At 32.3% G+C, this 57,671-nt stretch carries 51 protein-coding genes and 4 tRNA genes (1 of these 55 running past the window's edge); 33 read left to right on the plus strand and 22 right to left on the minus strand.

What is annotated here, in order from left to right:
- Window positions 1–268: 268 nt before the first annotated feature.
- The 3 genes from ELQ06_RS00005 to ELQ06_RS00015 all read right to left on the minus strand — a co-directional run bounded on the left by ELQ06_RS00005 (window position 269) and on the right by ELQ06_RS00015 (window position 4,549).
- Window positions 269–1,276 carry a type II asparaginase gene (locus ELQ06_RS00005; protein WP_261006511.1) on the minus strand — a complete coding sequence of 336 codons (1,008 nt, stop codon included), beginning with the start codon at window positions 1,274–1,276 and terminating at the stop codon, window positions 269–271.
- Window positions 1,277–1,359: 83 nt separating this feature from the next.
- Window positions 1,360–2,931: a single-stranded-DNA-specific exonuclease RecJ gene (gene recJ, locus ELQ06_RS00010; protein WP_052797887.1), complete on the minus strand. Its 1,572-nt coding sequence runs from the start codon at window positions 2,929–2,931 to the stop codon at window positions 1,360–1,362.
- On the minus strand, window positions 2,918–4,549 hold the full coding sequence (locus tag ELQ06_RS00015; protein WP_002860871.1) for a CTP synthase: 1,632 nt from the start codon (window positions 4,547–4,549) through the stop codon (window positions 2,918–2,920). The genes recJ and ELQ06_RS00015 overlap by 14 nt, the downstream gene beginning before the upstream one ends.
- Before the next feature lie 119 nt (window positions 4,550–4,668).
- On the opposite strand from ELQ06_RS00015, the gene thyX reads away from it, so the two are divergent.
- A complete protein-coding gene (thyX, locus tag ELQ06_RS00020) occupies window positions 4,669–5,292 on the plus strand; it encodes an FAD-dependent thymidylate synthase (protein WP_002853111.1) in 624 nt (207 codons plus the stop codon).
- 119 nt (window positions 5,293–5,411) lie between these two features.
- Window positions 5,412–6,797: a cation:dicarboxylase symporter family transporter gene (locus ELQ06_RS00025; RefSeq protein WP_052797888.1), complete on the plus strand. Its 1,386-nt coding sequence runs from the start codon at window positions 5,412–5,414 to the stop codon at window positions 6,795–6,797.
- Window positions 6,798–6,835: 38 nt separating this feature from the next.
- Here the strand turns inward: ELQ06_RS00025 and ELQ06_RS00030 are convergent, their stop codons facing one another.
- Both ELQ06_RS00030 and purB read right to left on the minus strand, forming a co-directional pair.
- Window positions 6,836–9,205 carry a ribonucleoside-diphosphate reductase subunit alpha gene (locus ELQ06_RS00030; RefSeq protein ID WP_002859734.1) on the minus strand — a complete coding sequence of 790 codons (2,370 nt, stop codon included), beginning with the start codon at window positions 9,203–9,205 and terminating at the stop codon, window positions 6,836–6,838.
- Window positions 9,206–9,220: 15 nt separating this feature from the next.
- Window positions 9,221–10,549, minus strand: a complete 1,329-nt coding sequence (purB, locus tag ELQ06_RS00035) for an adenylosuccinate lyase (RefSeq protein ID WP_002857713.1) — start codon at window positions 10,547–10,549, stop codon at window positions 9,221–9,223.
- A gap of 77 nt (window positions 10,550–10,626) precedes the next feature.
- Here purB and ELQ06_RS00040 point away from each other — a divergent pair, with 77 nt between their 5' ends.
- From ELQ06_RS00040 to dsbI, 6 genes are all read left to right on the plus strand, one after another.
- Complete coding sequence (locus tag ELQ06_RS00040; protein ID WP_002877921.1) at window positions 10,627–11,529, plus strand: RluA family pseudouridine synthase; 903 nt, start codon at window positions 10,627–10,629, stop codon at window positions 11,527–11,529.
- 112 nt (window positions 11,530–11,641) lie between these two features.
- Window positions 11,642–12,508 carry a fumarylacetoacetate hydrolase family protein gene (locus ELQ06_RS00045; protein ID WP_052805813.1) on the plus strand — a complete coding sequence of 289 codons (867 nt, stop codon included), beginning with the start codon at window positions 11,642–11,644 and terminating at the stop codon, window positions 12,506–12,508.
- Window positions 12,509–12,588: 80 nt separating this feature from the next.
- Entirely contained in the window at window positions 12,589–13,503 is a 915-nt protein-coding gene (locus tag ELQ06_RS00050) for a cytochrome-c peroxidase (protein WP_019260216.1), read from the plus strand.
- A complete protein-coding gene (locus ELQ06_RS00055; RefSeq protein WP_002867498.1) occupies window positions 13,493–15,271 on the plus strand; it encodes a methyl-accepting chemotaxis protein in 1,779 nt (592 codons plus the stop codon). The genes ELQ06_RS00050 and ELQ06_RS00055 overlap by 11 nt, the downstream gene beginning before the upstream one ends.
- 105 nt (window positions 15,272–15,376) lie before the next feature.
- On the plus strand, window positions 15,377–15,544 hold the full coding sequence (dba, locus tag ELQ06_RS00060) for a disulfide bond formation protein Dba (protein ID WP_002779270.1): 168 nt from the start codon (window positions 15,377–15,379) through the stop codon (window positions 15,542–15,544).
- Between the two features lie 11 nt (window positions 15,545–15,555).
- Window positions 15,556–17,082: a disulfide bond formation protein DsbI gene (gene dsbI / locus ELQ06_RS00065; protein WP_002837852.1), complete on the plus strand. Its 1,527-nt coding sequence runs from the start codon at window positions 15,556–15,558 to the stop codon at window positions 17,080–17,082.
- Between the two features lie 20 nt (window positions 17,083–17,102).
- Here the strand turns inward: dsbI and queC are convergent, their stop codons facing one another.
- A complete protein-coding gene (gene queC / locus ELQ06_RS00070; RefSeq protein WP_134237445.1) occupies window positions 17,103–17,777 on the minus strand; it encodes a 7-cyano-7-deazaguanine synthase QueC in 675 nt (224 codons plus the stop codon).
- 76 nt (window positions 17,778–17,853) lie between these two features.
- Between queC and ELQ06_RS00075 the strand changes: the two genes are divergently transcribed.
- Window positions 17,854–19,080, plus strand: a complete 1,227-nt coding sequence (locus ELQ06_RS00075) for an HD domain-containing protein (RefSeq protein WP_052794027.1) — start codon at window positions 17,854–17,856, stop codon at window positions 19,078–19,080.
- A 46-nt stretch (window positions 19,081–19,126) separates the two neighbouring features.
- On the opposite strand, the gene ilvD is transcribed toward ELQ06_RS00075, so the two are convergent.
- Window positions 19,127–20,803 carry a dihydroxy-acid dehydratase gene (ilvD, locus tag ELQ06_RS00080; RefSeq protein WP_134237446.1) on the minus strand — a complete coding sequence of 559 codons (1,677 nt, stop codon included), beginning with the start codon at window positions 20,801–20,803 and terminating at the stop codon, window positions 19,127–19,129.
- A gap of 159 nt (window positions 20,804–20,962) precedes the next feature.
- Between ilvD and ELQ06_RS00085 the strand changes: the two genes are divergently transcribed.
- The 3 genes from ELQ06_RS00085 to ELQ06_RS00095 all read left to right on the plus strand — a co-directional run bounded on the left by ELQ06_RS00085 (window position 20,963) and on the right by ELQ06_RS00095 (window position 22,522).
- On the plus strand, window positions 20,963–21,610 hold the full coding sequence (locus ELQ06_RS00085; RefSeq protein WP_002855562.1) for a ferritin family protein: 648 nt from the start codon (window positions 20,963–20,965) through the stop codon (window positions 21,608–21,610).
- 64 nt (window positions 21,611–21,674) lie between these two features.
- Window positions 21,675–21,914 (plus strand): ComEA family DNA-binding protein, encoded by a 240-nt coding sequence (locus ELQ06_RS00090; RefSeq protein WP_002855574.1) that lies wholly within the window; start codon window positions 21,675–21,677, stop codon window positions 21,912–21,914.
- Window positions 21,915–21,946: 32 nt separating this feature from the next.
- On the plus strand, window positions 21,947–22,522 hold the full coding sequence (locus tag ELQ06_RS00095; RefSeq protein WP_002853153.1) for a ribonuclease HII: 576 nt from the start codon (window positions 21,947–21,949) through the stop codon (window positions 22,520–22,522).
- Here the strand turns inward: ELQ06_RS00095 and ELQ06_RS00100 are convergent, their stop codons facing one another.
- The 3 genes from ELQ06_RS00100 to ELQ06_RS00110 all read right to left on the minus strand — a co-directional run bounded on the left by ELQ06_RS00100 (window position 22,523) and on the right by ELQ06_RS00110 (window position 29,910).
- Window positions 22,523–23,968, minus strand: coding sequence for a glutamate synthase subunit beta (locus tag ELQ06_RS00100; RefSeq protein WP_022552183.1), 1,446 nt, complete (start codon window positions 23,966–23,968; stop codon window positions 22,523–22,525).
- 10 nt (window positions 23,969–23,978) lie between these two features.
- The gene (gene gltB, locus ELQ06_RS00105; protein WP_002877914.1) at window positions 23,979–28,469 is read right to left on the minus strand and encodes a glutamate synthase large subunit; all 4,491 of its coding nucleotides are present in this window, start codon (window positions 28,467–28,469) and stop codon (window positions 23,979–23,981) included.
- A gap of 133 nt (window positions 28,470–28,602) precedes the next feature.
- Window positions 28,603–29,910 (minus strand): Na+/H+ antiporter family protein, encoded by a 1,308-nt coding sequence (locus ELQ06_RS00110; RefSeq protein WP_032588912.1) that lies wholly within the window; start codon window positions 29,908–29,910, stop codon window positions 28,603–28,605.
- 203 nt (window positions 29,911–30,113) lie between these two features.
- Between ELQ06_RS00110 and ELQ06_RS00115 the strand changes: the two genes are divergently transcribed.
- Entirely contained in the window at window positions 30,114–31,352 is a 1,239-nt protein-coding gene (locus ELQ06_RS00115) for a sulfite oxidase (RefSeq protein ID WP_134237447.1), read from the plus strand.
- A 2-nt stretch (window positions 31,353–31,354) separates the two neighbouring features.
- Window positions 31,355–31,696 (plus strand): monoheme cytochrome C, encoded by a 342-nt coding sequence (locus tag ELQ06_RS00120; protein ID WP_002853099.1) that lies wholly within the window; start codon window positions 31,355–31,357, stop codon window positions 31,694–31,696.
- Between the two features lie 25 nt (window positions 31,697–31,721).
- Here ELQ06_RS00120 and gyrB read toward each other — a convergent pair whose 3' ends face one another.
- From gyrB to dnaA, 3 genes are all read right to left on the minus strand, one after another.
- Window positions 31,722–34,031, minus strand: a complete 2,310-nt coding sequence (gyrB, locus tag ELQ06_RS00125) for a DNA topoisomerase (ATP-hydrolyzing) subunit B (protein ID WP_002878709.1) — start codon at window positions 34,029–34,031, stop codon at window positions 31,722–31,724.
- 28 nt (window positions 34,032–34,059) lie between these two features.
- The gene (gene dnaN / locus ELQ06_RS00130; RefSeq protein ID WP_002855594.1) at window positions 34,060–35,127 is read right to left on the minus strand and encodes a DNA polymerase III subunit beta; all 1,068 of its coding nucleotides are present in this window, start codon (window positions 35,125–35,127) and stop codon (window positions 34,060–34,062) included.
- Between the two features lie 159 nt (window positions 35,128–35,286).
- Window positions 35,287–36,609, minus strand: a complete 1,323-nt coding sequence (dnaA, locus tag ELQ06_RS00135) for a chromosomal replication initiator protein DnaA (RefSeq protein ID WP_134237448.1) — start codon at window positions 36,607–36,609, stop codon at window positions 35,287–35,289.
- 95 nt (window positions 36,610–36,704) lie between these two features.
- On the opposite strand from dnaA, the gene ruvC reads away from it, so the two are divergent.
- The 4 genes from ruvC (at window position 36,705) to ELQ06_RS00155 (ending at window position 41,362) form a co-directional block, all read left to right on the plus strand.
- Window positions 36,705–37,187: a crossover junction endodeoxyribonuclease RuvC gene (gene ruvC, locus ELQ06_RS00140; protein WP_010891952.1), complete on the plus strand. Its 483-nt coding sequence runs from the start codon at window positions 36,705–36,707 to the stop codon at window positions 37,185–37,187.
- 203 nt (window positions 37,188–37,390) lie between these two features.
- Window positions 37,391–39,949, plus strand: coding sequence for a flagellar hook protein FlgE (flgE, locus tag ELQ06_RS00145; protein ID WP_134237449.1), 2,559 nt, complete (start codon window positions 37,391–37,393; stop codon window positions 39,947–39,949).
- A gap of 247 nt (window positions 39,950–40,196) precedes the next feature.
- Window positions 40,197–40,580, plus strand: a complete 384-nt coding sequence (queF, locus tag ELQ06_RS00150) for a preQ(1) synthase (RefSeq protein WP_002834281.1) — start codon at window positions 40,197–40,199, stop codon at window positions 40,578–40,580.
- A 137-nt stretch (window positions 40,581–40,717) separates the two neighbouring features.
- Entirely contained in the window at window positions 40,718–41,362 is a 645-nt protein-coding gene (locus ELQ06_RS00155) for an outer membrane beta-barrel protein (protein WP_057032748.1), read from the plus strand.
- Between the two features lie 35 nt (window positions 41,363–41,397).
- Here ELQ06_RS00155 and ELQ06_RS00160 read toward each other — a convergent pair whose 3' ends face one another.
- Entirely contained in the window at window positions 41,398–42,027 is a 630-nt protein-coding gene (locus tag ELQ06_RS00160; RefSeq protein ID WP_002876996.1) for a hypothetical protein, read from the minus strand.
- 319 nt (window positions 42,028–42,346) lie between these two features.
- On the opposite strand from ELQ06_RS00160, the gene leuA reads away from it, so the two are divergent.
- The 4 genes from leuA to leuD are packed head-to-tail and all read left to right on the plus strand — an operon-like array spanning window position 42,347 to window position 46,958.
- Window positions 42,347–43,882, plus strand: coding sequence for a 2-isopropylmalate synthase (gene leuA / locus ELQ06_RS00165; RefSeq protein ID WP_002922281.1), 1,536 nt, complete (start codon window positions 42,347–42,349; stop codon window positions 43,880–43,882).
- Window positions 43,879–44,955 carry a 3-isopropylmalate dehydrogenase gene (leuB, locus tag ELQ06_RS00170; RefSeq protein ID WP_134237450.1) on the plus strand — a complete coding sequence of 359 codons (1,077 nt, stop codon included), beginning with the start codon at window positions 43,879–43,881 and terminating at the stop codon, window positions 44,953–44,955. The genes leuA and leuB overlap by 4 nt, the downstream gene beginning before the upstream one ends.
- Entirely contained in the window at window positions 44,942–46,354 is a 1,413-nt protein-coding gene (gene leuC / locus ELQ06_RS00175) for a 3-isopropylmalate dehydratase large subunit (protein ID WP_074484131.1), read from the plus strand. The genes leuB and leuC overlap by 14 nt, the downstream gene beginning before the upstream one ends.
- A gap of 1 nt (window position 46,355) precedes the next feature.
- Window positions 46,356–46,958, plus strand: a complete 603-nt coding sequence (gene leuD, locus ELQ06_RS00180; protein WP_002853150.1) for a 3-isopropylmalate dehydratase small subunit — start codon at window positions 46,356–46,358, stop codon at window positions 46,956–46,958.
- On the opposite strand, the gene ELQ06_RS00185 is transcribed toward leuD, so the two are convergent.
- The 5 genes from ELQ06_RS00185 to ELQ06_RS00205 form a co-directional block, all read right to left on the minus strand.
- Window positions 46,938–47,468 (minus strand): GNAT family N-acetyltransferase, encoded by a 531-nt coding sequence (locus ELQ06_RS00185; RefSeq protein WP_134237451.1) that lies wholly within the window; start codon window positions 47,466–47,468, stop codon window positions 46,938–46,940. The genes leuD and ELQ06_RS00185 overlap by 21 nt on opposite strands.
- Before the next feature lie 27 nt (window positions 47,469–47,495).
- A tRNA-Val gene (locus ELQ06_RS00190) sits at window positions 47,496–47,571 on the minus strand.
- 3 nt (window positions 47,572–47,574) lie between these two features.
- A tRNA-Ala gene (locus tag ELQ06_RS00195) sits at window positions 47,575–47,650 on the minus strand.
- 139 nt (window positions 47,651–47,789) lie between these two features.
- Window positions 47,790–48,746, minus strand: coding sequence for a glycosyl transferase family 90 (locus tag ELQ06_RS00200; protein WP_002888796.1), 957 nt, complete (start codon window positions 48,744–48,746; stop codon window positions 47,790–47,792).
- 113 nt (window positions 48,747–48,859) lie between these two features.
- Window positions 48,860–48,947: transfer RNA gene (locus tag ELQ06_RS00205), tRNA-Ser, on the minus strand.
- 136 nt (window positions 48,948–49,083) lie between these two features.
- Here ELQ06_RS00205 and ELQ06_RS00210 point away from each other — a divergent pair.
- Window positions 49,084–49,160 (plus strand) — tRNA-Met (locus tag ELQ06_RS00210).
- 13 nt (window positions 49,161–49,173) lie between these two features.
- Here ELQ06_RS00210 and ELQ06_RS00215 read toward each other — a convergent pair.
- From ELQ06_RS00215 to ELQ06_RS00225, 3 genes are read right to left on the minus strand one after another with little or no spacing between them, the layout of a single operon-like run.
- Window positions 49,174–49,272 carry a hypothetical protein gene (locus tag ELQ06_RS00215; protein ID WP_002867513.1) on the minus strand — a complete coding sequence of 33 codons (99 nt, stop codon included), beginning with the start codon at window positions 49,270–49,272 and terminating at the stop codon, window positions 49,174–49,176.
- Window positions 49,269–50,339, minus strand: a complete 1,071-nt coding sequence (gene rlmN / locus ELQ06_RS00220) for a 23S rRNA (adenine(2503)-C(2))-methyltransferase RlmN (RefSeq protein WP_002922056.1) — start codon at window positions 50,337–50,339, stop codon at window positions 49,269–49,271. The genes ELQ06_RS00215 and rlmN overlap by 4 nt, the downstream gene beginning before the upstream one ends.
- Before the next feature lie 23 nt (window positions 50,340–50,362).
- Window positions 50,363–50,899 (minus strand): purine-nucleoside phosphorylase, encoded by a 537-nt coding sequence (locus tag ELQ06_RS00225; RefSeq protein WP_134237452.1) that lies wholly within the window; start codon window positions 50,897–50,899, stop codon window positions 50,363–50,365.
- An 80-nt stretch (window positions 50,900–50,979) separates the two neighbouring features.
- Here ELQ06_RS00225 and rsmA point away from each other — a divergent pair, with 80 nt between their 5' ends.
- The 10 genes from rsmA to rplV form a co-directional block, all read left to right on the plus strand.
- Window positions 50,980–51,780 carry a 16S rRNA (adenine(1518)-N(6)/adenine(1519)-N(6))-dimethyltransferase RsmA gene (gene rsmA / locus ELQ06_RS00230; RefSeq protein WP_002855605.1) on the plus strand — a complete coding sequence of 267 codons (801 nt, stop codon included), beginning with the start codon at window positions 50,980–50,982 and terminating at the stop codon, window positions 51,778–51,780.
- On the plus strand, window positions 51,749–53,743 hold the full coding sequence (locus ELQ06_RS00235; protein WP_074468827.1) for a ribonuclease J: 1,995 nt from the start codon (window positions 51,749–51,751) through the stop codon (window positions 53,741–53,743). Before rsmA ends, ELQ06_RS00235 begins: the two co-directional genes overlap by 32 nt.
- Window positions 53,744–53,778: 35 nt before the next feature.
- On the plus strand, window positions 53,779–54,540 hold the full coding sequence (locus tag ELQ06_RS00240; RefSeq protein ID WP_002853086.1) for a pseudouridine synthase: 762 nt from the start codon (window positions 53,779–53,781) through the stop codon (window positions 54,538–54,540).
- A 197-nt stretch (window positions 54,541–54,737) separates the two neighbouring features.
- A complete protein-coding gene (rpsJ, locus tag ELQ06_RS00245; protein ID WP_002779353.1) occupies window positions 54,738–55,049 on the plus strand; it encodes a 30S ribosomal protein S10 in 312 nt (103 codons plus the stop codon).
- A gap of 9 nt (window positions 55,050–55,058) precedes the next feature.
- The gene (rplC, locus tag ELQ06_RS00250) at window positions 55,059–55,634 is read left to right on the plus strand and encodes a 50S ribosomal protein L3 (protein ID WP_002870458.1); all 576 of its coding nucleotides are present in this window, start codon (window positions 55,059–55,061) and stop codon (window positions 55,632–55,634) included.
- Complete coding sequence (rplD, locus tag ELQ06_RS00255; RefSeq protein WP_002937486.1) at window positions 55,631–56,245, plus strand: 50S ribosomal protein L4; 615 nt, start codon at window positions 55,631–55,633, stop codon at window positions 56,243–56,245. Before rplC ends, rplD begins: the two co-directional genes overlap by 4 nt.
- 2 nt (window positions 56,246–56,247) lie before the next feature.
- Complete coding sequence (locus ELQ06_RS00260; RefSeq protein WP_002856384.1) at window positions 56,248–56,529, plus strand: 50S ribosomal protein L23; 282 nt, start codon at window positions 56,248–56,250, stop codon at window positions 56,527–56,529.
- A 1-nt stretch (window position 56,530) separates the two neighbouring features.
- Window positions 56,531–57,361, plus strand: a complete 831-nt coding sequence (rplB, locus tag ELQ06_RS00265) for a 50S ribosomal protein L2 (RefSeq protein ID WP_052817469.1) — start codon at window positions 56,531–56,533, stop codon at window positions 57,359–57,361.
- A gap of 1 nt (window position 57,362) precedes the next feature.
- Window positions 57,363–57,644: a 30S ribosomal protein S19 gene (gene rpsS / locus ELQ06_RS00270; RefSeq protein ID WP_002851509.1), complete on the plus strand. Its 282-nt coding sequence runs from the start codon at window positions 57,363–57,365 to the stop codon at window positions 57,642–57,644.
- Window positions 57,645–57,654: 10 nt separating this feature from the next.
- On the plus strand, window positions 57,655–57,671 hold the beginning of the coding sequence (gene rplV / locus ELQ06_RS00275) for a 50S ribosomal protein L22 (RefSeq protein ID WP_002892034.1). It continues 394 nt past the right edge of the window; 17 of the gene's 411 nt are visible here — the first part of the coding sequence; it begins with the start codon at window positions 57,655–57,657; its stop codon lies off the right edge, out of view.

Consider the following 57,671-nt stretch of genomic DNA (forward strand, 5'->3'; position numbering starts at 1 on the left):
AAACTTTATAATTTAAAAGATTTTAAGTCCTTTTTTCAAAAAAAGGAAATGAAAGTATAACCAATTAAACTTAAAAGTGTATTAAACAAAGGATTAAATAGTATAAATATTTGTGTAAGTATTTATATAAGTATTTGGTGGGTTTAAAAATGGGGGGGGGGAATTTAAATGATAATAAAAAATACAAGATATAATATACTATTAATAGGATTGAAAGGCTTGACTTAGGGAAGATAAGTTCCCCAAGTTTAGAAATATTTAAAAAATTTTAATATTTTAAAAAATACTCTTGAATTTTTTTAGGATCACTTGTTTTTGTAAGTGCTAACATAAGCAAAACTCTTGCTTTTTGAGGATTTAAATCTTCAGCACTAATAAAACCTAATTTTTCATCTGAATCACTCACAGCAACACAACCTGCTACAACCCTTGAACTTACAACAACCTTAAGCCCTTTTTTTAAAAGCTCTTTTAAAACATCTTTTTGATTTTTGTGTATACTTCCTGCTCCACTTCCTGCAACAACTATGCCCTTAGTTCCATGTTCAAATAAAGCTTTTGCAGCGACACCACTACCATCATTTGAATAGCTATAAAGAATATCTACTTTTGGCAAACTTGTGAGTTTGCTTACATCAAAAGGAGCGTTTTTTGTGTGAGCTTTAGTAACATTATTATAGAAAAAGACTTTACCATCTACTATATAACCCAAATCCCCAAAATCAGGAGAAGAGAAAGCATCAACATTTAAACTATGAGTTTTTACTACGCCTCTAGCGCTTAAAATTTTATCATTTATAGCTACCATAACACCCTTGCCCTTAGACTCTTTATTGGCAACTAATGCCACTGCATTATAAAGATTTTTCGGACCATCCGCACTTATAGCAGTTGATGGACGCATAGCGCCAACTAGAACTACGGGCTTATCACTTTTAATGGTTAAATTTAAAAAATAAGCAGTTTCTTCCATAGTATCAGTACCATGAGTTATCACCACACCGTCTATCCCCTCAGCAAAAAGCTTAGCAATTTTTTTAGCAAGTCTTAACCAAATTTCATCACACATATTTGAACTATCAATATTTGCTATTTGCTCCCAACTAATATCTGCTAAATCTCTAATTTGCGGAACTGCTTTAATTAATACATCTATATCAATGGCTCCGGCCGTATATCCTGTTGTAGCAATAGTGCTATCAATGAAGCCTGCTATCGTTCCGCCTGTTCCTAAAATAGCAATCCTTGATTTAGCTTTTTTCATACATACTCCTATAAAAAGACAACATATAAATAATTTTTTAATCTCTTGTATATTAATTTTTTAATGTTATTAATGCAAATTATAAGTAAAAATTTTTATAAAATCTCTTTAACAACAAACTGTGGAGTTACCATTCCCCTAAATTCATTCTTAGAAATACTTCCAAGCAAAGAAATATTTTGATTCAATTCTGGCTCTTTATCAAAATTAAAAAATAAAGCTTCTATGGTTTTATTTTCCTTAGTTAAAACAAGCTTTAAGTGTTTTTCATCTTTACCTAGAAGTTTTTTATTTTTTACACAAAGATTTTCTAAAACAAAAAAAGGTCGTGGATTTTTATGTCCAAAAGGTTCAAAAGATTCTAAAATTTCAAGCATTTCAAAATCAATTTCGCTAGGTTCTAAGATTCCTAAAATTTCATCTGTATCCAAAAATTCACTTTCAGAAATTTGCGAACATTCTTTTTTGATTTTATTTTTAAATTGTTCAAAATTTTCAGAGTTTAAACTGATTCCAGCAGCACCTTTATGGCCACCATAATTGCTTAATATAGAATTTGTCTTAGAAATTAAAGCTAAAATATCAATCTTGCCAACACTTCTTGCGCTACCTTTTAAGTGTTCTTCATTTTGAGAAAATACAAAAGCAGGTTTATTAAAATGTTTAGCTAAACGACTTGCTACAATCCCTAAAACCCCTTCATGCCAATTTAAACCCGATACCACAATACAAGAATCGTTTTCATCGATTTGATTTAAACTATCTTCAAAAAGCTGTTTTTCTTCATCTTTACGACTTTCATTAAAACTAACAATTTGCTCTAGATATTCTAAAGCTTTATTAAAATCTTTAGTGTGTAAAAATTCATAAGAAATACTTGCATCATCCATTCTTCCAGCACTATTTATAAGCGGAGCAATTAAAAATCCTATATTATCAAGAGCAAATTTATCCTTTTGATAATAATGCTTAATAGCCCGAAAAGCAGCTCTTTTAGATTTGTTAATATGATCTATACCACGCCTTACTAAAGCACGATTTAAATCTCTAAGCTCCATCATATCTGCAATAATTGCAATCGCCAAAAGTTCTAAAAATTTACTCATATCGTATTTAAGCTTGCAAACTTCTTTTAAAGCTGCTATCAAATACCATGCCACTTGAGCTCCACAAATTTCAATTTCTGGAAAATCACAATCTTTTTGCTTTGGATTGATAATGGCAAAAGCATCAGGCAAAACATCTTGAGGCATATGATGATCAGTGATAATCAAATCTATATTTTTTTCTTTGCAGAGTTTGGCTGCTTCAAGAGCAGCTATTCCATTATCTACTGTTATTATTAAATTCACATCAAGTTCGTTGATGATCTCAGCATTTAATCCATATCCATCTTTAAAACGATTCGGAATTCTTATAATATAATCAAAACCTATATCATCGAAAAATTCTGCCATAATAACACAAGAAATGATTCCATCAACATCATAATCTCCTACTATGGCGACTTTCTCATTTTTTTCTACAGCTTCTTTGATGCGATTAGCTGCTTTATATGCATCCTTTAAACAGCATGGCAAAGGCAGATCACAAAGTTTGGTATGCAAATCTTTTTCAAAGCGTGAAGCCAAAATTTTTTTAATTTCATTTTTATTAATTATCTTCATAGTTTATAGCTGCCTTGATAAAACCGCAAATCACAGGATTAACATGCTCAAGTCTTGATGTAAATTCTGGATGAAACTGCACAGCCAAGAAAAAAGGATGACAGTTAAGCTCAACTGCTTCGATCAATCCTTTGCTTTCGCCACTTACAATCAAACCGTGTTTTTCAAAATCTGCTCTATATTTTGGATTTGCTTCATAACGGTGGCGGTGGCGTTCTTTTACACTTTTTGCTTCATTATAAACCTTAGCCAAAAGGGATTTTTCCTTGATATCACATTTATAAGCCCCTAAACGCATAGTTCCGCCTAAAGGAGTTTTTGCAGTACGAATTTGTTTTTCTCCATTTGTATCCATAAATTCATCAATCAAATAAACCACAGGATTTTGGCATTTCTCATCAAATTCACTTGAATTTGCATCTTTAAGTTTTAATACATTTCTAGCAAATTCCACCAAAGCAAGCTGCATACCTAAACAAATTCCTAAAAAAGGAATTTTATTTTCTCTTGCGTATTGAATGGCTTTTATCTTACCTTCTACACCACGATATCCAAATCCCCCAGCAACCAAAATTCCACTCACATCTTTAAATACTTCAGCACTTTCCATATTTTCAAGTTTTTCACTATCTACCCATTTTAACTCCACTTTAGTATCTAGGGCTGCACCTGCGTGTATAATAGCTTCAGTAAGGCTTTTATAACTTTCTTTTAAATCCACATATTTGCCTACAAAAGCGATTTTAACTTCATTGCTTGGAGCTATAACTCTTTTTACCAAAGAGTCCCAATTTTCCATATTAGGTTTTAAATTTTTCAAATCCAAAATTTCAGCAATAGGGCTTAAAATATCTTGCTTTAAAAAATTAAGTGGAATTTGATAAATACTAGCCGCATCAACACTTTCTATCACGCAATTTTTTTCCACCCCGCAAGAAATAGCAATTTTATCTTTTAAATCTCTATCAAGAGCTTTTTCACTACGACAAATAATCATATCAGGACTAATGCCTATGCGTCTTAACTCGCCTACACTATGTTGAGTTGGCTTTGTTTTTAATTCCCCTGCAGCCTTAATAAAAGGTACTAGAGTAAGATGAATATTCATAGCATTATTTTTACCCACTTCCAAACGCAAAGCACGAATAGCTTCTAAAAAAGGCAAGCCTTCTATATCCCCAACAGTTCCGCCTATTTCAACGATAAGTATATCTTTGCCTTCTCCTGCTTTTTTAATGCGATCTTTGATTTCTCCTACTATATGAGGGATAACTTGAATGGTTTTGCCAAGATATTCTCCACGCCTTTCTTTTTCAATCACACTTTGATAAACCCGTCCTGTAGTGAAGTTATTATCTTGAGATAAACTCTCATCCAAAAAACGCTCATAATGCCCCAAATCAAGATCCGTTTCTGCTCCATCATCAGTTACAAAAACCTCTCCATGCTCAAAAGGACTCATAGTGCCTGGATCAACATTGATATAAGGATCAGCTTTTAAAATACTCACTTTAAGCCCTGAATTTTTTAAAAGTGTTGCGATAGAAGCAGCGGCTATCCCTTTACCCAAAGAACTTAAAACTCCACCTGTTACAAAAATATATTTTGTTTGTTTCATTGATAATAAGCCTTATTTTTTTATCTAATTATAGCTTGATAAAACTTTTTATTTCATTAGAATTTTAAGTAAAAAATGCAAGAATTACAAAAAATATTTTTATCAAAAAAGGAATAAGCATGCAAATCACTTTACTTTTTCACACTCCATTATCTGTTTGTTCTCATGCAACAAGAACTTGTTGGCAAAGCTTTGAAAAAGGCGATTGCGGTGGCGAAAAAGATAAAGAACTTATCGATCGCGTGGGCAACAAATTCAAACACGCTTCAACCTTAGAACATCTAAACTATACTTTTTATATACAAGGAATTTCAAGAGCTTGCTTACAAGAAGTTGCAAGACACCGTCACACTAGTCCTAGTGTAAAAAGCACGCGTTATACCTTAAAAGAACTTCGCAATGAAGCTGAATTTAAAATAGGAGATTTTGAAAATGCAAGCCGTTATCTTGTGCTTTGTGGTAATGAAGAGGTTGATAACGCAAGCATTAAAGCCTTAGAAAATTTACGCACTATTTTACAAAAAAGCATTAGTCTAGATATAGCCAAATACTGCTTACCAGAAAGCTATAAAACTGAACTTACACTAACGATTAATGCAAGAAGTTTGCAGAATTTCATTTCTTTGCGTAGTTCAAAATCAGCTCTTTGGGAGATTAGAAATTTAGCAAATGCTTTATTTGAAGCCTTGCCACAAGAACACAAATTTATATTTGAACATTGCTTACATAAAGATATAGAATAAATCATACTAATTTTATCTTATTTAAAATATTGTTATGCTACCATTTATAAAATCAAGCTTTATGCAAGTATATTTTCATATACCTTGTGCTTGATTATAGTTTCTTATAAGGACTTTTTATGGATAAACAATTTTTTCAAGATTTTCTAATGCTTTCACAAGCTCATACTATAACTACTCTTGCTATGCTTTGTGTTGTTTTTTACGCATTAAAAAAAATGCGGGATATAAAAATCAATTTTTCTCTTCGCATGCTATTTGCGCTTTTAATGGGTTTGGGGTTTGGTTTTGCTTTGCAATATTTGGCAAATTTTCCAGATGCTAAAGAAGCAAGTAATATTCTTTGGTATAGCGAAACAAAACATTGGTTTGCATTTGTAAGTTCTGTTTTTGTAGCTTTTATAAAAATGCTGGTTGTTCCTCTTGTAAGCATTTGCATTATAAAAGTAATTATAGAAATTGATAAAAATATCAAAATATCCTCCTTGCTTGGAATAAGTCTTTTTTGGATACTCTTTAGCACAGCCATAGCTGCAACCTTGGGTATATTTTTAGGTTATAGTTTTGATTTAGGAAGTAATTTTGCTATATATGAAGGAAATAAACAAATTCGCGAAATTCAAACTTTTTCAAATATTATACTAGGGCTAATACCTAGCAACATCATTGCAGCTATTAATAAAGAAAATATTATAGCTATTGTCATTTTTTCTTTTTTTATAGGAATTAGTGCTAAAAAAATTTCTAAAAAAGAAGAGTATGAACAAGCCTTTAAAAGTTTTCATAATTTTATCCTAACTTTTTATAATATTATGATGAACATGACTGCTACAGTTATTAGATTTATGCCTTATGCTGTAGTTTGTATGATGGCTAATGTGCTTTTAAGCAATGGTTTTGAAGCTATCAAAACAGCTGGACTTTTTATAATGCTTATTTATATAGCTATGTTTATAATGTTCGGGGTGCATTTTTTACTTCTTGCTTCACAAGGGCTAAACCCTATAAAATATGCAAAAAAAGCATTTCCTGTATGGTTATTTGCATTTAGCTCAAGATCTTCTTTGGGCACTTTGCCTATGACTACTTCAACTTTGCAAAATAAATTTGGAGTTAATTCAGCTATAGCTAATTTTGTAGCATCTATAGGTACAACAACAGGACTTAATGGTTGTGCGGGATATTTTCCAGCTTTAGCGGCAGTTTTTGTAGCTTTTGCTACACATACACATATTGATTTTACATTTGCTTTAATGATAGTTTTGGTAGCTGTTATTGGATCCTTGGGTATAGCTGGAGTACCTGGAAGTGCAACTATGGCAGCTTCTATTATGCTAACAGGGATTGGATTTGGTAATAATTTTGTCATGCTAAGTTTGATTTTAGCTATAGATCCTATTATAGATATGGCAAGAACAGCAAGTAATGTCTCAGGAGCTATGACTTCGGCACTTTGTACTGCAAAAAATCTAAAAGCCCTAGATAAAGAAATTTACAATTCTTAATCTTTTAAAACCCAATGCTTTTCATTGGGTTTTAGTATTTATTGGCAACCTTCACATTCTATGCTACGATCTGCAACATTGACTTTTTCACTATCAGGGCTTTCGCTTCTTAGATAATAAGTAGATTTTACTCCAAGCTCCCAAGCGAGTTGATAAATTTCATTTAAATATCCCCCACTTGCTTTATCAAGCGATAAAAAGATATTTAAACTCTGCCCTTGATCGATCCATTTACCACGCACAGCAGCAGCCTTTACAAGAATTTTTTGATCAAGTTCGTAGGCTGGAGTATAGTATTGCCAAGTATCAAGGCTTAAATTTGGCACAACAACAGGTATCATACCACTTAAATTTTGTTCAAACCACTTTCTTTTGTAAACAGGTTCTATAGTCTGCGTAGTACCCACCAAAATAGAAATAGAAGAAGTAGGTGCAATGGCCATCAAATAACCATTTCTCATACCATCTTTTTTAACTTTTTCTCTAAGTTTAACCCAGTCGCATTCACTTTGATCAAATAAGCCCTCTCTTAAAGTTAAAGCTTTAGCCTTAGGACTTGCTACATCAATAGGAAAAATCCCCTTGCTCCAATTTGATCCTTCAAAATCCTCATAAGAACCTTTTTCAAGAGCTAAATTTGAACTCGCATTAATAGCCTCAAAGCTAATTTGTTCCATAATCTCATCGATTTTATTTAAATGCTCATCGCTTCCCCAATAAATCTTAGCCTCAGCAAGCATTTGTGCCTCACCCATGACTCCAAGACCTATGGCGCGAGATTTTAAATTTGTATCTTTTACTTTTCTATGAGGATAAAAATTTAAATCTATCACATTATCAAGCATACGAATAGCCGTTGGCACAACACGCTCTATATCTTCTTTAGTATATACTTTGCTAAGATTTATACTTGCTAGATTACAAACGGCTGTTTTTCCATCATTTTTATATTTTTCTACTATATAAACTTTATTACCATCAATACTATCTAAAGTTGAGATTTTTTTGGCTGGTTTTTCATATCCCCCATCGATCGCAACTTTTTGTTCTTCATCAAAATGAAGCTCATCTCCATTTTCAAAAACTACTTTAATTTGATAATAATTTGGCTCAGTATTTTGAAAAATTTCAGTACATAAATTTGAACTTCTAATAATTCCTACATGAGCATTTGGATTTGCTCTATTAGCGCTATCCTTAAAACATAAAAATGGCAAGCCTGTTTCAAAATAATTTAGCAAAATTTTCTTCCAAAGCTCTTTAGCTTCTACGATTTCTTTGGTAATGCTTTCATCTTTTTCATATTCTTCATAGCGTTTTTCAAAAGCTTCACCATATAAATCACACAAATCCGCCGTATCCGCAGGATCAAAAAGAGTCCATTTATCATTAGCTCTTACTCTCTTCATAAAAAGATCATTGATCCATAAAGCAGGAAAAAGTTCATGAGCACGGCGTCTTTCTTCACCTGAATTTTTACGCAAATCAATAAAATCACTTATATCCATGTGCCAAGGTTCTATATAAACAGCTATAGCTCCTTTTCTGGTTCCTAGCTGATCTACTGCCACGGCAATATCATTAGTAATTTTCAAGAAAGGTATAATCCCTCCTGCGGCATTTTTATGCCCATCTATGCTTCCACCCATAGCACGCACTTTAGACCAATCCCAACCTATACCGCCACCAAATTTAGAAAGCAAAGCCATTTCTTGGTAAGAATCAAAAATACCTTCAATATTATCAGGGGTTGATCCTATATAACAAGAACTAAGCTGATGGCGCGTTGTTCTTGCATTAGATAAAGTCGGAGTTGCAAGCATGAGTTCAAATTTAGAAATTAAATCATAAAATTTCTTCGCCCATTCTTGAGGATTAAATTCATTCTGCGCTAAAAACATCGCAATGGCCATAAACATTTGTTGAGGAAGTTCTATAGGCATACCTTTACTATCTTTAATCAAGTATCTATCATATAAAGTTTTAATACCAAGATAAGTAAATTGCATATCGCGTTCAGGTTTAATATAAGCATTTAAATCATCTAAATCGTATTTTTCTTTAAGACCAAGTAAGATTCTTCCTTCTTTTTCGCCCTTTTCAAAATACTCACGCAAATGATTATAGCGATTCATACCATTAACTTTTTTATATAAATCAAATAAAAAAAGTCTAGCTGCAACAAAGGTCCAATTTGGACAATCAATATCTATCTTATCTACTGCAGTTTTAATTAAAGTTTTTTGAATTTCTTCAGTTGAAATTCCATCACGAAATTGAATCTTTGCATCGAGTTCAAGTTCGCTTAAATTCACACCTTCTAAATCTTTTACAGCATCAGAGGTGCATTTTTTGATCTTAGAAACATCCAATTCTTCTGTACGACCATTTCTTTTAATAACTTTCATTGCCTTCCTTGCTTTTTATTTAAATGTTCTTTTAAAAATTACATCAACATTTTTTGTATAGTAGTTATAATCGAAACATTTTCTTACATCCTCTTCGCTCAAACTTTTTCTTAAATCTTCATCGCTTAAAAGCGCTAACAAAAACAAACTTTCATTTTTTTCATTGATAGCAGCCTTACCATTTTGCAAATCTGCCCAAACTTTCATAGCGTTTCTTTGAACTATTTTATAAGCTTCTTCACGACTAATGCCTTTAAATGGAAGCTCTAAAAGCACCCTCCCTGAAAATACAAGCCCGCCTGTAAGATTTAAATTTTTCATCATATTTTCAGGATAAACTAAAAGCTTATCAATCAAATTTGTAAGACGCATAAGCATAAAATCAGCCGTGATAAAAGCATCAGGCAAAATAAATCTTTCAACACTAGAATGAGATATATCTCTTTCATGCCAAAGTGCAACATTTTCTAAAGCTGGAGTTACAAAAGATCTAAGCACACGACAAAGCCCTGTGATATTTTCACTTAAAACAGGATTTCTTTTATGTGGCATAGCTGAACTTCCTTTTTGTCCTACACTAAAATACTCTTCAGCCTCATAAACTTCAGTTCTTTGAAAATGTCTTATCGCTACAGCGATTTGCTCACAACTTGAAGCTAAAATTGCAATAGCAGAAATAACTTGAGCATAACGATCTCTTTGGATCACTTGATTTGAAACAGGAGCGGCCTTAAGACCTAAATTTTTACAAACTTCTTCTTCAAATTCTAAAGGAGCATGAGCAAAATTTCCCATTGCACCACTGATTTTTCCATAGCTTATCACTTCTTTTGCATGTTCTAAAAGCTCTTTTGCATGCAAAATTTCATCATACCAAATAGCTAACACTAAACCAAAAGTGATAGGCTCTCCATGAATTCCATGACTTCTTCCTACCATTAAGGTATTTTTATGCTCCAAAGCACGCTTTTTGATCACTTCTAAAAGCAAAGAAACATCTTCTAAAATAAGCTCCAAACTCTCTTTTATCTGTAAAGCAACAGCCGTATCTATACAATCAGAACTTGTCATTGCATAATGCACAAAACGACTCTCTTCTCCCAAACTTTCACTTACACTTGTAAGAAAAGCGATAACATCGTGTTTTGTGGTTTTTTCTATTTCGTCTATTCTTGCAATATCAAATTTTGCATTTTTAAGAATTTTTTCGCAGTCTGTGTCATTAATGAGACCGAGTTTATTCCAAGCTTTTACAGCGGCTAATTCTACTTTTAACCACGCATCGTATTTTGCTTGCATGTCCCATTTTTTAGCCATGATTTCTCTGCTATATCTTTCAACCATCTTTGAAACCTTTTTAGCTATAATTTTATATTTTAAAAAACAGAAATTATATCAAATTATCCTAAGAAAGTTATTAAATGGCTTACATAAAAATAAAACTCTCAAATAATGGAAAAAAGGCATTTCAAGTCCTTATGGAAAATTTAAAAATTAGCATAAATGAAGCACAAAAACTCATAGACAAAAAAAGACTTTTTTGTGATGGAATTTTAGTAGAAGAAAAGAATGAAATTTTAAATGGTTTAGTAGAGCTTATAGTCTATGAAAACAATCCCAAAGGAGTAGAAATTGTCTTTGAAAATGAAGACTTTGCCATACTTGAAAAAGAAAGTGGGATCTTAAGTCATCCAAATGGTAGACATTGTAAATACAGTCTTAGTGATGAAATTTGGCATCTTTGGGGAAAAGAAGCTTGCGTAGCACACAGACTTGATAAAGAAACGAGCGGACTTATACTTGTAGCCAAAAATAAAAAAGCTCAAATTGATCTTAAAGCTTTGTTTGAAAAAAAACTGGTTCAAAAAGAATACCTTGCTCTAGCTAACGGAAAAATAGAAGAAAATTTTATAATTGATAAAGCCATAAATTTAGCCAAAAACTACGATGATGTAAAAACAAGGATGCAAATTTGTAAGGAAGGAAAACAAGCTATCACTGAGTTTGAAATTTTAGAATACTTTCCTAAAATCAACGCTACTCTTTTGCTCTGCAAACCCTTAACAGGCAGACAACACCAAATAAGAGTGCATTTACACTATAAAAACCATACCATTTTAGGCGATCCACTTTATGGGCTTAGCAAAGAACAAATCGAAAGTATTTTAGATGAAAAATTAACCCCCAAAGAACGCTTAAAACTTACAGGTGCCTTGCGTTTGTGTTTGCATTCTTATCGTTTGAAATTTCAATATAAAAATCAAAATTTTAATATCAACTCAAAAATAAACATAAAAGAAATTTTCAACAATTCTATAAAATAAAATGATGTTTCACTACGCTACAATCAATCACTTTTTTACCAAATTTTAAAACAAAAAAATAATTCTTGCTAAAACTTTAAGTATAATTAAATAAAAAAGCGAGATTTTCCAAATGAAATTTGTTAATTTTATACAGGGTCAAAAACCCAATCTAGGAGTACTAAATTCTAGTGGAAAAATTGTAAGTTTTGATGATCTTGGCATTGAAACTAACGATATGAATGAATTTATTATCCATTTTGATAAATTTAAACACAAACTTACAGACTTGGATTCTAAAATAGCCTATGAAATTCCACAAGAAAATTATCTAGCCCCTATTATAGAACCTCGCCAAGATATTATATGTCTTGGGATTAATTTTTTAGATCATGCCAAAGAATCTGCCAAATTTAAGGGTGAAAAATTTGAAGAAAGAGAATATCCTGTATATTTTGGAAAACGCTGCAATCAAGCTACGGCACCTTTTGGCGATATACCTTTACATGCGGATGTAACTTCTCAGCTTGATTATGAATGTGAGCTTGCATTTATTTTAAGTAAAGATGCTTATAAAATCAAAGCTAAAGATGCAAAAGATTATATCTTTGGCTATACTATTATCAATGAAATTTCAGCTCGCGAACTTCAAAAACGCCACAAACAATTCTACCGAGCAAAAAGTCTTGAAGGTAGCACTATAATGGGACCTTATATCACAAGCGTAGATGAAATTTCTTATCCTCCTAAACTCCAACTTCAAAGCTATGTCAATGATGAACTACGCCAAAACTCTAACACTCAATTGTTTATTTTTGATATTGCTTATGTCTTAGAAGAACTTAGCGCAGGCATGCTTTTAAAAGCTGGAAGTATTATATCTATGGGAACTCCTAGTGGAGTAGGTATGGGGTTAAATCCACCTACTTTTTTAAAATCAGGAGATAAAGTGCGTTGTGTCATAGAAAATTTAGGAGAACTTTGTAATAAAATAAAATAAAAAATATCAATTATTAAATAATTTACTAAAATTATACTATAATGTCATTTTAAAAACTTAAATTAAGGCAGAAATTTATCATGAAAAAAATAATAATGATTTTATGTTTATCTTATGCAAATATAGTCTTTGCAGTAGATATGATAACCCCTATTCCAAATTCCATCTCTTACGATAAAGAAAAAGCTGAACTTGGAAAAAGTCTTTATATGGATAAAAGTTTATCTAAAGATGGAAAAGTTTCATGCAATACTTGCCATAGACTTGATCAACACGGTGTTGATGGGCTTGAATTTTCAATAGGAGTTGATAATCAACTCGATAAACCCTTTAACACTCCTACAACCTTTAATTCTGTGTTTAATTTTGTGCAATTTTGGAATGGCAGAGCTAAAGATTTAACAGAACAAGCTACAGTACCTTTTTTCAATCCCAAAGAAATGGGGCTAAGTCCTGAACTTCTTTTACAAAAAGTTAATTCAAATGAAAATTATGTAAAAACTTTTAAAAAACTTTATGGAGAAGTTACAGTAGAAAACATAGCTCTTGCAATCGCCGAATTTGAAAAAACCTTGATCACTCCAAATTCTCCTTTTGATCGCTATCTTAGCGGGGATCAAAATGCTATTTCAGCTCAAGCTAAAAAAGGTTATGAAGATTTTAAAGCTAATGGCTGTATCTCTTGCCATCAAGGTCAAAATATAGGTGGGAATATGTTTCAAAAAATCGGTATTTTTGAAGAATACCCAAACCAAGAAGATTTAGGGCGCTATGAAATCACAAAAAGAGAAGCTGATAAAATGGTATTTAAAGTTCCTAGTCTTAGAAATATAGCCAAAACCGCACCTTATTTTCATGATGGATCTATACCTACTTTAGATGCTTGTGTTCAATTTATGGCTTACTATCAACTAGGAAAATTTTTAGATCAAGAAACAGTTGACAATATAGTTGCATTCTTAGAAAGCTTAACAGGAGAATATCATGACAAATAAAAAAAGTTCATTTTTGATAAAATTTATTATCTTATCTACACTAGTTTTGACTTTCATTCTTGTTTTATTGGCTATTATTTTTAATAACTATTCTTCATCTAAAAATAACAAAGACTTGATAAACATAGTTCAGCAACTAGAAATTTCAGATGAAAAAATCAATTCTATTTTTCAAAATAGTTTTAATTTTATCAACTACGATCCAAGTGTGCAAGCGATAAAAAAAATGCAAGAAAACTTTACAAAACTTAAAACTTTTGGGATTGACATAAACAAAGCAGAAGAAATTTTTAATGCCAAACTAATCCAGCTTAATTATTTTAAATCCGCAAATTCCATAGCAGTAAATTCAAAACTTTATTTATTTGAACTAGCTAAAAATTATTTTGAAGAATTGGAACAAAACCATGAAACAAATAAAAACAACTATAAAACAATGAGTTCTATGTTAAGCGTTCTTTCAACTGAAAATATTTTACAAAAAACAACACTAAATCAACTCAACAATCTTATGAAAGAAATCAAAAATGATACAAAAAGTGAAAATTTACAACTTTTTTTAAAACACTATAACATGATTGTAAAGCAAATTTCTATTATGCAAGATAATTCTTCTATTTATGAGAATAATTCTCTCATGAAAGAGTTAAAACAACTTAACACTTTTACCCAAAATACTATAGAACAATCTAATTTATTTAAATTTTATATCGCTTTAGCAGTATTTGGAATTACTCTTGTATTATTTGTATTTTTTATTTTATTAACACTAAAAAAAGTCATCATGCCAATTCATACTTTAGAAAAACTAAGCGCTAATTTAGCTAGCAAAGAAGCCAATCTACACTCTCGTTTAAATATAGATCCAAAAAGTGAGCTTGGACAAAGTGCTCAATATATTAATTCATTTATTTCCACCGTTCAAAACTCAATCATAGAAGCCATAGAAAATGCTAAATCAAGTCATCAAAATTCACAAAAACTCAAAAACAACTCTATGATGCTTGAAAACAGCTCTAATTCGCAACATGAACAAATTCAAGGAGTTAAAGAAATCACTCATGTTTTAGATGATCATATCAATCTTGCGGGAAATTTAGCACAAGAAAGTATAGAAAATATGCAAGATATGCACATACTAATGGATAAAGTAGAACTTACTCTATCTGAACTTGTAAATTTAATAAATGAAAACAATGAAAAAGAACAAAATATAGTAGCCAATATGGACAATCTAACCCAAAGTGCGGATAATATTATAGAAATCACAAACTCCATTAAAGACATAGCTGATCAAACTAATTTACTTGCCCTAAATGCAGCTATCGAAGCTGCAAGAGCAGGCGAACATGGGCGTGGATTTGCTGTTGTAGCCGATGAAGTTGGACAGCTTGCTGATAAAACAAGTAAATCTCTTTTAAACATCAATGCTACTGTTAATACTATAGTCCAACAAATCAATGACAACAAAGCCTTAATGGATCTTATCCATGATTCTATGAAAGAAACCTCTTCAAAAACCAATGATTTACAACAAGAACTTGTAAATTCTATGCATAAATTGGAAAGCTCTATAGAATCAACCCAAACCATGAAAGATAAAAGCATGGAAGTAAAAGATAAAATGCTTATCTTAGGAACAAATATAGATAAAGTTAACGAACTTGCAAATTCTGTTAAAGATTTATCATGTGAAATCAATAATATCTCTCAAAATGTTCTAAATGGTGCCTCTAAACTCTCCGAAAAATTAAGTAGCTTTCAGTAACTTTTTTCACGTTAATTTAACTTAACGTGAAATTTCAATAAAAATTTTATTTTTAATTTATGTTTTTCAAGTAAAATTAGCAGTTTTTATTTCAAAGGAGATACTATGGAGTTTCTTGAACTTTTATTAGTTTTAATCGCCTTGATACTGATTATCAAAAAACCAGAAAAAGAAAATTTGGCTTTTGGTTTGGTAATGGTAGCTTGGCTTTTAATGGTTTTTTTCTATGTTGGCCACAAAACAGGCGCACTATTAACAATAATGAATCTGTAAGGAAGGGCTAAATGAACGAAATCAATAAAACAAAAAATTTCTACACACTAATGTGTTTAGCAGGCTTTTTGATTATACTCTTGCCTGTAGGTATTGCAAATTTTGTATTTGGTTATATGTTGGGCGATAGTCCTTGCACGCTTTGCTGGGGACAAAGAGAAGCAATGATCTTTATCGGTGTAATGGCACTTTTCATTGTTCGTTATGGTATGAAAGGTAAATACCTTGCCGCTCTTTTAATCATGACAGCAGTAGGACTTTATCAATCTTTTGCTCACTATGGTAATCACGCTCATAGAGATTTAGATCAAGGTTTTGGTTTAGCAGTTTTTGGTATCCATACTTATTTTTGGGCTGAAGTAGTATTTTGGGCTGTTGTATTGCTCTTAGGTGTGATTTTTGCTTTTGCTCCTAAATTTAATGCTTTTGAAGCTGAACTAAATGGAGAAAAGTTTAGAAAATATACTAAATTTAGCTTTGCAGCAGTTTTAATCAGTGCTATCATCGTAGCATCAAATGTTTTCCAAGCCTTTGTTAGCACAGGTATTCCTCCTTATGTAGGACAAGGCGATCCTGTAAGATTTAGTTTAAATCCAAAATACATCATTTGGAGTAAAGAAGGTTGGAATGGTTTATGGCAAAATATTTCTTTCTTAGGAAAACGCGATGTTAAAGCTCCTGATTATGCTTTTGCACCTGCAAGTGAAAAACTTGGCATAAAATTTGATAATGATATCAACAATGCTCCATTTGCAAAAATCAATGATGAGCTTAAAATCACAAATGAACAAACCATAAATTTTGACAAAGCCATCAATACTCTTGATTATATCAATAACGAATTTGTAGCAAGTTCTAAATGGGATGTAGCTTTCTTAGATAATAATTTTAGCGTTAAAGAAGGTTTTGAACTTGATCCTTATTTTTCAGCTTCTATCGATCCAATCATCGGTATCATACCTTATATGAACGATAAATTCATTCTTATGGGCTCAAACAAATCTTTCTTAAGATTTGCAAAAAATCCTAATGCAAGTGAAGAAGATATCGCTAAACAATACGCTGACTTTGTAAAAGGCAATGATAAATTTAAAGGTCAAGGCGAAAGTTTAGGTCGCGGAAGACTTGATACCGTAAGAGCAAAATTTAACCATGTAGCAAGTATGACTACAGATGGAAATTATCTTTATCTTGCAACTGTTCCAAACAACAAAGACGCTAAAACTTTTGTAATCTCTAAAGTTTCTTTAAAAGATCGTGTTCTTTCAGGAGAATTTACTCCAAAAGCAAATCTTAAAGAAGGTAAAACTTTAGGCGATCTTTATGTAACTTCTATGACTTTTAAAGATGGGGAAATTTATGCACTTAGCAAAAATCACAATGTGATTGCCGTAATTGATCCAGTCAAAGAAGAAGTAGTGAAAACTATCGCTTTCCCAAGCTCTATCACTAATGCTAGAAGCATTTTCTTTAAAGATGGAAAAATCAATATTCTTTCTTATCAAGATGGAGCAAACAAGCTTTATACTTTAAACTAAGCTTTAAGTCCTAGTGAAAACTAGGACTTATATTTAATCTTATCTTTAAATCCTGCTTTTTCAAAACCTCTTAAACGAAGCAAACAACTATCGCACTCCCCGCAAGCTTCATCTTCACTCTCATAACAAGACCAAGTAAGCTCTAAAGGCACATTTTCTTTTAAGGCTAGTTCTACAATTTTAGCTTTGTTTAGTCTAATAAGCGGAGTTTTTATACAAACTTTAAAATTCTTACTCGTGCCTTCATTGATAAATTCTTGTGCCTTTTGTGCAAACTCATCAGTACAGTCAGGATAACCACTGCCATCTTCTTCTACCACCCCTATAAAAATACTCTCACAATTTTCCTTTTCAGCCAAAGATCCTGCTATACTTAAGAAAATTCCATTGCGAAAAGGCACATAAGTGATAGGTGGAATATCGCTTATACAAAGCTCATTTTTAGGGATGTCTATACTTTTATCGGTTAAGGCATTGCCCCCTATATCTTTGATAAAACTCACATCTAAAATATAAGATTTTTCTACTTTTAAAGCCTTGCAAATTTGCTTAAAGCATTCTTTTTCTTTTTCTTGAGTGCGTTGTTCATAGTCAAAATGCAAAGCAATGATTTCATAACCTTCTTTTTTGGCCAGATAAGCACACAAAGTACTATCCATACCACCACTTATAATGCAAAGTGCTTTTTTACTCATTTTTATCCTTAAATTTGCTATAATTTCGCAATTTTAACGAAAATTTTTAAATTTAAATTGCAAAAAAGGCAAAAGCATGATAAACATAAAACTCATAGAACACATTTTTAAAGCCGCTTCTATCAGTCGTTGGAATGATTATCCAAGAATGGCAAATTTAGTTGAACTTGACAAACAAGCTCATAAATTCATCATTGCATATTTTATCGCTAAAATGGAAAAAGATGTGGATATGAGAGTGATTATAGAAGGGGGAATTTTTGAGTTTTTAAGTCGTGTTGTGGTAACTGATATACGCCCTGATGTGTATCATGAAATCGTGCGTCAAAAAAAAGCTGAAGTTAATGCTTGGGTTTTAAGCAAAATCGAACCTATGATAGAAGATATAGAAGATGGGGAATTTCTAAAGCGTTTTGAAGCGTATTTAAATGGTAATGCTTATGCTAAAGAAAGACTTATCTTAAAAGCAGCTTCATATTTTGCTACAAGATGGGAATTTAACATAGTTTATCAAACCTCAGCTTTTTTAAATGATATTGATGAGATTAAAAACAAAGTTGAAGAAGAATTAGAAGATTACTATGAGCTTATAGGAGCTAGAAAAATCGCTTTAAATCAAAAAATAGCCAAAATTATTGATCTTAGCGGAAGACTTCGCTTTCAAAAACGTTGGGCTCAAACTCCACGCATACCAGAAACCGCGGTTTTAGGACATATGCTTGTGGTGGCGATTTTAGGATATTTTTACTCACTAAAAATCAAGGCTTGCGATAAAAGACTTGAGAATAATTTTTATTGTGCTTTGTTTCATGATTTGCCAGAGTCTTTAACACGTGATATTATCAGCCCTGTAAAATACGGCATTGATGGACTTCATGATATCATAAATGATTATGAAATGAAACTTATTAATGAAAGAATTTTACCCTTTGTACCTGAGGGTTTAAGGGCTGAGTTTTCTTATATTTTAGGCATTAGAGAAGGTAGAAACGGTGAGTCAAATTTTGTAAAAAATGAGTTTGAAAATCGCACTTATAAAAATGCTAAAATCGAGCTTTGCAGCGGAAGTTTAAGCTCTTTTAATGAAAATGAATTTGGTGCTATAGATGGTAAGGCGCTTAAATACTGCGATAAAATTGCTGCTTTTATTGAAGCAGGGCTTAGCATAAGCTATGGAGTAAAGTCTAAAGAACTTGAAAACGGTTTTGAAGATATGTTTAGATTTTTCAACGAAAGCCCTACAATCGATGGAGTAAATTTCCTCGAAATTTGTAGAGAATTTAGGGATTATTTTAAAATTTAATCTTATTTTGATTATAAACTCCAAGAACGGAATGAAAGAAACTCTTTCATTCCATATCTAAAACCGCACCCTTGCTAGCATTTGTTACAAGTTTTTGATACATTCTAAGCCATCTGGATTTTACTTCTTTTTGAGGCATTACAAAGTCATTTTTGCGTTTTGTGATTTCTTCATCGCTTAAATTTGCATTGATGGTATAAGCATCTACATCGATTTCTATCTCATCACCATCTTTTAAAAGCCCTATAAGCCCACCCTCAGCAGCTTCAGGAGAAACATGACCTATGCTTAAACCCCTTGTAGCCCCGCTAAAACGACCATCGGTGATTAAAGCTACATCAGCACCTAAACCCATACCCATTAAAAGTGAAGTAGGACTTAACATTTCTTGCATACCAGGACCCCCTTTTGGACCTTCATAGCGTATTACACAAACATTTCCTTTTTGCACCTTGCCTTTGATAATGCCTTTTATAGCTTCATCTTGAGAGTTAAAACAAACAGCTTTGCCTTTAAATTTTCTTTCTCCGATTATTCCTGCGGTTTTTATAACGCAACCTTGCTCGGCTAAATTTCCAAACAAAATGGCAAGCCCACCTACTTTTGAGTAAGCATTATCTACTTTACGAATGATATTTTCATCTTTGATTTTGGCATTTTTTAAGCGTTCTTCGAGACTTTCTCCTGTGATAGTTAGTGCATCAAGTTCTAAAATATGTCCTTGTCTGCTTGAAATTTCAGCCATAACTGCACTTACACCCCCTGCTTTGTGGATATCATCCATATAAACACTATTTAGCGATGGGGCTATTTTTGCTATGTGTGCAACTTTGCTTGAGATGAAATTTAAATCTTTAATGTCTAGTGCTACCCCTGCTTCACGCGAAATGGCAAGCATGTGTAAAACTGTATTGCTACTTCCACCCATTGCCATATCTACTACCATAGCATTACGCACAGCTTTTTGAGTGATGATATTACGAATTTTAAAACGTTCATCTAGGGCGATTTCACAAATACGACGCGCTGCTTTTCTTAAAAGCTCTTCTCTTTCTTTACTTAAAGCTAAAATGGTTCCATTGCCTTCTAGTGCTATACCCATAGCTTCGCATAAGGTATTCATAGAATTTGCTGTAAACATTCCCGAACAAGATCCACCACTTGGACAGGCTGAACATTCTATATCTTTAAATTCTTCTTCACTAATTTTTTTGGATTCATAAGCCCCTACAGCTTCAAAAACAGAGCTAAGGCTGATCTTTTCTCCTTTTTTGGTTACTCCTGAAGCCATAGGCCCACCACTTACAAAAATGGTTGGAACATTGACCCTTAAAGCTCCCATTAACATACCAGGAGTAATTTTATCGCAGTTTGGAATACAGATTAAAGCATCAAGTTGATGAGCATTCATCACCGTTTCAATAGAATTTGCGATAAGTTCACGACTTGGTAAAGAATAAAGCATACCTTCATGTCCCATAGCTATACCATCATCTACGCCTATGGTATTAAACTCAAAAGGTACGCAACCATTTTTGCGTATCTCATCTTTAATGATTTTAGCATAATCATTTAAAAAATAATGCCCTGGGATTATATCTATATAGCTATTTGCTACACCTATAAAAGGTTTGTCAAAATCTTCATCTTTCAAACCACAAGCACGAAGTAAAGAACGATTAGGTGCTCTTAAATGTCCTTTTTTTATCGCATCGCTTCTCATTGTAACTCCTGATAATAATTTTTTAAAATTATATTTAGCAAAGCTTAATTTTTGTGAAATTTATTTTGATATACATTTTCATAAATGATAAAAATTATTAATTGACAAAAATATTTTTTTATAATACAATACTTTTTGATAATCAAAAAAGGAGTCAAAATGAGACAATATGAAACCTATAAATGCCAAAAATGTGGTAATGAAGTAGAAGTTCAAAATGTAGGTGGAGGTAAGCTTAGTTGTTGTGGTGAAGAAATGAAATGTATCACTACAGATTTAACTGCAGTAAATTTGATGAAAGCTTTTGCGGGCGAATCTATGGCGAGAAACAAATACGATTTATTTGCTGATGTAGCTGAAGAAGAAGGTTGGCATGCGGTTGCTAGACATTTTAGAGAAGCAGCTGAAAATGAAAAATGGCATGCAAGAGCAGAATTTAAAGCTTATCATGAAATCGTTGATGGAAAACCTTTAGAAGTAACTACAAAAAACCTAGTAAGTGCTGCAGAAGGTGAAAACTATGAGCACACAACTATGTATCCAAATTTTGCAAAAATTGCTGAAGATGAAGGTAAAAAGGCTATAGCAAGATTATTTACAGCTATTGGTAAAGTAGAAATCGAACACGAAAGAGAATATCTAGCACTTAAAAAAATGCTTGAAGAAGAAGAATTTTTTAATAGCGAAGTAGAAGAATTATGGGTTTGTGAAGTATGCGGACATATACATCGTGGCAAAAAAGCTCCAGCAGCCTGTCCTTTATGTAAAGCACCAAAAGAGTATTTTAAACGCGAATTTTTGGGTTAAGTTAAGAAATTCTTATCCTTTTTAAGATAATATTATAATTATTTTTTAATAAAAGGATAAGAAAATGAAAAAATTACTATTTTTATTTTTTGCTTTAACGGCTTTTCTCTTTGGTGCTGTAAATATCAACACTGCAACGCTAAAAGAATTAAAAAGTTTAAATGGTATTGGCGAAGCTAAGGCTAAAGCGATTTTAGAATACCGTAAAGAAGCAAATTTTACAAGTATTGATGATCTTAAAAAAGTTAAAGGCATAGGTGATAAGCTTTTTGAAAAAATCAAAAATGATATCACAGTAGAATAAAAGGGCATTTTTGCCCTTCTTTTTAGAAAAATTTGAAAACTTTATTTGACACAAAAGAACTTTTAAACGAATTTGATATAAATTTAATCGGTATTGATGAAGCAGGACGCGGTGCTTTAGCAGGTCCTATGATGATGGCAGCTTGCAAACTGAACAAACAACTTGATGGGTTGTGTGATTCTAAAAAACTAAGCGAAAAAAAACGCGAAGAACTTTATGAAATCATCATCAAAAATTCAAACTATCTCATACTTGCTTTTTCTTCGGAACAAATCGACGCACTAGGCTTAAGCACTTGTTTAAAAAAAGGCTTAAAACTTATAAAAAAGCATTTTAAAACAGAAAATAACTTCTTATATGATGGAAACACCAACCTAGGTATAAACGGGATAAAAACACAAATCAAAGCCGACACTAGCATTTTGCAAGTAAGTGCAGCTAGCATACTTGCAAAAGTTAGTAAAGATAGGGTGATGAATTTCTTAGCTAAAGACTTTCCTTGTTATGAATTTGAAAAAAACAAAGCCTATGGCACAAAAGCTCATAAAGAATTTATAGCTAAATTTGGAATTTGCAAACTCCACCGAAAAAGTTTTAAACTTTTATGATTATTTTGCTAAATTTTGATGCAAACTCAAAGCACATTCTATACCATCTTTTATAGCCCAAACAACTAAAGATTGTCCTTTTCTAGCATCTCCACAAGCAAAGATTTTTTTATGAGTGGTTTGGAAATTTTCTGTGCTTATGTTGTTTTTCTCATCTAATTTCACTCCAAAATTTTTAGAGATAGCTTCTTCGCACCCGCTAAAACCCATAGCTAAAAGCACTAAATCCGCTTTATAAGTTTTTTTAGAATTTGAAATTTCGACATTTATAGCTTTGCCTTCTTTAAACTCGCGTTTTAAATCATTTGCTTCAACACCTTCTACATGAGTTTTTCCTAAAAATTTCTTTGTCATTTTTTGATATTCCCTAGGATCTTTGCCATATACAGCAATGGCTTCTTCTAAACCATAATCAGTAGTAAAAATGTCAGCTTTTAAAGGCCAAGGATTGTTTTGGCTTCTTTGCAAAGGTCTTTTTGGACTTCTTTCAAAACGCACTATAGATTTAGCCCCTTGTCTTGTCGCTACAGCGATACAATCCACACTTGTATCCCCGCTTCCTATAACCAAGACATTTTTACCTTTGGCCGTATCTGCACCCTTGCCTGTTTTTAACAAAGTTTTGGTATTTTGCGTTAAAAAATCAAGGGCAAATTCAACCCCTTTTAGCTTTCTACCTTCTATATCAAGATCTATAGGCTTACTTGCTCCTGTACAAAGCACCAAAGCATCAAATTCTTTTAGAAGTTTTGAAACCTTATCTTTGCTGTCTATATTTTCATTCACTTTAAATTCAATCCCACTTTTTTTAAGCAAATCCACCCGTCTTTGAACTATACTTTTATCAAGCTTCATATCAGGGATGCCATACATCAAAAGTCCGCCTATTTTATCGCTTCTTTCAAAAACACTTACTTTATAACCTAGTGAATTTAAAGTGTTAGCACAAGCAAGCCCAGCAGGCCCACTTCCTATGATAGCGATTTTTTTGCCATTGTATTGCTTAGGTTTATTTACTCTTACTAAATTTTCCTTAAAAGCATTTTCTATAATGGATAATTCATTATTTTTTATACTCACACTAACACCATTTATCGCACACACACAAGAATCCTCACAAGGAGCAGGGCAAACACGACCGGTAAATTCAGGAAAAGGATTGGTAAGATCAAGTCTTTCATAAGCTTCTTCCCATAAAGAACGATAAATAAGATCGTTCCATTCAGGAATGAGATTGTTTAAAGGACAGCCCACATCTTTTCCTTCGCTCATCACACCCGTATGACAAAAGGCTACCCCACAATCCATACATCGTCCACCTTGAATTTCTTGTTCTTTTTTATCCAAAGGTATAGTAAATTCTTTGAAATTTAAAACCCTTTCCTTAGGAGCAATTTTTTTAAAATCCATTCTTTTAAAGTCTAAAAAACCTCTTGCATTTCCCATTTTTTACTCCTTATTTTTGTGTGATTTTCAAAAATGCTGCTAAATTTGGATCTTTTTCATTTTTACAAAGATCAAGCATTTTTAACATCTTTTCATAATCTCTTGGCATGACTTTAAAAAAGTCTTTTTTATCGAATTTTTCTAAAATATCTTTAGCCTTTTTAGAATCTGTATAAGCGATATGTTTTTCTATCACGGCTTTTAATTCTTTTTCATCCTTAGCATTAAGATCTTTAATATCCACAAGCTCGGTATTTACATGAGCTTCATTGTGTCTTCCAAAGATATAAACAACGCCCCCACTCATACCAGCAGCGAAATTCGCACCCACATCTCCAAGAACTACAACTTGCCCACCTGTCATATATTCACAGCCATGCACACCTGTTCCTAAAACCACAGCTAAAGCCCCTGAATTTCTTACACAAAATCTTTCCCCTGCTATACCATCTAAATACACTTCACCTTTTGTAGCTCCGTATAAACAAGCATTTCCTGCGATGATATTTTCTTCAGGTGAAAAAGTGGCTTCATTTGAAATTTTTGCTATGATTTTACCACCACTTAAACCCTTGCCTAAATAATCATTGCTATCACCTATAATCTCAAGTTTAATACCCTTTAACAAAAACGCTCCAAAGCTATTGCCTGCATTGCCTATAGCTTTGATATGGATACTATCTTCATCTAAAGCGTCTTTTCCATAAGTTTTTAAAATTTCACTTGAAAGCATAGTCGCAAAAGTACGGCTTTGATTTCCTACTTCTAAAGAAAGTTTGATAGGTTCTTTTTTCTCCACAGCATTTTTACAAAGTGGAAGTAAAATTCTATAATCAATCGTTTTTTCAAGCTTGTTATCTTTATAGTCTTTAAAATGCACAGCGGTTCTATTATAAGTAGGCAAGGATTTTAAAATTTTATCCAAATTTAGCTTTCCTGCTTTACCTTGCACACTTTTTTGACGGAGTTTATCCACGCGACCTATCATATCATCTAGGCGTTCAAAACCAAGTCTTGCCATGTATTCTCTAAGCTCCTCAGCTATAAAATACATGAAATTAATCACATCATCTACTTTGCCCTTAAAACGATCTCTAAGTTCTGTATCTTGAGTAGCTATACCAAAAGGACAGGTATTTAGATGACAAACTCTCATCATCGTACAACCTAAAACAATCAAAGGCGCGGTTGCAAAACCAAATTCTTCAGCTCCTAAAAGTGCCGCTATGGCTAAATCACGCCCATTCATAAGCTTTCCATCAGTTTCTAATCTTACCCTATCTCTAAGCTTATTTAAAATCAAAGTTTGATGTGTTTCAGCCAAACCTAACTCCCAAGGAATTCCCGCATGCGGTATAGAAGTTCTAGGACTTGCACCTGTACCTCCATCATAACCTGAAACAAGGATTAAATTCGCTCCTGCCTTAGCCACACCTGCAGCAACCGTTCCTATGCCATTTTCGCTTACAAGTTTTACTGAAATTTTAGCGTCTTTGTTAGCATTTTTTAGGTCATAAATAAGTTGAGCCAAATCTTCTATAGAATAAATATCATGATGAGGAGGTGGGGAAATAAGCGTCACACCTGCAGTAGAATGTCTAGCCTTAGCTATCCAAGGATAGACTTTAAAGCCCATTAATTGTCCGCCTTCACCTGGTTTTGCGCCTTGAGCGACTTTGATTTGAATTTCTTTTGCATGACTTAAGTAGTTTAGATCCACGCCAAAACGCCCACTTGCTACTTGCTTAATGGCTGAGTTTTTATCCACACCCTCTTTGATTTCATAGCGTTCTTCATCCTCGCCACCTTCACCTGAATTTGATTTAGCACCTATTTTATTCATAGCCTGTGCCAAACACTCGTGTGCTTCTTTAGAAATAGAACCATAACTCATCGCCCCTGTTCTAAAGCGTTTAACTATACTTTCTACACTTTCAACCTTATCTATACTGATAGCTTCACTAAAATCAAATTCCATCAAAGAACGCAAATTAACTTGTTTTTCATCTACTAAAGCCGAGTATTTTTTAAAGCTTTTATAGTCTTTGTTGCGACAGGCTTGCTGAAGATTAAAAATCACAAGTGGATCAATTAAATGTTCTTCTTTAGCACTTCTAAAACCATGAATTCCTTTAGAATCTAAAGCCTTATGCGTATCGTTAAAAGCATGTTTGTGTAAAGCAATAAGTTCTTTTTCAAAATCTTCTAAATCCATACCTTCGATGCGTGAAGTTGTAGAAGTGAAGTATTTATCAATCACCTTAGAGCTTAAGCCCAGACATTCAAAAAGTGCAGAGCCATTATAACTTTGCAAGGTAGAAACTCCCATTTTAGAAGCAATTTTGACTATGCCACTTGAACTTGCCTTGATGAAATTTTCTACCGCCTTTTCATAACTTAAATTTAAATCTTTATTGGCAATGAGTTTTTGTATGCTCTCATAAACCAAATAAGGATTAATAACAGTCGCACCATAACCTAAAAGACATGCAAAATGATGAATTTCTCTAGGTTCACCACTTTCGATGATAAGACTTGTATGTGTTCTTAAATTTTTTCTTACTAGATGATTATGCACTCCAGAAACAGCAAGCAAAGCAGGGATATAAGCGTTTTTTTCATCCACTCCTTTATCGCTTAAAATGATAATAGAAACACCTTTTTTAACCTCATCTTCTATCTTAACGCAAAGTTCATCTAAAGCCTTTTCTAAAGTTTTTTTAGAATAATCATAAAGTATAGAAAATTCTTTAACTTGAAATTTATTTAAAGCCTTAACTTCAAAAAGTTCTTCATTGCTTATCACAGGCAAAGCTATTTTTACGCGTTTTGCATTGTTTTCATCGGGTTTTAATAAATTGCCTTCGCTTCCTAGATAAATCCTTGTAGAAGTAACGATCTCTTCTCTTATGGCATCAAGAGGAGGATTAGTTACTTGTGCAAAAAGTTGTTTAAAATAATTATACAAAGGTTGATAAGTTTTAGAAAGTATAGCTAAAGGAGTATCTACACCCATAGCTGCTATAGCTTCTTTACCATTTTGAGCCATAGCAGCCACACTCATTTTAAGCTCATCATAACTCCAACCAAAAGCTTTTTGGAGTTTTAAAACCTCATCTTCTTTTAAAAACTGATGTTTATAAACTCCGCTTTTTTGTTTTTCAAGTTCAACTAAATTTTTAAGCCATTTTTTATAAGGCTTAGCATTAGCATAATGCTCTTTGATTTCATTATCAGCTATAACCCTACCTCTTGCTGTATCAACGAGTAAAAGTTTTCCAGGTTCTAAGCGTTTTTTGGCTTTGATATTTTTTTCATCAAGTTTTAAAGCCCCTGTTTCGCTTGAAAGTATGAGCATATCATCTTTTGTAAGATAATACCTTGAAGGACGAAAACCATTTCTATCCAAACTCGCCCCCATAATCACTCCATCAGTAAAAACTATAGCAGCAGGCCCATCCCAAGGCTCCATCAATAAAGAATGATATTCATAAAAAGCACGCTTTTTGCTTTCCATATTTTCATTTTTATGCCAAGGTTCTGGCACCATCATCATAAAAGCTTCTTCTAAAGTACGACCATTTAGAGCTAAAAATTCTAAAGTATTATCAAACATTGCAGAATCACTGCTAGGCTTAGCTATGATAGGAAAAATTTCATCTAAATTTTCAAAATACTCACTTTGCATCAAGCCTTCTCTAGCTCTTATGCTATCAACATTTCCGCGTATGGTATTAATCTCTCCATTATGCACCATATAACGGTTTGGATGGGCTCTTTCCCAACTTGGGAAGGTATTAGTCGAAAAGCGAGAATGCACCAAAGCGATGGCTGATTTCATATTGACATCTTTAAAATCAAGATAAAAATCGCTCAATTGAGTTGAAAGAAGCATTCCTTTATAAACTATGGTGCGTGAAGAAAAACTTGAAAAATAAAATTTTGGCACATTAATAGCTCTTTTTTCTATAAGGCGACGCGTACTATAAAGCACTCTTTCAAACTCAAGTCCTGCACTTATTTTACTTGGTTTTTTCACAAAGGCTTGTAAAAAATAAGGCATAGCTTTTAAAGCACTTGCACCTATATCGCTAGGATTAAAAGGCACTTCTCTAAAACCTAAAAATTCAAGTTTTTTATCCTTTAAACCTTGTAAAAATATCTCTTTTGCTTCTTCTTTTGCATCAGTATTGGGTGATAAAAACATCTGTGCTACGGCATAATCACCCTTTTTAGGAAGTTCAAAACCCAATTCTTGAGTTTTAAAAAAATCATGTGGAATTTGGATCAAAATCCCTGCCCCATCACCTGAATTTTCTTCAGCTCCTGCACCACCTCGGTGTTCAAGATTCATCAAAATTTCTAAAGCATCACAAATAACCTTATAAGAAGCAATACCGCGTATATTAGCAACTGCAGCGATACCACAGGCATCGTGTTCGTTCTTTGGGTGATATAAACCTATGCTTTGATTATTTTCTAGGATATTTTCTAAATCCATTTTGCTCTCCTTATAAGACTGATTTAAATTTTGTTAGCTTTATAAGGATTATAGCATACATTTTTTTAAAATCGATATAATTTTTATCTTAAAAATAAATAAATTAAAAAATATTTTGATAGATTTGCAAAAATTATAAAAACATGGCGATAATACTACCCAAAATCAATAATGGACCATTATAAAAAATAAAAGTTGGTATGCAAGTATCTTTAATGTGATCGTGTTGTTTATCAGCATTTAATCCTACAGTAGTTCCCATGGTTGTTTCACTGGCTGGACTTCCTGCATCTCCTAAAGCTCCTGCTACTCCTAAGATAAATATAATAAGTGCTGTACTAAAACCAAGTTCCAAACAAATAGGACAAAAAAGCGTAGCTATGATAGGTATAGTTCCAAAAGAAGTACCTATACCCATAGTGATGATAAGTCCTATTAAAAGCATGAAAAATACTGCTAAAAATTTACTTTGCTCCATCCAAGGAACGACTGAATTTACAAGATCTACTACTGATCCACTTTCTTTTAAAACTTCTCCATATCCTGCAGCAACAAGGATAACAAAAGCTATAAAACCCATCATTTTAAGCCCATCATCAAAAACTTCATTGACTTTTGAAAATTCAACTCCACCCAAAATAACCATTAAAACAAAACCCAAAAGCCCTGATAAAGGCAAATTCATAGTCAAAATTTGCAAAATTAAAGTTAAAACAAGCCCAGCTAAAACGCCCCATTCCTTACGCGTCATTTCAAGATTTTCTAAATCCACTTTAGCAATTTCTACTTCTTGATACTCTCTTGGCTTACGATAAAACACAAAAAGCGCTAGAAAAAGTCCTGCTATCATACAAATAGCAGCAAAATACATAGTATTTGTAACATCATTTAAAGATACACTTACATTATTTGCATTTAAATTATCTTTTAAAAGATCTTGAAAAGTAAGCCCAAAACCTACTGGCAAAACCATATAAGGCGTAGTAAGGCCAAAAGTTAAAGCACAAGCAACCGCTCTACGATCAATTTTAAGTTTATTAAAAAGACTTAAAAGAGGTGGAATCAACAAAGGTATAAAAGCTACATGAATAGGAATTAAATTTTGAGAAAAACAAGAAATCAAAGCTATAGACAAAAGCAATAAATATTTTTTATGAGATATAAAATGACTTACTATCTTGATCAAATATGCAGTTAAATTTGTCTTTGAAATCGCTGCAGCAATGGCTCCTAAGAGTATATAGCTAAGAGCTGTTTTTAAATTTTCTTTCATTCCGCTTATAAGTATATTCATAGTATCTACGAGTTCAAGATGAGAAAATACACCTGCAACAAGAGCTGAGATCAAAAGACTCAAAAGCACATTAAAACGAAACAAACAAAGTAAAGTCATCAAAACAACACTGATAATGATAGGATTAGTAAGTAAAGTCAAAATCATTCCTTAAATAATTTTAAAAATTTAATTGTAGAAAAAACTTAGTTAAAATGTAATAAAACTCGAACATATAATGATTTTATTTTAATATGCAAAATTATAAAAATAATTAATTTTTTTAATCAAAAAGATTAATATAATCAATTATTTAAATTCCTAAAATTTATAATAAAATAAAAAAATCATAAAAATATAAGGATATTTCAATGAAACAGAACGATCAAAAAGAAAATCGTAGAGACTTTCTAAAAAATATAGGATTTGGTTTATTTGGCATTAGTGTATTGTCAAATTTTTCTTTTGAGAATTTTTTAGGAAGTAAGGCTTTGGCAAAAGAATTGCCTGATTTTAAAATAGAAGGTAAAAAAGATCTTATCTATCATGGTGAAAAACCATTAACAGCAGAAACTGAAATTTATGCTCTTGATTCTGATTTTACTAAACCTGAAAATTTCTTTGTTAGAAATAATGGCTTACCACCAAGCCTAGAAACGATAAAAGAAAGACTTCATAAAGGTTGGACTTTAGAAATCGATGGAGAAAACATTATCAATAAAAAATCTTACACCATAGAAGATTTAAAAAAGAAATTTAAAACCTATACTTATGCCTTAACAGTTGAATGCGGTGGAAATGGTAGATCTGAAGTTATACCTAGCACAAAAGGAACTCAATGGGGTTATGGTGCAGTAGCTTGCGGTAGATGGACAGGAGTGCGTTTAAAAGATATTTTAAAAGATTGTGGTATCAAAAATGATGCGGTTTATATCGGATATTATGGCATAGATACAAAATTAAATGGTGAAGAAACTTCACCTATTAGTAGAGGAGTTCCTATTTCTAAAGCTTTACAAGATGAAACTCTAATAGCTTGGGCTTATGAAGGCAAAGATATTCCTTTAGTCAATGGCTATCCACTTAGACTTGTTTGTGGTGGTTACCCTGCAAGTACAAGCGGTAAATGGCTTTATAAAATTTCAGTAAGAAATAAAATTCATGATGGTGAAAAAATGGAAGGTTCTTATAAAGTTCCTGTAAATCCGGTAAAACCAGGAGATTTTAACTATAAAGGCGAGATGAAAATCATAGAATCAATGCCTATAAGATCTGTAATTACTAATATCAAAAATGGTTCTGAAATAAAAGCAAATAAAAAATTTGAAGTTAGAGGTAAAGCTTGGGCTGGAGAACTTGAAGTTAGTGAAGTTTATGTAAGCAATGATTATGGCGTAACATGGACTAAAGCAAAGGTAGAAAAACCATTAAATAGATTAGCATGGCAAAAATGGAGTGCTCAAATATCAATACCAACAAAAGGATATTATGAAATTTGGGCAAGAGCTATCGATAGTCAAGGTAACAGTCAACCTATGGTTTTAGCACAGTGGAATCCAGGAGGATATATCAATAATGCATGCCATAGAGTTAATGTTTATGGAATTTAAGTATGAAAAAAATTATATTGATCTTAGCATTGTTTTTAAGTGCAAGTTGGGCTCAAAATCTTGAAATTAACCCTGATACAGGATTGATTATCGATCCTGATTCACCTTTAGTGGAAGCAAATTGTTTAGCTTGTCATGGATCCAATCTCATTACCAACATGCATGCAAGTAGAAAAGCTTGGTTAGCAGCTATAAGATGGATGCAAGATAGTGAAGGACTTTGGGAAATAGAACCTGAAGATGAAGAAAAAATTTTAAATTATCTTGAAAAATATTATGGAGAAAAATACGATACAAGAAGAAGAATTCCTCTAGCTATACTTTTACAAAACAAAACTCATTGAAGAAATGATTTCTTCAATGATAAATTTACACATCCAAATGCTTTACATCTTTAGCGTGTGCTTGGATATAATCGCGTCTTGGTTCAACCTCATCACCCATAAAGAGATTAAAGGTATCATTTGCACTTTGTGCATCTTCAATAGTGATTTTTAAAAGTCTTCTTACGCTTGGATCCATTGTGGTTTCCCAAAGTTGCTCAGGATTCATTTCCCCTAAACCTTTATAGCGTTGTATAGTAGCACCTTTTTTAGCATTGGTTTCAACATCTTCAAGAACTTCTAAAATATCTTTATCAAATTCCAAGCCTCTATCTTTAATCTTATCAAAAATATAACTTGCTTCTTCATATAGTGGATGAGTGAAAAGTTCTTCATTGATCACAAGTTCTTCTAAGCCATTTTGAGTTTGAACGAAAGCTCGAATTTCATTTTCGTTGATATAATGATTTAAGATATTGTGTCCTTGTGTTTCTAAAAATTGTTTGATTACACTAAATAATTCTTCATTATTTCCTTTAACTAAATTTGAATTTTCTATCATATAGCGTATCACAGAAATCACATTAAAACGCTTTTCAAGATCTTTTAAAATCGCACGATAAGCTGCAACGATTTTTAAATAATCTTTTAAATCATTCATTCCTATACCTTCATAGTTTAAACCTTCTATTCCTGTTTCTATCAGGTATTCGCTCAAAGCTTTTTCATCTTTTAAATAAATTTGCTTTTTAGCTTTTTTATAAAGATATAAAGGTGGTTGTGCTAGATAAATATGTCCATTTGCTACAAGTTCATTCATAAAACGGAAGAAGAAAGTTAAAAGCAAGGTTTGTATATGTGATCCATCAACATCCGCATCTGTCATGATAATGATTTTATGATATCTAAGTTTTGAAAGATCAAAATCTTCACCTATACCACAGCCAAAAGCGGTAATCATATTTTGAATTTGCTCAGATTTTAAAATTTTATCTAGTCTTGCTTTTTCAACATTTAAAATTTTACCACGCAAAGGCAGTATAGCTTGAAAAGATCTTTCTCTACCTTGTTTTGCAGAACCTCCTGCAGAATCCCCTTCCACAAGATAAATTTCACTTTCACTTGGATCTTTACTTTGACAATCAGCTAATTTCCCTGGTAAAGTTCCTACGCTTAAACTTTCTTTTTTACGCGTTAATTCTCTAGCTTTTTTCGCTGCTTCTCTTCCTCTAGCTGCCATTAAGGCTTTGTTCATTATAGCTTTAGCTTCGATAGGATTTTCTTCAAAATATTTAGTCAAATATTCAAAACTTGCTTTTGAAACTATAGGACGCACATAAGTTGAACCAAGTTTTCCTTTGGTTTGTCCTTCAAATTGTGGTTCAGGCACCTTTACACTCACAATAGCGATCAAACCTTCACGCACATCATCACCCGTGATTTTATTATCCTTTTCTCTAGCACTTGCATTTGCTTCTATATAGTTACTTATCACACGAGTTAAACCCATTCTAAAACCAGCTTCGTGTGTTCCACCATCTGGAGTTTTGATATTATTTACAAAAGAGAGTAAATTTTCACTATAAGTATCATTGTAAAGCAAAGCTACTTCAACATTCACATCTTCTTCATCTACGCTAAAGAAAATTGCTTTAGTTAAAGCTTCTTTTTTATTTAAGTCTGTAACAAACTGAGAAATTCCACCTTCAAAGTGAAAACTTTCATGTTTGCCTACGCGGTTATCTTTAAAATTTATAGTGATTTTTGGATTTAAGTATGCAAGTTCACGAAATCTTTTAGCCAAAATTTCATAATCAAATTCAGTCACTTCAAAAATTTGATCATCAGGCCAAAATTCTATAGTTGTTCCTGTTTTTTTACTTTTTCCTATCACACCAAATTCACTGATAACTTTACCTTCTGAAAATTCTTGACGATAAATTTCTCCATTTCTTTCAACTGTAGCTACAAGTTTTTTAGAAAGTGCATTTACAACCGAAACCCCAACACCGTGCAAACCGCCTGAAACTTTGTAAGTATCTTTATCGAATTTTCCCCCTGCATGAAGGACAGTTAAAACAACAGTTAAAGTTGGCATATTTTCAGTTGGGTGCATATCAACAGGAATACCACGACCATTATCACTAACTATACAGCTTCCTTCAGTAGTGATTTCTACATCTATAGTATCACAATGTCCTGCCATAGCTTCATCGATAGAATTATCCACAACTTCATAAATCATATGATGAAGTCCGCCTATGTTTGTATCTCCTATATACATACCTGGGCGTTTTCTAACAGCTTCTAAGCCTTTTAAGACTTTAATATTACTCGCACCATAGTTTTCTTGCATATTTTTCCTTTATCTTTTACTTGTTTTATTACAAAATCATAGGCATGATAATCATTGATAGTCCTTGGGATTTGACTATAAATGCTGAATTAGGTTCATTTACACTTAAAGTGAATTTTTCTTCTTCTATAGAAGTTAAGAAATCAAGTAAATATTTGATTTTTATAGTAAGATTAAATTCTTCACTTACTCCTGTTTGAATTTCAAGTTCTGTTTTTGCTTCCATATTGTCTAAACTTATACCTTCAAAGATGATTTTATCTTTGTTAAAATGAAGTTTCATTTTTTCAGTTACAACGCTGATTTTTTTAAGACTATCTATAAAATCTTCAGTTGAAAAACTGAGTTCTTGTTTGAAAGTTTTTGGTATAACTTTTTCATAATCTGGAAATTTATCATTGATAAGTTTTGTAAAGAATTCAAAATTTTCATTTTTAGCGATAAGCATATTTTGATCATAAAAAATTTCTATTTTTTCATAGAAAAGTTTTTGCATTTCCATAATAGCTTTTTTAGGGATACTAAAACTAAATTCTTGATTATTTGCTTTTTCTAAAGTATAGATTGCAAGGCGTTTTGTATCAGTTCCTACGAAGTTAATTTTATCTGTTTTTATATCTAAAAATGCACCATTTAAGGAGTATTTTGGGTTGTTTGTATCAATACTTGGTAATATCTTTTTAAGAGAACGACTTAAGTCACTTGAATCAATGTCAAATTGGTTTTTTCCTTCTGTATTTGGAAAATTTGGAAAATCTTCATGATTAAACATAGGAAGTTTGTATTTTGTGCTTTTTTGTCTTATAAATAAGAAATTATCAATGGTTTCTAAAACAACTTCTTCATTGTTTAAGCTTTTAATAACATCTGCAATACTTTTTGCATTTGCAGTAGCAAAACCACTTGATTCTACGCGGATTTTTTTTATTTTATAGTTGATACCTATTTCATAATCACTAGCTCTAATAAGAAGTTTATCTTCATCAGCATGAAAAAAAAGATGAGAAGTAATGGTGCTTGAGTCTTTTTTTTCTACATAAGCATTACATAAAATCACTGCAGATTCTAAAGTATTTTTATTGATACTTAACTTCATTTTTTCTCCTTGGTTTATTTTAATTTTAAATTCGTTGTAATAATAAGCTTGTTGAAATTGTGAAATTCTTCAAAGCAAAATAATCAAATTTGTATTTTATCATACTTTGCTTAATTTCTTTTTTTCACACTCTAGAATTTATTTTTCACATCCTTTCACTTAACTTTGACTTTTAACAAGAATTTTGTTTTTAAGTTCTTCGATTTTTGCTTTTAAAGAAGCATCATTTTCTATCATTTCTGTGATTTTTTTAACATTATGTGAAATAGCCGTATGATCTTTCATTTCAAAATAATTCGCAAGTTGCGGCATAGTCAAAGCCGTGAGTGTCCTAGCTAGGTAAATCACAATGCGTCTTGCTGTGACTATATTTTGAGTTTTTTTATTGGATTTCACATCGCTTGGTTTGATGTTAAATTCTTTACACACTAAAGATAAAATATCATCTATAGTGATATTTTCTTTCTTTTCTTTGATATGATCTTTCATCACACTTTTGGCAAGTTCGAGTGTGATTTCTTGTCCTAGTATGGTTGCATAAGCATTTAAACTTATGATGATACCTTCGATTTCTCTTATATTATCCCCTAAAGAAGTGGCGATATAGTTTATGATATCATTAGAAAGATTGATATCGTTAAATTCACATTTTTTTCTTATGATGGCTATTTTTGTATCTAGTTGAGGTGGAGTTATATCAGCTATGATCCCATGTGCAAAACGACTTTTTAAGCGTTCGGTTATACCTTTTAGCATGTTGGGTGGATTGTCTGAAGTCATGATGATTTGTCCATCGTTATTTTTGATTTCATTAAATATAAAGAAAAATTCTTCTTGAATTTTATCGGTTTTTCCTAAAAACTGCACATCATCTATAAGTAAAACATCGCAGTTTCTATACTTTTCATGAAATTTATCTAAAGAGCCATTTTTTAAATTTGAAGTAAAATCGTTGATAAAATTTTCACTGGTAGCATAAATTACTTTTTTTCCCATTTCTAAGCTCGCATTTCCAACCGCTTGAAGTAAATGTGTTTTTCCAAGTCCTGTAGGCCCATAAACAAAGATAGGATTATAAAGTTTTCCAAGCTTGTCTTTATGTGCTATGGCTTTACATGCTCCATAAGCGTATTTGTTAGAATCCCCCACAACAAAACTGTCAAAAGTAAAAGAAGGATTTAAAATTGTGCTTTGTGCTTTTATATGAGCTATGTCGATTTTTGTGCTTTTGTTGCTTTGTTTAGCACTTTGTGCTTGTATATTTATGATGGCTTTATTTCCGCTTTGTACTTCATAAAAATGCGCTATTTTTTTGCCGTATTTTGTTTGTATGAATTTAGCCATGAGTTCATTTGGAGCATTAAAAACTAAAAGATCTGCTTTGCTTTGTTTTTCGTTGAATTTTAAATTTGATAAATAGTTTTCGTATTCGTTTTCACTTAATTCTTTTTTTAAATTTTCAAGTATTTGGCTTGGATTCATAATCTCTCTTTAAATTTTGCATAATGTATAAATTTTATCTTAAATTTTATAAAAAAAGGTTAAAATCCGCTTTTGTATTTTATTTTTCAAAAGGTATGAATTTGAAAATTTTAGGTATAGATCCAGGTTCGAGAAATTGTGGTTATGCTATCATAGAAGCTGACAAAGGAAAAAACATTCTCATAGAAGCAGGACTTATAAAGATAAAGCCAAGTACCTTACAGTATCAAATCACAGAGCTTTGCGAGGGTTTGGACTTGATTTTTAAAAATCATTCTTTTGATGAGGTGGCTATAGAAGATATCTTTTTTGCTTACAATCCAAAAACCGTTTTAAAACTCGCACAATTTCGCGGAGCCCTATCTTTAAAAATTCTTCAAATTCATGGAGATTTTGCAGAATACACTCCCTTACAAGTAAAAAAAGCCGTTACAGGAAAAGCCAAAGCAACTAAAGAACAAGTTGCTTTTATGGTAAAAAGGCTTTTAGGACTTAGTAAAGATATCAAGCCTTTGGATATCACAGATGCTATCGCAGTGGCTTTAACCCATGCAGCAAATTTAAGAGTTAGGGTGTGATTTTAGTAATTTTTATTACACAAAAGCCCAAAGCTTCATAAACTCCTAAAATACCTTTAAATTTTTTCTATAAATTTTTAAAAAATTCATAAAAAATTTCAAAAGTTGGAACAGAATTTGCTTGTAAACTTCACATAAACGCAAAAGTTTTTTAAAGCCAAAGCGTTAAATTTTTTAAAGCAATATTTTATAAAGGATTTAAGATGATGAGATCACTTTGGTCTGGCGTAAGCGGACTACAAGCACATCAAGTTGCGATGGATGTTGAAGGTAATAACATTTCAAATGTTAATACCACTGGTTTTAAATATTCTCGTGCAGATTTTGGGACTATGTTTAGCCAAACTGTGAAAATCGCTACAGCTCCAACTGATGGAAGAGGCGGATCTAATCCACTTCAAATCGGTCTTGGCGTTTCAGTAAGTTCTACAACTAGAATTCATTCTCAAGGTTCAGTTCAAACCACAGATAAAAACACTGATGTGGCTATAAATGGCGATGGTTTTTTTATGGTGAGTGATGATGGGGGGCTTACTCGCTATCTTACAAGGAGCGGGGATTTTAAACTCGATGCTTATGGAAATTTTGTTAATAATGCAGGTTTTGTTGTCCAAGGGTGGAATATCAACTGGGATACTCAAAGTATAGATAGCTCAAGAACTCCGCAAAATATTTTTATCGATCCCGGTATGCATATCCCTGCAGCGCAATCCACAGAAGTAGCCATCAAAGCGAATTTAAATAGTGGTTTAAATATAGGAACAGCAAGTCGTCCTATATATGGACTTGATTCTATACATGGTTTTAATAAAAAAACAGGTGAAACTAAAGATGAAAATGATACAGGAACCACTCAGTTTTATACGACTTCCAAAAATTCTATAGAAGTGACGGAAAAGGGTGTGGATGCAGGATCACTTTTTAATGCTAATGGTACAGGTTTAAATTTAAGAGAAGGTCAAGGAATTTGGGTATCTTATGCAGATGCTAAGTTTAGTACAGCTGGAGAAGGAGCTGGAGCAAATCAAGGTAATAATGGTGTTTTTGATCCTAATCAAAAAGTAAATCAAAATCCTGTTATATTTTGGGGACATGAGCAAAAACCTACAACTTTGGATATTACTCTAAATGGAGTTCATATACAGAATACTTCTATAAAAAGCTTAGATGAAGCTATAGCTTATATCAATACCTTTACTGCACCAAATGATACAAGAGATGGAACAGGAGTAAGAGCAGTAAAAAAAGCAGATGGTAGTGGGATTGATTTTATCAATGACAATGCCGATGGCACTACAGATAACATGAAAAATATAGATTTACAAGTTAATGCCAATAATTCAGCTGGAGAACTTATTAATATAAGGGTTGCTGGTAATCCCGCAGATTTTGATTGGAATAATATCAATTTAAGACCCGCTGGTAATCCTATAATACGTGGTAATGGTAGTGCTTGGATAGCAGGAACTGCTGCTCAAAATCAAGATAGAATACAAATAGTAACAGCTCATAAATATATTTATAGCTCTACTCCTCAAACTTTACCACCTTTGTATAATCCTGATGGTGGACACACTTGGAATCAGGCAAATATAAATACTCCTGGTACTCCTGAAAATAATTATCAATTAGCTATGAGTGGTTCATTTTTAACTACAACACCAAGGGTTTTTAGAACCACAGAGGACTTAAGAGAGCTTTTACAAAGAGATGCTAGATATGGGGTGGATTATGATGGAAGCGGTGGATTTGAAGTTACAGGTGAAGATGTAAATGAAGGTGTAAGTGTTGTTATTACAGAAAATGGAAATTTTTCTATAGCAAATCCTAATGTTACAAGTAATCCACCAGCTGGTATTAATAATCCAAATAGAACAACACATAATATAAATTTTAATGTAACAGCCTATAGTAATAAACAAGGAACTGTAAGTACCAATGATGCCTTTACTAAAATTTTTAAAGCTTTTGATGGAGTTTTAACAGTCGGAGGTCAGATCAAAGAAAGTGAGCAACTTAAGCTTTCTGCTTTTTCGGCGGGGCTTGAAATTTATGATTCTTTAGGTTCAAAACATACTTTAGAAGTGCAGTTTGTCAAGCAAAGTACCACTCAAGATGGGGGTAATGAATGGCAAATGATCATCCGTGTACCCGAACCAGCTGAGATCAACACTACAGGTGAAGGACCAAACAATATCGTCGTAGGAACAGCAAGATTTAACAACGATGGCTCTTTAGCTAGTTACAATCCTAAAACTTTAAATTTTTCACCCAATAACGGTGCCGCACCAAATCAACAAATCAAACTTTCCTTTGGAACAAGTGGAAGCAATGACGGCCTTGTAAGCTCAAACTCAGCTTCAACTCTAACAGGACAGGCAACCGATGGTTATACTTCAGGTAACTTAAAACCTGATGCTATCCGTGTGGATGACAAAGGTAATATCTTAGGTGAATTTACTAATGGCAAAACCTTTGCTGTAGCAAAAATAGCAATGGCTTCAGTGGCAAATAACTCAGGTCTTGAAGAAATCGGCGGAAATCTTTTTAAAGTCACTGCAAATAGTGGGGCTATAGTAGTAGGTGAAGCAGGAACAGGAGGTCGTGGTGAGATGAAAACCTCAGCTCTTGAAATGTCAAATGTGGATTTAAGTCGTTCTTTAACAGAGCTTATTATCATTCAAAGAGGTTATCAAGCAAACTCAAAAACCATTTCAACGAGTGATCAAATGCTTCAAACTCTAATCCAGCTTAAACAATAATTTAAGCTTAGTATTCTATAAAATATTGTTTTTTTGCTCCCTTAAAGGGAGCAAGCCTTGCTTTACAAGCCTATCTTGGTAGTCTTGTAATACTAGGCTTAGGCTTGAACTGCCTTCAATTTATTGCTAACTCACTCTTGCTAGGGGGTGAGTTGCAATAAAATTGCATTTTCTTATCTGTATCATAATCGTTTTAAAAACTTATTTTGTTATAATTTTTGCTCGAATTTAAATTTTAAGGAAATTTATGCGTTATGGTGAAAAGGAAATCAAAGAATTTGATGTAGAAAATATGGAAATTTGGCCAAATGATGCTAAAAATGACTATATCATTAAAATCACTTTACCTGAATTTATGTGTTGTTGTCCGCGTTCGGGTTATCCTGACTTTGCGACGATTTATCTTGAGTATATGCCTGATAAATTTGTGGTTGAGCTTAAGGCGATAAAACTTTATATCAATACTTTTATGTATAGAAATGTTTCACATGAAGCAAGTATCAATGAAATTTATAATACTTTAAAAGATAAATTAAAACCAAAATGGATTAAAGTTGTGGGGGATTTTAACCCGCGTGGAAATGTGCATACGGTGATAGAATGTCGTAGCGATATGGTAGTGCCAAAATAATATTTGAGTAAAACATTAACATATTTTTATGCAAAGATTAAGTATTTTATCAAAAATTCTTATTTAATCTTTGAAGAATATATAATATAAAAAGATCTAAATTTTTTAGATCGAATTTTATTATAAGGAGTTAGGTTATGAATAAAAAATTATTAAGCATTATCGCAAGTACTACTTTGTTTTCAAATTTGGCTTTAGCAGATGAGAATTCTGGTTTTTTTATAGGTGCTGATGCAGCTTGGATGCATGCTCAAGTAAAAAGTGAGTTAAAACATAAGAATACAAAGCGAAATTTTAATGGAGATATTTCAGGTAATATACCATCGTTTGGTCTAAAACTTGGATATCGTTTAAATGAAAATCATAGAATTTATGCTGGTTATAATTATTCTGATGAATTTAGTGATTTTATCAAAACTCCTAAAATTCAAATCGAAGGTGATTTTACTACACATAAATTTTTAACAGGTTATGATTTTACTCCTAAGCTTTTTGAAAAAACCAGAGCTGTTTTAGGTGTGTATGGAGGATATGCAAGAACAGATCTTACCTTAAAAACAAGCTTTTTATCTTTGTCGCAAAATTTTGACGGTTATTTTTATGGAGCGAAAATAGGTGCTTTATATGATTTGACACCACATAATGAAATAGAATTAGGCTTTAAAGCAGAGCAAATTCATTATAATTCTAGAAATTTTTATCAAAATAAAGTGGGTTCAAACTTTTACGATCCTAAACAAACAAATTATGGTGTATATTTAGGATATAATTATAAATTTTAATCTAATGCAAGTTTTTATAACTTGCATTAATGAAATCAACCTCCACCGATAAAGTATTTTTCAACATCATCAAGTAGTTTTTCACAAATTTGAGATTCTGTATTTTTTTCTACTACAAGATTGATATAAGTTTTAGTATCTCTGAAACTTCCTGCTGATTTTGAATTTTCACGAGTGAGTTTTTGATTCTCTTTAGTATATTCTATAGTGATGTTAAATTTTAGAGCAGCACTTGCTTCACCTAAATTCGTTTTTACTACCACATTCATTTTAGAAGCTTTAGCAAGTGTAGCTTGGGTTTTGTTTATGATCTCTTTAAAGCGTTGGCAAGAGCGTATAAGTGTAGCGATAAATTTGTTATCAAGTCCTTCATAAGCTACTTTGAGTTTATTTTTGATATCTTTTGTGCTTTCTTTTTCAGGGGCAACAAAAACCATATAAAAACCATTTTTTATAGTCACATTGTCTGTTTTTACATCACGTCCACTTGACATAACTTTAACATAAATGGCATTATCAAGATAAACACGATCTACCATAGGCCCATAAATTTCGTATTCTTTTTTTCGGACTATGACTTCACGAGCTAGGACATTTAATTTCACATTGGCTTCGTGGATAACAGGTTCCATTTCTTTTTTAATCTCTAAGAGTTCTTTTAACATCAACTTCCTTTTTGTTACTTAAAATTACAATTATATCAATAATTTTCTTAATTTAAGAATTTTACAAACACATTTACTAAAAATATGATACATTAAGTATTAATTTTAACAAAGGAGGAAAAGATGAAACAAATTTTTGAAATTTCAAATTCAGTCCAACAAAAAAGTAAAGACAATACTTTTAATCTGCTACTGCAACTCTCACTCTAAAACTCAATTTTATTTTTAATCATTTTTTACATTTTTAATTTTTTATCATTGTTGTTAAGTTTTTGAATTTTTAATTCATTCAGTCTGTTTGGTTTTAAAGGATTAAATCATGAAAGATAATAAAATCATAATCTTTGATACCACTTTGCGTGATGGAGAACAAGCTTTAGGCAGTTCTTTGAGTATCAATCAAAAATTACAAATCGCTTTAGCGCTTGAAAATTTAGGCGTAGATGTTATAGAAGCAGGTTTTCCGGTATCTTCACAAGGGGATTTTAAAGCGGTGCAAAAGATCGCTTCTAAGGTTAAAAACTCAACCATTTGTGCACTTTCTAGGGCATTGGATAAAGATATAGATATGGCTTATGAAGCTTTAAAAGTGGCAAAGCATTTTAGAATTCATACTTTTATAGCCACTTCGACTTTGCATATGCAAGATAAATTAAAAAAAGATTTTGATGAAATTTTGTCTATGGCAAAAAGAGCGATTATAAGAGCAAGATCTTATACTGATGATGTAGAATTCTCATGCGAAGATGCAGGAAGAACTCCGATAGATAATCTTTGTTTTATGGTGGAAAATGCGATAAAAGCAGGCGCTAAAACTATAAATATCCCAGATACCGTAGGCTATACCTTACCAAGTGAATTTGCTAATATCATCAAAATTTTATTTAACAAAGTGCCAAATATAGACAAAGCTATCATTTCTGTGCATTGTCACAATGACTTAGGTATGGCAACGGGCAATAGTTTAAGTGCTATTTTACAAGGTGCAAGACAGATAGAGTGCACTATAAATGGACTTGGCGAAAGGGCGGGTAATTGTGCTTTAGAGGAAGTGGTTATGGCGATAAAAACTAGGAAAGATTATTTAAAAGGTTTTTATACTGATATTAAATGTGAAAATATCTTTAAAACTTCAAAATTAGTTTCAGCTATCACTAATGAAAGTATACCTTCGCATAAAGCTATAGTGGGTAGCAATGCGTTTTCTCATAGTTCAGGCATTCATCAAGATGGAGTGCTTAAAAATAGGCAAACTTACGAGATCATAAGCCCTAGTGCCATAGGAATTCATGAAAATCGTATGTTAATGACGGCAAGAAGTGGAAGGGCTATGATAAAAACTTGCCTTGAAAATTTAGGCTATGATGAAAATACTTATAATTTAGATGATGTTTATGAGCGTTTTTTACGCCTTGCGGATAAAAAGGGTCAAGTGTATGATTATGATTTGGAAGCTTTGATGTTTTTAAGCTATGAAAATGAAGAAGAAAATAAATTTATACTTGAAAAATTAAGCGTGATTAGTGGCAATATCCCAACTGCTTGTGTTTGTATGCGTATTAAAGAAGAGTTAAAAACTGAAGCTTGCACAGGAAATGGTCCTGTTGAAGCAGTTTTTAACTGCATTGCTAGGATAACGAATTTAAAGCCTGCGCTAAAAGCTTATAGTATCAATGCAAAAAGTTCAGGGGTAGATGCTCAAGGACAAGTGGATGTGGATTTGGAATTTAAAGGGAGAAAATTCCATGGAAAAGGAATTTCAACAGATGTTATAGAAGCTTCAGCACAAGCTTTTGTGAGTGCTTACAATGCGATTTATCGCTCTTTAAAAGTAGAAGAAAGGAAAATGGCATGAAAACTTATAAAGTAGCTGTCTTAGCAGGAGATGGTATAGGGCCTTTGGTAATGAAAGAGGCTTTAAAAATTTTAACTTTTATCGCGCAAAAATACAATTTTAGTTTTGAATTTAATGAAGCTAAAATAGGCGGTGCAAGTATAGATGCTTATGGAGTGGCTTTAAGTGATGAAACTTTAAAGCTTTGTGAGCAAAGTGATGCGATTTTATTTGGCTCTGTTGGAGGGCCTAAGTGGGATAATTTGCCCATAGATCAAAGACCTGAAAGAGCCTCGCTTTTGCCTTTAAGAAAGCATTTTAATTTGTTTGCAAATTTGCGTCCTTGTAAAATTTATGAAAGTTTAACTCATGCTTCACCTTTAAAAAATGAGATTATCCAAAAAGGAGTGGATATTTTATGTGTTAGAGAGCTTACAGGTGGGATTTATTTTGGTAAGCAAGATTTAGGTAAAGAAAGTGCGTATGATACTGAAATTTACACTAAAAAAGAGATAGAAAGGATAGCTCATATCGCTTTTGAAAGTGCAAGAATAAGAAAGAAAAAAGTGCATTTAATCGACAAGGCGAATGTTTTAGCAAGTTCTATTTTGTGGCGAGAAGTGGTGGCAAATGTTGCAAAAGATTATCAAGATATAAACTTAGAGTACATGTATGTGGATAATGCTGCGATGCAGATTGTAAAAAATCCTACCATTTTTGATGTTATGCTTTGTTCAAATCTTTTTGGTGATATTTTGAGTGATGAGTTAGCTGCCATTAATGGATCTTTGGGTTTGTTAAGTTCAGCAAGTTTAAACGATAAAGGTTTTGGACTTTATGAGCCAGCAGGTGGAAGTGCGCCTGATATAGCTCATTTAAATATAGCCAATCCCATAGCTCAAATTTTAAGTGCGGCTTTGATGTTAAAGTATAGTTTCAAAGAAGAACAAGCCGCACAGGATATAGAAAATGCTATATCTTTGGCATTGGCGCAAGGAAAAATGACCAAGGATTTAAATACTAAGTCGTATTTAAATACCGATGAAATGGGGGATTGTATTTTAGAAATTTTAAAGGAGAATAATAATGGCTAAAACTTTATATGAGAAAGTCTTTGATGCTCATGTGGTTTATGAAGGCAAAAACGAACTTCCTATACTTTATATCGATAGACATTTAATCCATGAAGTAACAAGCCCTCAAGCATTTTCAGGGCTTAAAATGGCTAAGCGTAGAATGGCAAGAGCGGATTTAACTTTGGCTACCATAGATCATGATGTTTCAACTAAAAGTGTGGATTTAAATGCTTGTTCTGATATGGCAAAAGAGCAAATTACAACTTTGATGCAAAATACTAAGGAATTTGGAGTAAGGCTTTTAGGACTTGGAGATAAAAATCAAGGCATAGTTCATATAGTAGGTCCTGAGCTTGGCTTTACTTTACCTGGGGTTACTTTAGTTTGTGGGGATTCTCATACGGCAACACATGGGGCTTTTGGAGCTTTAGCCTTTGGTATAGGCACGAGTGAAGTAGAGCATGTCATGGCAACGCAAACTTTAAAACAAGCCAAACTTAAAACCATGAAAATCGAATGTAAAGGGCAGTTTCAAAAAGGCGTTTATGCTAAGGATTTGATTTTGTATTTGATTGCACAATATGGCACAGCAAAAGGCACAGGCTATGCTATAGAATTTTGCGGAGAACTTATAAGAAATTTAAGCATGGAAGCTAGAATGACTCTTTGTAATATGGCTATAGAATTTGGAGCGAAAGTAGGTATGATAGCTCCTGATGAGATCACTTTTGAGTATATTAAGGGAAAGGAATTTGCACCTAAAGGAGAAGAATTTCAAAAGTATTGTGAGTATTGGAAGAGTTTAAGAAGTGATGAAGGAGCAAAATATGATGAGAGTATTACTCTAGATGTAAGCAAGATAAAACCACAAATTAGCTATGGAACAAATCCTTCGCAAGTGATTGGCATAGATGAAAAAATTCCAAAAATAAGTGATTTTAAAAATCAAAGTGAGCAAAAATCTTTGCTTGATGCTTTATCTTATGTAAATTTAGAGCAAGATCAAGTTATAGAAGGGGTAAAAATCGACATTGTATTTATAGGATCTTGCACAAATGGGCGTTTAGAAGATCTTAAAATAGCCGCTGATATCTTAAAAGGGCGCAAAATTCATAAAAATGTTAAAGCTTTAATCGTGCCTGGTTCAATGCAAGTAAGAAAAGAAGCTGAAAATTTAGGACTTGATAAGATTTTTATCGAGGCAGGGTGTGAGTGGAGATATGCAGGGTGTTCTATGTGTCTTGGTATGAATGATGACAAAGCAAATTCAGGTCAAAGAGTTGCTTCAACTTCAAATCGTAACTTTGTAGGCAGACAAGGTAAAGGTTCTATCACTCATTTGATGAGTCCTGCAAGTGCAGCAGCTTGTGCCATAGAAGGTGTTATTTGTGATAATAGAAAGTATTTAGGAGTTTAATATGCAAAAATTTATTATACACAAAGGTATAGCTTGTCCTTTAGAATATGCCAATATAGACACAGATCAAATTATACCTAAGCAATTTTTACTTGCAGTGTCTAAGCAAGGTTTTGGCAAGCATTTGTTCCATGATTTGCGTTATTTAGATGATAAAGAAAGTGTTTTAAATATGGATTTTAATCTCAATAAAAAAGAATATCAAAATAGCTCTATTTTGGTGAGTTTTGAAAATTTTGGTAGTGGCTCTTCAAGAGAGCATGCGCCTTGGGCTTTGGTTGATTATGGTATTAGAGCTATTATTGCACCTTCTTTTGCGGATATTTTTAAAAACAATGCCTTAGGAAACGGTTTGCTCACTATAGAACTTGCTAAAGATGAGGTTTTGGAAATAGTTGATGAGTTAAAAAAATCCCAAGATAAAAATATAGAAATTTCTTTGTTGGAAAAAAGAGTATTTTTTAAAGATAAGATTTTTTCTTTTGATTTAGATGATTTTCACAGAATTTGTCTTTTGGAAGGACTTGATAATATAGCTTTAACTTTAAAACATGAAGCACAAATCAAAGCCTATGAAAAAAACTCAAAAAGCTTTTTGGTTTAGAATTTTTTCATAAGCTAAAAAAGGATCTTGGTAATTAGGTATGTCAAAGTTTCCACAAAAATTAAAATCAAGCTTTTTAAAAAGCGAATTCATAGGAAAATTTTTACTATGAGTATCTGCTCTTAAACTTGCCTTGTGATTTTCCAAGGCAAAATTTTCGCAAAAATTTAAAAGTTTTTGTGCCACGCCTTTGCTTTTTGCATTTTGTTTGACAGCTAAACGGTGTAGATAAAAGGCTTTATCATCATAATTTTTGTTAAAAATAACTTGTTTGTAAAATTCAGGTTCAAATTTTTCATTGATACAGATAAAGCCTAAAATTTCATCATTTTCTTTAAACACATAAAGTTCTTGTGCTTGTATATCTTCTTGAAAAACTATTTCATTGGGATAATTCTCATCCCATTGGTGAAAATTCATAGTTTTCATAGCATTTAAAGCATCTTTTGTGATTTCAAGTATAGAATTTAAATCTTTATTGACGGCTTTTTGTATGATAGTGTTTTGCATGATAATCCTTTGTATAAGGAAGGGTGATGGTGGCTCCGATTGGACTTGAACCAACGGCCACTACCATGTCAAGGTAGTGCTCTACCAGCTGAGCTACGGAACCATATGGTGGAGCATAGCGGGTTCGAACCGCTGACCCCAACGCTGCCAGCGTTGTGCTCTCCCAGCTGAGCTAATGCCCCTTTATAAGTCTGAGATTTTATCGCAATATTACTTGTTTTTGGCTGAAAACTAAAATCAAATTTTTAATTTATGATGTAATATATGTATAAAAAGATTTATTTTTTATGAAAAATTAGAGAATTAATGAGAGTAATTTTACTATTTGATTAATTCTAAAATATCTCTTTTTTTGTTAAGTTCAAGTTGTCTAGAATAATAAAAATATTTGGTCAAAACCAAAATTCCTATATGGAATTCTTTTTTCTTATCTAAAAATTTCTTAATATATTGATGAGCATTATTAATAATTTCCAATGCATCTTTTGGGCGACTTTTAAAATATTCAATTACTGCTGACAAATTCTCATTATCAATCAAAGCAAAGTGATAATTTGGTTTTAAAGTTCCTTCCATAAACCAAGTTTCGCAAGTTATTTTTGGAGCTAAAACTAAAGAATTAGAATTCATAGCCCATTTTAAGTTGCTTGCTACATCGTTACCCTCTAAAGAAATTATAAATTTATATTTCATTTGTTCTTTTTTGTTTAAAAAGTTTTTTTTCCATTGGCTAGGTTGTTTTGAAGTATCTCCTATATCGCAAAAAGTTCTACCAAAATAAGAATCAAAAAATTCTTTTCGATGATTTTGATATACTGCTCCTCTAAATATTGCTATATCCTTTTTATTTTCATAGTTTATGTTATCTTTTAAAAAGCAAAAGTGCCTATTTTTATCAAGTTTTAATAAAATATTATTTATATTATTTTCCAAAGATCTCGATTTGCAAATAGTTGCTTCTTTAAAAGTATGTCTTACATCGCCAAATTCTTTATTCCATAAAAATTCATCTTTGAAGTATTTACTGACTTCATAAGCATCAAAAGCATAAGAGGTGCTTTTAAAAGGAAATTTTCCTATTTTTTCCTTTGCTGTAGGTGTAAAAAATTCATTTATTTGATTATAATATTTAACTCGAGTTTGTATTTCTTCTAAGTCTTTAATATTGTATTTTAAAATATCATTAAAAATTTTATCTAAATTTATTTGAAAAAAATATCTTGGTATAAAAGATATTCCTATTCCTTTTAAATTCATCAAAAGTCTTGATTGTAGCATTATAAAAAACCTAATAAATAAAATTTTTAATATTTTATCAAAAATTTAAGAATTTATAAACAATAAAATAACTTTTGACAAAACAATAGTATTTTAAATATTAAAAATAAGAATGGCAGACAGGAAGGGATTCGAACCCTCGAAAGCTTGCACTTTACACGCGTTCCAGGCGTGCTCCTTCAACCGCTCGGACACCTGTCTATGAAATAAAAACGTTCATTATATCTATAAAAGCTTTAAAAATAAAGAAATTTTTTAAATATTGAAAATAAAATTATTTTTTTAAAAAATCAGAAAATTTTTAGTAAAAAGTAGTATAATTATATTTTTATTTTTAGTCAGGGTAGCTCAGCTGGTTAGAGCGCTGGTCTCATAAGCCGGAGGTCGGGAGTTCAAGTCTCCCCCTTGACACCATTAAGTGTAATAATTATTTTTTTTCTTTTGTTACTACAAAAACAATTCCACCAAAACCTATAATTACAACAGCTGTTATAAAAATGATTTCAAAAATATCTAGCATTGTCATTGTTCTTTTGCCCTTTCTTTAAGCTGTCCACAAGCAGCTGAGATATCAAGCCCTTTACTTTCTCTTATAGTACAAGTTACACCTTTATTGCTGAGTAAATCTTGAAATTTAATCGCGTTTTCTAAACTAGGGCGTTTATATAAACCTCCTTCATGTGGATTAAAGAGTATTAAATTCACTTTGGCTTTAATACCATTTAAAAGCTTGACTAATTCTTTAGCGTGTTCAAGCTTATCATTGATACCATCAATTAAAAGATATTCAAACATCACTCTTTTTCTTTGATCTATAGGAAATTCACGCACCGCATCCATAATCGCAGCGATATTATAAGCTTTATTGATAGGCATAAGTTCGGTTCGAAGCTCATCATTAACCGCATGTAATGATATAGCAAGTAAAACACCTAAATTCATTTGACCTAATTCTTTGATTTGTTTTGCCAAACCGCTAGTACTGATGGTTTGACGGCGAGGACTTATGGCAAGCCCATCATTTTGTGCTAAAATTTTTACCGCTTTAGAAACATTTTTAAGATTATCTAAAGGCTCGCCCATACCCATATATACTATATTTACACGGCGTTCATAAGGGATATTATTTTGTTTTTTGATCCATAAAATTTGTCCGACTATCTCCCCTGCACTTAAATTTCTTTTCAAACCACCCTTGGCAGTAAGACAAAAACTACATCCACTTTTACAACCCACTTGAGAAGAAACACAGATAGTGTATCTTGCATGAGAAATTCTTTTGCCTTCTGCGTCTATTTTTTCTTCTTTCATAGGCAAAAGCACACTTTCTACCCTTAAACCATCAACGAGTTCAAAAAGATATTTTATACTTCCATCTTTACTTTGCTCATTTTTAACACATTTTACAGGAGAGAAATGAAAATTTTGCGCAAGTTCTAAACGTAGATCTTTTGGTAAACTTGACATATCGGAAAAATTATTGGCGTATTTTTGATAAATCCATTGATAAATTTGTTTCACGCGAAACATCGGTTTGATTTTTTCTCCTAATTCTTCAGGTAAAAAATCTAAAATATTAACAAGCTCTTTCAAAATTATTTTCCTTTTTTGAATTTTTAAATATAATGATATTTTTTTAAGTATTCTTCTAATTTTTCTTTTGCCTTTTGATGATTTTTTATAAAATCTTCGTGAGCGTTTTCATTGCAAAAATTTGTTGCACACAAAATACACTCTGCATCAATATTTAAATTTTTAGCTACGCTCAAAACAGAAAAGGCTTCCATATTTTCTGCAAAAAAACCTAATTTTGAAAATTCTTTTGCTGCTTTTGAATTTTGACAAATATAATTTGAAGAATTGATCTTGATTGTTTCACGAGAAACATTTTCTTTTTCTAAGCAAATTTGATATTTTGCAGGAGTATAAAAAGCATGTGAAATTTTAGAAAATTCTACATTAAAAGCGTGTGAACTTTTGTAAATTTCTAAAATTTTACCCTTATCGTAAAGCCCACAAGTTCCTATAAATATAAGTTTTGATGGTTTTTCTTTGAAGCAAAGTTGACTCAAATGAAAAGCTGATTCAACCAAACCTATACCTATAGCTTTTGCAAAAGAAAAATTTTCATTTCCACCCGCACAAACAATCATTTTGATCCTTATGAAATTTTACAAAAAATAATTCTACCTAAAAAGACTTAATTAAGAATTTTTAGATAAAATTATTTCTTATGGTTAAAGCAAAAAAACAATACGGACAAAATTTTTTAATCGATAAAAGCGTATTAGCAAAAATCATCCAAGCCATACCCAAAGAGATGAACAATATCATTGAGATTGGGCCTGGCTTAGGTGATTTAACGCAAGAACTTTTAAAAATTTCTCAAGTAAAAGCTTATGAAATCGATAATGATCTCATACCTATTTTAAAAAAGAAATTTCAAAAAGAACTTGAATGTGGAAAATTTAACTTGATCCATCAAGACGCAAGCGAAGCTTTTAATCCTAGTCTTGATGAAAAACCATATTTTTTGGTTGCAAATTTGCCTTATTATGTTGCAAGTCACATTATATTAAAAGCTTTAGAAGATAAAAATTGTCTAGGGCTTATTGTAATGGTGCAAAGAGAAATGGCTGAAAAATTCTGCGCTAAAGAAGGAAATAGTGAGTTTTCTTCCTTAGGTGTTTTAAGTGCAATGATTTGCGAAAGAAAAATGCTTTTTGATGTTGATCCACAATGTTTTAATCCACCGCCAAAAGTTATGTCAGCGGTGATGAGTTTGATTAAAACTAAGGATTTTGATGAACTTTGCGAAATAGAAAATTTCAAAAATTTTCTAAAAGACTGTTTTAAAGCTCCTAGAAAACAACTCTTAGGAAATTTAAAAACATATAAAGCAAAAGTTTTAGAAGTTTTAAGCACTCTTGGCTTAAAAGAAAACATCAGACCACATGAAATTTGCGTTGATTCATACCTTAAAATTTATGACAAATTAAAGGATGAATATGGACGAAAACAAAGAGATAAATAAAAACGAACAAAATCCGAACTCAAATTCAAAAAACAATAAACGCTATAAATATAAAAATCGCAGAAAAAAATTAGCCGATTCTTTGCAAAATGAAAATGATACTCCAAAAATCGATCAAAATTCCAACAAGGAAATTTCTGAAAACTCAGAAAATAAAACTGAGAAAAAAAAGAAAAAAAATCGCAATCTTCCTTCAAAACTCACAGGTAATGAAGATTGGCAAATCGCTCTTGCAGAATGTATAGAAGCTAACCGTGTTTCACATGAAAACCGCTTACACCCTTTAAAATATAACAATTCTAGCGAACATAAAATCCGCATCACTCCTTTAGGGGGCTTAGGAGAAATTGGTGGAAATATCAGTGTTTTTGAAACCAATAAAGACGCAATTATAGTAGATATAGGTATGAGTTTTCCTGATGGAACTATGCATGGGGTAGATATTATCATCCCTGATTTTGACTATGTAAGAAAAATTAAAGATAAAATTCGTGGTATAGTGATCACTCATGCACACGAAGATCATATCGGTGCGGTGCCTTATTTCTTTAAAGAATTTCAATTTCCTATCTACGCTACACCTTTGGCTTTAGGAATGATTTCAAACAAATTTGAAGAACATGGCTTAAAAGCAGAACGCAAATGGTTTCGTCCTGTAGAAAAACGCAAAGTTTATGAAATAGGTGAATTTGATATAGAGTGGATCCACATCACGCATTCTATCATTGATGCTTCAGCACTTGCGATCAAAACAAAAGCAGGAACGATTATCCACACAGGTGATTTTAAAATCGATCAAACTCCAATCGATGGCTATCCAACAGACTTAGGACGTTTAGCGTATTATGGAGAAGAAGGGGTTTTATGTCTTTTAAGTGATAGTACAAATTCTTATAAAGAAGGTTATACAAAAAGTGAAAGCTCTGTAGGGCCAACTTTTGATCAAATTTTTGCGCGTACTAAGGGTAGGGTGATTATGAGTACTTTTAGTTCTAATATCCACCGTGTTTATCAGGCTATCACTTATGGTTTAAAATACGGCAGAAAAGTTTGTGTTATTGGTCGTTCTATGGAAAGAAATCTTTATACTACTATGGAATTAGGCTATATTAAACTTGATAGAAAAATTTTCATCGATGCTGATGAAGTAAGCAAATATAAAGACAATGAAGTGCTTATCGTAACTACAGGAAGTCAAGGCGAAACTATGAGTGCGCTTTATAGAATGGCAACTGATGAGCATAAATTTATAAAGATTAAGCCTACAGATCAAGTAATCATTTCAGCTAAAGCCATACCAGGAAATGAAGCAAGCGTTTCTGCGGTGCTTGACTATCTTTTAAAAGCAGGAGCTAAAGTAGCGTATCAAGAATTTAGTGAAATTCATGTAAGCGGACACGCTAGTATAGAAGAGCAAAAACTTATGCTAACCCTTACTAAACCTAAATTTTTCTTACCAGTTCATGGAGAATACAATCACATCACTAAACACAAAGAAACAGCGATGAAATGTGGTATTCCTGAAAGAAATATCTATCTTATGAGCGATGGCGATCAAGTAGAACTTTGCCAAAAATATGTCAAACGCGTAAAAACCGTAAAAACAGGTAAAGTTTTTGTAGATAATCAAATCAACAAACAAATCGCCGATGATGTAGTTATAGATCGCCAAAAACTTGCAGATAGTGGTATAGTGGTTATTATCGCACAAATTGACAAAACTACAAAAACACTGATCAACAAACCAAGAGTATTTAGCTATGGGCTAGTAGCTGACAAACACGATCATGCTTTTAGCAAAGATATGGCTGAAGTTTTAGGACAATTTTTCATCAATGTTAAAGATGAAGTACTCAATGATCCAAGATTTTTAGAAAATCAAATCCGCCAAGTTTTAAGAAAACACATCTTTAGAAAGATTAAAAAATACCCAACCATAGTTCCAACTATTTTTGTAATGTAAAAAAGGGCAAAAACGCCCTTTTTAAGGAAGATCAAATGAGAATTAATAAATTTATATCCCATAACACCCGTTATTCACGCCGTGAAGCTGATGAACTTATCAAACAAGGCTTAGTAAAAATAAACAACAAAATCGCCCTTTTAAGCGATGAAGTTAAATTTGATGATAAAGTCTTTGTTAAAGGTAAAAGAGTGCAAAAAAGAACGCAATTTAGCGTGATAATCTACCATAAACAAAAAGGCGAAATTGTCAGTAAAAAAGACGATCGTGGAAGAAAAACTATATATGATACCTTGCCAAGACAATTTAGTACTTGGCTTAGTGTAGGCAGACTAGATTATGCAAGTGAAGGCTTGCTTTTGCTTACAGATTCTCCTGTGATTGCCGATGCTTTAATGCATAGCGATTTAGAAAGAGAATACTACCTTAAAGTTAAAGGTACGGTGAGCAAACAAGTCATCGAAGCGATGCAAAATGGACTTGAGATTAAAAACGAAAAAAAAGGCGCACATGCAAAAACTAAAATTACCTCTATGAGTTTTGCTCCTTTTATAGACTTTGAAATTTTTGGATCAAGTGGAGGTTATACTAAGCTTAGAGTAGTTATAAATGAAGGTAAAAATAGAGAACTTAGACGATTTTTTGGACATTTTGATCTTGAAGTCATGGATCTTAAGCGTGTTGCTTTTGGAGCATTAGATCTTGGTATGTTAAAGGCAGGAAAACATCGCTATTTGGAAAATGGAGAATATGAAAAATTAAGAGATTTTTTGAAATTTAATGAAATAAGATATTGACCATTATATATAAAAATTTAAAAAATAATGATAATTTTTAAATTCTAAAAATTCTATTTTTATCCTTTTTAAAAGGAAAATAATAGAAAAATTTCATCAAATTCCTTGACTTTGAAAACAAGATTTTATATACTCTCATTTCAATTTTTATAAATTGGTTAGTTTTTAACTAACGAGTTCTTTTTAAAGGAAATATTATGGAAAGAATTAGGCTTAAGCTAAAAGCTTATGACCATCGAGTACTAGACAGAACAGTTGCAGCAATCGTAGAAGCTGTTAAAAGAACAGGTGCGGATATCAGAGGTCCGATACCAATGCCTACTAAAATCAAACGCTATACAGTTTTAAAATCTCCACACATTAACAAAGATTCTCGTGAGCAGTTTGAAATAAGAATTCACGCGCGTATGCTAGATATAGTAGCAGCGACTCCAGATACAGTTGATTCTTTAACTAAGCTTGATTTAGCGCCAGAAGTAAGCGTTGAAGTAAGAGCTATGGGTAAGTAAGGATAAGATATGGAATATATTGTAGAAAAAATCGGAATGAGTAGAACAATTACTAATCCAAGTATCGCTGTAACTTTGCTAAGAGTTGTAAATGCAAAAGTATGTGAAGTTGAAGGCGGAAAGGCTTTAGTAGCATATCCAAAAGGTAAAGCAAGTAATAAATGTGTCGCAGGACAGCAAAAAAAATACAATCTTTCTGCAGAATACAATAGATTTGCGACTTTAGAAGTAGCAAATACTGAAGCAGGAGATTTAGATGAAACTCCATTAAATGAAGCAAAAATTTTAAAAGTAAGCTTTAACACTAAAGGTAGAGGTTATAGCGGTGTTATGAAGAGACATAACTTCGCAGGGGGTCCAGCAAGTCACGGTTCTAGATTTCACAGACGCCATGGATCTATTGGTAATAGAGAATGGCCAGGTCGTGTTCAACCAGGTATGAAAATGGCAGGACACTATGGAAATACTAAAGTGACCGTTAAAAACGAAGTTATATCTTATGATGCTGAAAACAAAATTTTAGTAGTTAAAGGTGCAGTACCAGGTTATAATGGTGCTATGGGTAAAATAAGGATTGCAAAATGAGTAAAGTAGTTGTTTTAAATGATAAATTAGAAAAAGCAGGTGAACTTGATTTACCTTCAAAATATGCGGAAGTAAATCCACACAATCTTTACTTATATGTAAAATCTTACCTTGCAAGTTTAAGAGCAAATACAGCTCATACTAAAGGTAGAAGTGATGTAAGTGGTGGTGGTAAAAAACCTTGGAGACAAAAAGGTCGTGGCGGTGCTAGAGCGGGTTCAACAAGAACTAACGTTTGGGTAGGCGGTGCGGTTGCTTTTGGTCCAACAAATGAAAGAAACTACTTTCAAAAAGTAAATAAAAAACAAAAAAGATTGGCGCTTGAAAGAGCTTTAGCAGATAAAGCAGCTAAAGGTGCGTTATTTACTGCTGATTCTTTGGCTATTGAAAGTGGTAAAACAAAAGATGCAAACGCTGTGATTAAAAAACTTGGCGTCAAAGATGCTTTAATCGTTAAAGATTTACTAGATGAAAAAACACTTTTAGCTTACAGAAATTTAGCAAATTGCTATGTAGTTGATGTAACTGAAGTAAATGCTTATTTAGTATCTGTATTTAATGCTGTTATTATGGAAAAATCAGCGTTAGAATCTATTACAAAAGAGGGATAATTATGGCAGATATTACTGATATAAAGACTATACTTTACACAGAAAAAAGTTTGAATTTGCAAGAGCAAGGTGTCGTAGTTATTCAAACTTCACCAAAGATGACTAAAACAGGCTTAAAAGCGGTTTTAAAAGAGTATTTTGGTGTAACTCCAAAAAGCATCAATTCTTTAAGAATGGATGGAAAAGTTAAGCGTTTTAGAGGTCGTTTAGGTCAAAGAAACGATTACAAAAAATTCTATGTTAAGCTACCTGAAGGTGTTAGCTTAGAAAATACGGAGGCTTAAGATGGCAATTAAAACTTATAAACCATATACTCCAAGTAGAAGATATATCACAGGTTTAAGTTCTGAAGATATTACAGCTAAACCAAGTGTACGCTCACTACTTGTTAAACTTCCAGCACACGCGGGTCGTAACAGCTATGGAAGAATTACAAGTCGTCATAAAGAAGCGGGTGCTAAAAAACTTTACAGAATTATTGATTTTAAACGCCGTAAATTTGGTATAGAAGGTAAAGTAGAAGCGATCGAGTATGATCCATACAGAAATTGTAGAATTGCTTTGATTGCTTATAAAGACGGGGAAAAAAGATATATTCTTCAACCACGCGGATTAAGCGTTGGTGATATCGTTACAGCTGCTGAAAGCGGACTTGATATTAAACCAGGCAATGCAATGAAACTTAAAAATATTCCTGTGGGTACTATTGTTCATAATGTTGAGTTAAAACCAGGTAAAGGCGGTCAAATGATCCGTTCCGCAGGTGCTTATGCCCAACTTATGGGTAAAGAAGAAAAATATGTTATTTTAAGACTTGCAAGTGGTGAAATGAGACAAGTTTTAGCTGAATGTATGGCAAGTATCGGCGAAGTTGGAAATGAAGAATGGGCTAATGTGACTATCGGTAAAGCAGGTAGAAATCGCCATAGAGGTATCCGCCCGCAAACTCGTGGTTCTGCAATGAACCCAGTAGATCACCCGCACGGTGGGGGTGAAGGTAAGAAAAATTCAGGCCGTCATCCAGTAACTCCATGGGGCAAACCAACCAAAGGTGCGAAAACTCGTCGTAAAAAAGCTAGCGATAAGCTAATAATTTCAAGAAGAAAAGGAAAGTAAGATGGCTAGATCACTAAAAAAAGGTCCTTTTGTTGATGATCATGTAATGAAAAAAGTCATCGCTGCTAAAAAGGCTAATGATAATAAACCAATTAAAACTTGGTCAAGAAGAAGCACAATTACTCCTGATATGATAGGACTTACATTTAATGTTCATAATGGTAAAAGCTTCATTCCAGTTTATATTACTGAAAATCACATCGGCTATAAACTTGGTGAATTTGCTCCAACACGCACATTTAAAGGGCATAAAGGCTCTGTGCAAAAGAAAATTGGTAAGTAAGGGATAAGATATGAGTAAAGCATTAAT

Source organism: Campylobacter sp. CH246 (genome assembly GCF_004378835.1).
GTDB lineage: Bacteria > Campylobacterota > Campylobacteria > Campylobacterales > Campylobacteraceae > Campylobacter_D > Campylobacter_D jejuni.

Bases quoted from the DNA above. Each gene is read 5' to 3' on its own strand.
- recJ (WP_052797887.1), bottom strand. From the start codon at position 2,931: ATGAAGATAATTAATAAAAATGAAATTAAAAAAATTTTGGCTTCACGC.
- ELQ06_RS00015 (WP_002860871.1), bottom strand. From the start codon at position 4,549: ATGAAACAAACAAAATATATTTTTGTAACAGGTGGAGTTTTAAGTTCT.
- thyX (WP_002853111.1), top strand. From the start codon at position 4,669: ATGCAAATCACTTTACTTTTTCACACTCCATTATCTGTTTGTTCTCAT.
- ELQ06_RS00025 (WP_052797888.1), top strand. From the start codon at position 5,412: ATGGATAAACAATTTTTTCAAGATTTTCTAATGCTTTCACAAGCTCAT.
- ELQ06_RS00030 (WP_002859734.1), bottom strand. From the start codon at position 9,205: ATGAAAGTTATTAAAAGAAATGGTCGTACAGAAGAATTGGATGTTTCT.
- purB (WP_002857713.1), bottom strand. From the start codon at position 10,549: ATGGTTGAAAGATATAGCAGAGAAATCATGGCTAAAAAATGGGACATG.
- ELQ06_RS00040 (WP_002877921.1), top strand. From the start codon at position 10,627: ATGGCTTACATAAAAATAAAACTCTCAAATAATGGAAAAAAGGCATTT.
- ELQ06_RS00045 (WP_052805813.1), top strand. From the start codon at position 11,642: ATGAAATTTGTTAATTTTATACAGGGTCAAAAACCCAATCTAGGAGTA.
- ELQ06_RS00050 (WP_019260216.1), top strand. From the start codon at position 12,589: ATGAAAAAAATAATAATGATTTTATGTTTATCTTATGCAAATATAGTC.
- ELQ06_RS00055 (WP_002867498.1), top strand. From the start codon at position 13,493: ATGACAAATAAAAAAAGTTCATTTTTGATAAAATTTATTATCTTATCT.
- dba (WP_002779270.1), top strand. From the start codon at position 15,377: ATGGAGTTTCTTGAACTTTTATTAGTTTTAATCGCCTTGATACTGATT.
- dsbI (WP_002837852.1), top strand. From the start codon at position 15,556: ATGAACGAAATCAATAAAACAAAAAATTTCTACACACTAATGTGTTTA.
- queC (WP_134237445.1), bottom strand. From the start codon at position 17,777: ATGAGTAAAAAAGCACTTTGCATTATAAGTGGTGGTATGGATAGTACT.
- ELQ06_RS00075 (WP_052794027.1), top strand. From the start codon at position 17,854: ATGATAAACATAAAACTCATAGAACACATTTTTAAAGCCGCTTCTATC.
- ilvD (WP_134237446.1), bottom strand. From the start codon at position 20,803: ATGAGAAGCGATGCGATAAAAAAAGGACATTTAAGAGCACCTAATCGT.
- ELQ06_RS00085 (WP_002855562.1), top strand. From the start codon at position 20,963: ATGAGACAATATGAAACCTATAAATGCCAAAAATGTGGTAATGAAGTA.
- ELQ06_RS00090 (WP_002855574.1), top strand. From the start codon at position 21,675: ATGAAAAAATTACTATTTTTATTTTTTGCTTTAACGGCTTTTCTCTTT.
- ELQ06_RS00100 (WP_022552183.1), bottom strand. From the start codon at position 23,968: ATGGGAAATGCAAGAGGTTTTTTAGACTTTAAAAGAATGGATTTTAAA.
- gltB (WP_002877914.1), bottom strand. From the start codon at position 28,469: ATGGATTTAGAAAATATCCTAGAAAATAATCAAAGCATAGGTTTATAT.
- ELQ06_RS00110 (WP_032588912.1), bottom strand. From the start codon at position 29,910: ATGATTTTGACTTTACTTACTAATCCTATCATTATCAGTGTTGTTTTG.
- ELQ06_RS00115 (WP_134237447.1), top strand. From the start codon at position 30,114: ATGAAACAGAACGATCAAAAAGAAAATCGTAGAGACTTTCTAAAAAAT.
- ELQ06_RS00120 (WP_002853099.1), top strand. From the start codon at position 31,355: ATGAAAAAAATTATATTGATCTTAGCATTGTTTTTAAGTGCAAGTTGG.
- gyrB (WP_002878709.1), bottom strand. From the start codon at position 34,031: ATGCAAGAAAACTATGGTGCGAGTAATATTAAAGTCTTAAAAGGCTTA.
- dnaN (WP_002855594.1), bottom strand. From the start codon at position 35,127: ATGAAGTTAAGTATCAATAAAAATACTTTAGAATCTGCAGTGATTTTA.
- dnaA (WP_134237448.1), bottom strand. From the start codon at position 36,609: ATGAATCCAAGCCAAATACTTGAAAATTTAAAAAAAGAATTAAGTGAA.
- ruvC (WP_010891952.1), top strand. From the start codon at position 36,705: ATGAATTTGAAAATTTTAGGTATAGATCCAGGTTCGAGAAATTGTGGT.
- flgE (WP_134237449.1), top strand. From the start codon at position 37,391: ATGATGAGATCACTTTGGTCTGGCGTAAGCGGACTACAAGCACATCAA.
- queF (WP_002834281.1), top strand. From the start codon at position 40,197: ATGCGTTATGGTGAAAAGGAAATCAAAGAATTTGATGTAGAAAATATG.
- ELQ06_RS00155 (WP_057032748.1), top strand. From the start codon at position 40,718: ATGAATAAAAAATTATTAAGCATTATCGCAAGTACTACTTTGTTTTCA.
- ELQ06_RS00160 (WP_002876996.1), bottom strand. From the start codon at position 42,027: ATGTTAAAAGAACTCTTAGAGATTAAAAAAGAAATGGAACCTGTTATC.
- leuA (WP_002922281.1), top strand. From the start codon at position 42,347: ATGAAAGATAATAAAATCATAATCTTTGATACCACTTTGCGTGATGGA.
- leuB (WP_134237450.1), top strand. From the start codon at position 43,879: ATGAAAACTTATAAAGTAGCTGTCTTAGCAGGAGATGGTATAGGGCCT.
- leuD (WP_002853150.1), top strand. From the start codon at position 46,356: ATGCAAAAATTTATTATACACAAAGGTATAGCTTGTCCTTTAGAATAT.
- ELQ06_RS00185 (WP_134237451.1), bottom strand. From the start codon at position 47,468: ATGCAAAACACTATCATACAAAAAGCCGTCAATAAAGATTTAAATTCT.
- ELQ06_RS00200 (WP_002888796.1), bottom strand. From the start codon at position 48,746: ATGCTACAATCAAGACTTTTGATGAATTTAAAAGGAATAGGAATATCT.
- ELQ06_RS00215 (WP_002867513.1), bottom strand. From the start codon at position 49,272: ATGACAATGCTAGATATTTTTGAAATCATTTTTATAACAGCTGTTGTA.
- ELQ06_RS00225 (WP_134237452.1), bottom strand. From the start codon at position 50,899: ATGATTGTTTGTGCGGGTGGAAATGAAAATTTTTCTTTTGCAAAAGCT.
- rsmA (WP_002855605.1), top strand. From the start codon at position 50,980: ATGGTTAAAGCAAAAAAACAATACGGACAAAATTTTTTAATCGATAAA.
- ELQ06_RS00235 (WP_074468827.1), top strand. From the start codon at position 51,749: ATGAATATGGACGAAAACAAAGAGATAAATAAAAACGAACAAAATCCG.
- ELQ06_RS00240 (WP_002853086.1), top strand. From the start codon at position 53,779: ATGAGAATTAATAAATTTATATCCCATAACACCCGTTATTCACGCCGT.
- rpsJ (WP_002779353.1), top strand. From the start codon at position 54,738: ATGGAAAGAATTAGGCTTAAGCTAAAAGCTTATGACCATCGAGTACTA.
- rplC (WP_002870458.1), top strand. From the start codon at position 55,059: ATGGAATATATTGTAGAAAAAATCGGAATGAGTAGAACAATTACTAAT.
- rplD (WP_002937486.1), top strand. From the start codon at position 55,631: ATGAGTAAAGTAGTTGTTTTAAATGATAAATTAGAAAAAGCAGGTGAA.
- ELQ06_RS00260 (WP_002856384.1), top strand. From the start codon at position 56,248: ATGGCAGATATTACTGATATAAAGACTATACTTTACACAGAAAAAAGT.
- rplB (WP_052817469.1), top strand. From the start codon at position 56,531: ATGGCAATTAAAACTTATAAACCATATACTCCAAGTAGAAGATATATC.
- rpsS (WP_002851509.1), top strand. From the start codon at position 57,363: ATGGCTAGATCACTAAAAAAAGGTCCTTTTGTTGATGATCATGTAATG.